The organism is Streptomyces sp. NPDC044064 (assembly GCF_056434245.1).
Genome location: NZ_JBWKFN010000013.1, coordinates 57954 through 113977 on the forward strand (window position 1 = coordinate 57954; position 56024 = coordinate 113977).

Annotated in this window: 57 protein-coding genes (2 of these 57 cut by a window edge); 33 read left to right on the plus strand and 24 right to left on the minus strand. The window is 72.0% G+C overall.

Annotation, left to right across the window (positions count from 1 at the left end; genetic code table 11):
- The 4 genes from AC07DS_RS21840 to AC07DS_RS21855 all read left to right on the plus strand — a co-directional run.
- Window positions 1-287, plus strand: the 3' end of a protein-coding gene (locus AC07DS_RS21840) for a DUF6230 family protein (RefSeq protein ID WP_479147608.1). The gene continues 412 nt to the left of window position 1, outside the view; the window shows 287 of its 699 coding nt (coding positions 413-699); its start codon lies beyond the left edge, outside the window; the stop codon is at window positions 285-287.
- A gap of 4 nt (window positions 288-291) precedes the next feature.
- The gene (locus AC07DS_RS21845; protein ID WP_479147610.1) at window positions 292-741 is read left to right on the plus strand and encodes a DUF6114 domain-containing protein; all 450 of its coding nucleotides are present in this window, start codon (window positions 292-294) and stop codon (window positions 739-741) included.
- Between the two features lie 53 nt (window positions 742-794).
- Window positions 795-1445: a M15 family metallopeptidase gene (locus AC07DS_RS21850; protein ID WP_479147612.1), complete on the plus strand. Its 651-nt coding sequence runs from the start codon at window positions 795-797 to the stop codon at window positions 1443-1445.
- Window positions 1446-1899: 454 nt separating this feature from the next.
- Window positions 1900-2355 (plus strand): tellurite resistance TerB family protein, encoded by a 456-nt coding sequence (locus tag AC07DS_RS21855; RefSeq protein ID WP_097251767.1) that lies wholly within the window; start codon window positions 1900-1902, stop codon window positions 2353-2355.
- Here AC07DS_RS21855 and AC07DS_RS21860 read toward each other — a convergent pair.
- Window positions 2316-2618, minus strand: a complete 303-nt coding sequence (locus AC07DS_RS21860; protein ID WP_479147613.1) for a hypothetical protein — start codon at window positions 2616-2618, stop codon at window positions 2316-2318. The two genes, AC07DS_RS21855 and AC07DS_RS21860, sit on opposite strands and share 40 nt — an antisense overlap.
- 23 nt (window positions 2619-2641) lie before the next feature.
- The gene (locus tag AC07DS_RS21865) at window positions 2642-3601 is read right to left on the minus strand and encodes an ABC transporter substrate-binding protein (protein ID WP_479147615.1); all 960 of its coding nucleotides are present in this window, start codon (window positions 3599-3601) and stop codon (window positions 2642-2644) included.
- 230 nt (window positions 3602-3831) lie between these two features.
- On the opposite strand from AC07DS_RS21865, the gene AC07DS_RS21870 reads away from it, so the two are divergent.
- From AC07DS_RS21870 to AC07DS_RS21885, 4 genes are read left to right on the plus strand one after another with little or no spacing between them, the layout of a single operon-like run.
- On the plus strand, window positions 3832-6315 hold the full coding sequence (locus AC07DS_RS21870; RefSeq protein ID WP_479147617.1) for a sensor histidine kinase: 2484 nt from the start codon (window positions 3832-3834) through the stop codon (window positions 6313-6315).
- Window positions 6312-6782 carry a roadblock/LC7 domain-containing protein gene (locus tag AC07DS_RS21875; protein WP_479147619.1) on the plus strand — a complete coding sequence of 157 codons (471 nt, stop codon included), beginning with the start codon at window positions 6312-6314 and terminating at the stop codon, window positions 6780-6782. The genes AC07DS_RS21870 and AC07DS_RS21875 overlap by 4 nt, the downstream gene beginning before the upstream one ends.
- A gap of 32 nt (window positions 6783-6814) precedes the next feature.
- Entirely contained in the window at window positions 6815-7231 is a 417-nt protein-coding gene (locus tag AC07DS_RS21880; RefSeq protein ID WP_479147620.1) for a DUF742 domain-containing protein, read from the plus strand.
- Window positions 7218-7817 carry a GTP-binding protein gene (locus AC07DS_RS21885; RefSeq protein WP_479147622.1) on the plus strand — a complete coding sequence of 200 codons (600 nt, stop codon included), beginning with the start codon at window positions 7218-7220 and terminating at the stop codon, window positions 7815-7817. Before AC07DS_RS21880 ends, AC07DS_RS21885 begins: the two co-directional genes overlap by 14 nt.
- 4 nt (window positions 7818-7821) lie before the next feature.
- Here the strand turns inward: AC07DS_RS21885 and AC07DS_RS21890 are convergent, their stop codons facing one another.
- The 6 genes from AC07DS_RS21890 to AC07DS_RS21915 form a co-directional block, all read right to left on the minus strand.
- Window positions 7822-8490, minus strand: a complete 669-nt coding sequence (locus AC07DS_RS21890; RefSeq protein ID WP_479147623.1) for an ABC transporter permease — start codon at window positions 8488-8490, stop codon at window positions 7822-7824.
- The gene (locus tag AC07DS_RS21895; RefSeq protein ID WP_479147625.1) at window positions 8487-9140 is read right to left on the minus strand and encodes an ABC transporter permease; all 654 of its coding nucleotides are present in this window, start codon (window positions 9138-9140) and stop codon (window positions 8487-8489) included. The genes AC07DS_RS21890 and AC07DS_RS21895 overlap by 4 nt, the downstream gene beginning before the upstream one ends.
- Window positions 9137-10261 carry an ABC transporter ATP-binding protein gene (locus tag AC07DS_RS21900; protein WP_479147626.1) on the minus strand — a complete coding sequence of 375 codons (1125 nt, stop codon included), beginning with the start codon at window positions 10259-10261 and terminating at the stop codon, window positions 9137-9139. Before AC07DS_RS21900 ends, AC07DS_RS21895 begins: the two co-directional genes overlap by 4 nt.
- Window positions 10262-10378: 117 nt before the next feature.
- A complete protein-coding gene (locus AC07DS_RS21905; protein ID WP_479147884.1) occupies window positions 10379-11107 on the minus strand; it encodes an FAD:protein FMN transferase in 729 nt (242 codons plus the stop codon).
- 3 nt (window positions 11108-11110) lie between these two features.
- Window positions 11111-11497 carry an FMN-binding protein gene (locus AC07DS_RS21910; protein ID WP_479147628.1) on the minus strand — a complete coding sequence of 129 codons (387 nt, stop codon included), beginning with the start codon at window positions 11495-11497 and terminating at the stop codon, window positions 11111-11113.
- A 13-nt stretch (window positions 11498-11510) separates the two neighbouring features.
- Window positions 11511-12848, minus strand: coding sequence for a ferredoxin reductase family protein (locus AC07DS_RS21915; RefSeq protein ID WP_479147629.1), 1338 nt, complete (start codon window positions 12846-12848; stop codon window positions 11511-11513).
- A 91-nt stretch (window positions 12849-12939) separates the two neighbouring features.
- Between AC07DS_RS21915 and AC07DS_RS21920 the strand changes: the two genes are divergently transcribed.
- Together AC07DS_RS21920 and AC07DS_RS21925 are read left to right on the plus strand one after the other, a co-directional pair.
- On the plus strand, window positions 12940-13692 hold the full coding sequence (locus AC07DS_RS21920; RefSeq protein ID WP_479147630.1) for a response regulator transcription factor: 753 nt from the start codon (window positions 12940-12942) through the stop codon (window positions 13690-13692).
- Window positions 13689-15134 (plus strand): sensor histidine kinase, encoded by a 1446-nt coding sequence (locus AC07DS_RS21925; RefSeq protein ID WP_479147632.1) that lies wholly within the window; start codon window positions 13689-13691, stop codon window positions 15132-15134. Before AC07DS_RS21920 ends, AC07DS_RS21925 begins: the two co-directional genes overlap by 4 nt.
- 226 nt (window positions 15135-15360) lie before the next feature.
- Here the strand turns inward: AC07DS_RS21925 and AC07DS_RS21930 are convergent, their stop codons facing one another.
- The 5 genes from AC07DS_RS21930 to AC07DS_RS21950 all read right to left on the minus strand — a co-directional run bounded on the left by AC07DS_RS21930 (window position 15361) and on the right by AC07DS_RS21950 (window position 20210).
- A complete protein-coding gene (locus AC07DS_RS21930) occupies window positions 15361-16653 on the minus strand; it encodes a PP2C family protein-serine/threonine phosphatase (protein WP_479147886.1) in 1293 nt (430 codons plus the stop codon).
- A 79-nt stretch (window positions 16654-16732) separates the two neighbouring features.
- Window positions 16733-17140: a peptide-methionine (R)-S-oxide reductase MsrB gene (gene msrB / locus AC07DS_RS21935; RefSeq protein WP_479147634.1), complete on the minus strand. Its 408-nt coding sequence runs from the start codon at window positions 17138-17140 to the stop codon at window positions 16733-16735.
- Between the two features lie 14 nt (window positions 17141-17154).
- Complete coding sequence (murC, locus tag AC07DS_RS21940) at window positions 17155-18546, minus strand: UDP-N-acetylmuramate--L-alanine ligase (protein WP_479147636.1); 1392 nt, start codon at window positions 18544-18546, stop codon at window positions 17155-17157.
- Window positions 18547-18737: 191 nt separating this feature from the next.
- Window positions 18738-19211 (minus strand): indole-3-glycerol phosphate synthase, encoded by a 474-nt coding sequence (locus tag AC07DS_RS21945; RefSeq protein ID WP_479147637.1) that lies wholly within the window; start codon window positions 19209-19211, stop codon window positions 18738-18740.
- Between the two features lie 126 nt (window positions 19212-19337).
- Entirely contained in the window at window positions 19338-20210 is an 873-nt protein-coding gene (locus AC07DS_RS21950; protein WP_479147638.1) for a pyrimidine reductase family protein, read from the minus strand.
- Between the two features lie 37 nt (window positions 20211-20247).
- Here AC07DS_RS21950 and zapE point away from each other — a divergent pair, with 37 nt between their 5' ends.
- The 7 genes from zapE (at window position 20248) to AC07DS_RS21985 (ending at window position 26498) form a co-directional block, all read left to right on the plus strand.
- Window positions 20248-21351, plus strand: a complete 1104-nt coding sequence (zapE, locus tag AC07DS_RS21955) for a cell division protein ZapE (RefSeq protein ID WP_479147640.1) — start codon at window positions 20248-20250, stop codon at window positions 21349-21351.
- 165 nt (window positions 21352-21516) lie between these two features.
- Window positions 21517-21912: a hypothetical protein gene (locus tag AC07DS_RS21960; protein WP_479147641.1), complete on the plus strand. Its 396-nt coding sequence runs from the start codon at window positions 21517-21519 to the stop codon at window positions 21910-21912.
- Between the two features lie 74 nt (window positions 21913-21986).
- Window positions 21987-22565, plus strand: a complete 579-nt coding sequence (locus AC07DS_RS21965) for a carbonic anhydrase (protein WP_145884178.1) — start codon at window positions 21987-21989, stop codon at window positions 22563-22565.
- 8 nt (window positions 22566-22573) lie between these two features.
- On the plus strand, window positions 22574-24070 hold the full coding sequence (locus tag AC07DS_RS21970) for a SulP family inorganic anion transporter (RefSeq protein ID WP_479147643.1): 1497 nt from the start codon (window positions 22574-22576) through the stop codon (window positions 24068-24070).
- 98 nt (window positions 24071-24168) lie between these two features.
- Window positions 24169-25005: a slipin family protein gene (locus tag AC07DS_RS21975; RefSeq protein WP_479147644.1), complete on the plus strand. Its 837-nt coding sequence runs from the start codon at window positions 24169-24171 to the stop codon at window positions 25003-25005.
- A gap of 10 nt (window positions 25006-25015) precedes the next feature.
- Entirely contained in the window at window positions 25016-25564 is a 549-nt protein-coding gene (locus AC07DS_RS21980; RefSeq protein WP_479147645.1) for a YbhB/YbcL family Raf kinase inhibitor-like protein, read from the plus strand.
- 97 nt (window positions 25565-25661) lie between these two features.
- Window positions 25662-26498, plus strand: a complete 837-nt coding sequence (locus tag AC07DS_RS21985; protein WP_479147647.1) for a polysaccharide deacetylase family protein — start codon at window positions 25662-25664, stop codon at window positions 26496-26498.
- 97 nt (window positions 26499-26595) lie between these two features.
- On the opposite strand, the gene AC07DS_RS21990 is transcribed toward AC07DS_RS21985, so the two are convergent.
- Window positions 26596-27267 carry an ABC transporter gene (locus tag AC07DS_RS21990; protein WP_479147648.1) on the minus strand — a complete coding sequence of 224 codons (672 nt, stop codon included), beginning with the start codon at window positions 27265-27267 and terminating at the stop codon, window positions 26596-26598.
- On the minus strand, window positions 27264-28142 hold the full coding sequence (locus AC07DS_RS21995; protein ID WP_479147650.1) for an ABC transporter ATP-binding protein: 879 nt from the start codon (window positions 28140-28142) through the stop codon (window positions 27264-27266). The genes AC07DS_RS21990 and AC07DS_RS21995 overlap by 4 nt, the downstream gene beginning before the upstream one ends.
- Window positions 28143-28272: 130 nt before the next feature.
- On the opposite strand from AC07DS_RS21995, the gene AC07DS_RS22000 reads away from it, so the two are divergent.
- The 7 genes from AC07DS_RS22000 (at window position 28273) to AC07DS_RS22030 (ending at window position 35318) form a co-directional block, all read left to right on the plus strand.
- Window positions 28273-28989, plus strand: coding sequence for a peptidyl-tRNA hydrolase (locus AC07DS_RS22000; RefSeq protein WP_479147651.1), 717 nt, complete (start codon window positions 28273-28275; stop codon window positions 28987-28989).
- 2 nt (window positions 28990-28991) lie between these two features.
- Window positions 28992-29636 (plus strand): TetR/AcrR family transcriptional regulator, encoded by a 645-nt coding sequence (locus AC07DS_RS22005; protein WP_479147653.1) that lies wholly within the window; start codon window positions 28992-28994, stop codon window positions 29634-29636.
- 80 nt (window positions 29637-29716) lie between these two features.
- Window positions 29717-30325 (plus strand): TIGR03086 family metal-binding protein, encoded by a 609-nt coding sequence (locus tag AC07DS_RS22010; RefSeq protein ID WP_479147654.1) that lies wholly within the window; start codon window positions 29717-29719, stop codon window positions 30323-30325.
- A gap of 104 nt (window positions 30326-30429) precedes the next feature.
- A complete protein-coding gene (locus AC07DS_RS22015; protein WP_479147655.1) occupies window positions 30430-31737 on the plus strand; it encodes an MbnB/TglH/ChrH family RiPP precursor modification enzyme in 1308 nt (435 codons plus the stop codon).
- A gap of 147 nt (window positions 31738-31884) precedes the next feature.
- Window positions 31885-32652, plus strand: coding sequence for a DUF4142 domain-containing protein (locus AC07DS_RS22020; RefSeq protein ID WP_479147657.1), 768 nt, complete (start codon window positions 31885-31887; stop codon window positions 32650-32652).
- Between the two features lie 96 nt (window positions 32653-32748).
- Complete coding sequence (locus AC07DS_RS22025; RefSeq protein ID WP_479147660.1) at window positions 32749-33534, plus strand: TIGR04222 domain-containing membrane protein; 786 nt, start codon at window positions 32749-32751, stop codon at window positions 33532-33534.
- 149 nt (window positions 33535-33683) lie between these two features.
- The gene (locus AC07DS_RS22030) at window positions 33684-35318 is read left to right on the plus strand and encodes an alpha/beta hydrolase (protein ID WP_479147663.1); all 1635 of its coding nucleotides are present in this window, start codon (window positions 33684-33686) and stop codon (window positions 35316-35318) included.
- Here the strand turns inward: AC07DS_RS22030 and hemQ are convergent.
- Both hemQ and hemG read right to left on the minus strand, forming a co-directional pair.
- A complete protein-coding gene (hemQ, locus tag AC07DS_RS22035) occupies window positions 35315-36046 on the minus strand; it encodes a hydrogen peroxide-dependent heme synthase (protein ID WP_479147665.1) in 732 nt (243 codons plus the stop codon). The two genes, AC07DS_RS22030 and hemQ, sit on opposite strands and share 4 nt — an antisense overlap.
- Window positions 36047-36051: 5 nt before the next feature.
- Window positions 36052-37584 carry a protoporphyrinogen oxidase gene (hemG, locus tag AC07DS_RS22040; RefSeq protein WP_479147668.1) on the minus strand — a complete coding sequence of 511 codons (1533 nt, stop codon included), beginning with the start codon at window positions 37582-37584 and terminating at the stop codon, window positions 36052-36054.
- Window positions 37585-37743: 159 nt separating this feature from the next.
- Here hemG and AC07DS_RS22045 point away from each other — a divergent pair, with 159 nt between their 5' ends.
- Window positions 37744-38697: a DUF4349 domain-containing protein gene (locus AC07DS_RS22045; protein WP_479147670.1), complete on the plus strand. Its 954-nt coding sequence runs from the start codon at window positions 37744-37746 to the stop codon at window positions 38695-38697.
- 27 nt (window positions 38698-38724) lie between these two features.
- A complete protein-coding gene (locus AC07DS_RS22050) occupies window positions 38725-40119 on the plus strand; it encodes an FAD-dependent oxidoreductase (protein ID WP_479147672.1) in 1395 nt (464 codons plus the stop codon).
- Window positions 40120-40207: 88 nt separating this feature from the next.
- On the opposite strand, the gene AC07DS_RS22055 is transcribed toward AC07DS_RS22050, so the two are convergent.
- Window positions 40208-40471, minus strand: coding sequence for a hypothetical protein (locus AC07DS_RS22055; RefSeq protein WP_479147887.1), 264 nt, complete (start codon window positions 40469-40471; stop codon window positions 40208-40210).
- A 115-nt stretch (window positions 40472-40586) separates the two neighbouring features.
- On the opposite strand from AC07DS_RS22055, the gene AC07DS_RS22060 reads away from it, so the two are divergent.
- Window positions 40587-41411: a rhomboid family intramembrane serine protease gene (locus AC07DS_RS22060; protein WP_479147675.1), complete on the plus strand. Its 825-nt coding sequence runs from the start codon at window positions 40587-40589 to the stop codon at window positions 41409-41411.
- A gap of 25 nt (window positions 41412-41436) precedes the next feature.
- On the opposite strand, the gene hemE is transcribed toward AC07DS_RS22060, so the two are convergent.
- Entirely contained in the window at window positions 41437-42504 is a 1068-nt protein-coding gene (hemE, locus tag AC07DS_RS22065) for a uroporphyrinogen decarboxylase (protein WP_479147678.1), read from the minus strand.
- A 110-nt stretch (window positions 42505-42614) separates the two neighbouring features.
- Between hemE and AC07DS_RS22070 the strand changes: the two genes are divergently transcribed.
- The 5 genes from AC07DS_RS22070 to AC07DS_RS22090 all read left to right on the plus strand — a co-directional run bounded on the left by AC07DS_RS22070 (window position 42615) and on the right by AC07DS_RS22090 (window position 49381).
- The gene (locus AC07DS_RS22070; RefSeq protein ID WP_479147680.1) at window positions 42615-43292 is read left to right on the plus strand and encodes a DUF3000 domain-containing protein; all 678 of its coding nucleotides are present in this window, start codon (window positions 42615-42617) and stop codon (window positions 43290-43292) included.
- Between the two features lie 300 nt (window positions 43293-43592).
- The gene (locus AC07DS_RS22075; protein WP_061914881.1) at window positions 43593-44252 is read left to right on the plus strand and encodes a response regulator transcription factor; all 660 of its coding nucleotides are present in this window, start codon (window positions 43593-43595) and stop codon (window positions 44250-44252) included.
- A gap of 236 nt (window positions 44253-44488) precedes the next feature.
- Window positions 44489-45778, plus strand: a complete 1290-nt coding sequence (locus tag AC07DS_RS22080) for a ribonuclease D (protein WP_479147683.1) — start codon at window positions 44489-44491, stop codon at window positions 45776-45778.
- Between the two features lie 259 nt (window positions 45779-46037).
- Complete coding sequence (locus AC07DS_RS22085; RefSeq protein ID WP_479147685.1) at window positions 46038-47255, plus strand: thiolase family protein; 1218 nt, start codon at window positions 46038-46040, stop codon at window positions 47253-47255.
- The gene (locus AC07DS_RS22090) at window positions 47252-49381 is read left to right on the plus strand and encodes a 3-hydroxyacyl-CoA dehydrogenase NAD-binding domain-containing protein (RefSeq protein ID WP_479147687.1); all 2130 of its coding nucleotides are present in this window, start codon (window positions 47252-47254) and stop codon (window positions 49379-49381) included. The genes AC07DS_RS22085 and AC07DS_RS22090 overlap by 4 nt, the downstream gene beginning before the upstream one ends.
- A gap of 51 nt (window positions 49382-49432) precedes the next feature.
- Here the strand turns inward: AC07DS_RS22090 and AC07DS_RS22095 are convergent, their stop codons facing one another.
- Window positions 49433-50452, minus strand: coding sequence for a PLL family lectin (locus AC07DS_RS22095; RefSeq protein WP_479147690.1), 1020 nt, complete (start codon window positions 50450-50452; stop codon window positions 49433-49435).
- A gap of 73 nt (window positions 50453-50525) precedes the next feature.
- Between AC07DS_RS22095 and AC07DS_RS22100 the strand changes: the two genes are divergently transcribed.
- Window positions 50526-50918 (plus strand): PIN domain-containing protein, encoded by a 393-nt coding sequence (locus tag AC07DS_RS22100; protein ID WP_479147693.1) that lies wholly within the window; start codon window positions 50526-50528, stop codon window positions 50916-50918.
- A gap of 16 nt (window positions 50919-50934) precedes the next feature.
- On the opposite strand, the gene AC07DS_RS22105 is transcribed toward AC07DS_RS22100, so the two are convergent.
- From AC07DS_RS22105 to dxs, 4 genes are all read right to left on the minus strand, one after another.
- Window positions 50935-51225 (minus strand): hypothetical protein, encoded by a 291-nt coding sequence (locus AC07DS_RS22105; RefSeq protein WP_479147695.1) that lies wholly within the window; start codon window positions 51223-51225, stop codon window positions 50935-50937.
- Between the two features lie 80 nt (window positions 51226-51305).
- The gene (locus AC07DS_RS22110) at window positions 51306-52772 is read right to left on the minus strand and encodes an ArnT family glycosyltransferase (RefSeq protein WP_479147697.1); all 1467 of its coding nucleotides are present in this window, start codon (window positions 52770-52772) and stop codon (window positions 51306-51308) included.
- A 73-nt stretch (window positions 52773-52845) separates the two neighbouring features.
- Window positions 52846-54369 carry an amino acid permease gene (locus tag AC07DS_RS22115; protein WP_479147699.1) on the minus strand — a complete coding sequence of 508 codons (1524 nt, stop codon included), beginning with the start codon at window positions 54367-54369 and terminating at the stop codon, window positions 52846-52848.
- Between the two features lie 151 nt (window positions 54370-54520).
- Window positions 54521-56024, minus strand: partial view of a 1-deoxy-D-xylulose-5-phosphate synthase gene (gene dxs / locus AC07DS_RS22120; protein ID WP_479147701.1) — the 3' portion only. Its footprint extends 425 nt past the window's final position; only the last 1504 of its 1929 coding nucleotides appear in the window; the start codon falls outside the window, past its right edge — the gene reads right to left on this strand; the stop codon is at window positions 54521-54523.

A 56024-nucleotide genomic window follows, 5' to 3' on the forward strand; every position in this document is an offset into this window, starting at 1 on the left:
GCACCAACCTGAAGATCACCGCGGGTGGTGGCGAGCAGAAGGTGACCGCGAGCGACCTCACCACCGACTCGACGGAGCTGTCGGGTGACGCGGCCTTCAACAACATCGAGATCGGCAACGACGCGAGCACGCTGAACAAGGCGAACGCGAAGGGTCCGATCGGCGTCTTCAGCCAGCAGGCCGACACCGTGCACATCGGCAACCTGCGGCAGACCAACTACGCGACCACTGCCGGGGTGTTCAAGCTGCCGGGGCTCAAGCTGGGCTTCAGCGACTCGGGTTGCTGATCCGATGCCGGAGCGTCCACGTCAGGGACTGAGGCCCGCCTTCCGCAGGTGGCGGGCCCGCCGGCCGTTCTGGGGCGGGCTGCTGCTGGCCCTCGGCGGCGGCGAGATCCTGCTCACCGAGAAGGCCTCGCTGAAGGTCGTGATGCACATCGGCATGCAGGGCCTGGCCGGTTATCTGCTGCCGGCGGTGATGCTGATCCTGGGTCTGCTGATCCTCTTCAACCCCTCCCAGCGGCTCTTCTACTCCATCATCGGCGTCCTGCTCTCCCTGGGCACCTGGCTCACCTCCAACCTGGGCGGCTTCTTCGTCGGCCTCCTCCTCGGCGTCACCGGCAGCTGCCTCGCCTTCGGCTGGCTCCCCGACCAGGAGCCCCGGACGAGCCGCCGCCGACGCCGCAAGGAGGCCAGGACCGCGGGTCGGGGCCTGGGGGAAGGAGCAGGGGAACCGGCCTGATTTCGACGCCCGACCGCCCCCGGCCGGATCCGATCCTCGGCGATGATCGACGCATGAACGAGATCGTGCTGATGTCGGATCCGAAGATCGCGGCCGTCCCGGTGGTCGACCGCGGTGAACCGCTCGTGGACGTACGGCAGCGGGACCTCGCGGTCGACCCCCGCAAAACCGATGACTCGGGCGCGTTCGCGCATCTGCGGGAAGGGGTGCTGACCCGGCTCCTCAAGGCTCAGGAACTGCTGCCGGACGGCATACGGCTGCTGTTCGTCGAGGGGTACCGGCCGCCCGCACTGCAGGCCCACTACTTCGAGGGGTACGCCGGCAGACTGCGCGGCGACAACCCGGACTGGTCGCCGGCGCAGGTCCGGGATGCCGCGAGCCGGTACGTGTCGCCGCCGGAGATCGCGCCGCACAGCGCCGGCGCCGCGGTCGACCTCACCCTCGTCACCACCGACGGGCAGGAGCTCGACATGGGCACCAGGCTGAACGCAAGCCCGGAGGAGAGTGCGGGCGCCTGCTACACGGACGCCGAGAACGTCGGCCCGAGGGCACGTGCCAACCGGCGGATCCTCGGAGACGCCCTGACCGCCGCGGGCCTGGTGAACTACCCCACCGAGTGGTGGCACTGGTCCTACGGCGACCGCTACTGGGCCCTGGCCACCGGAGCCGGCAGCGCGGTCTACGGGCCGCGCGAACTCGGCTGACCGGCCACGCAGGCATGTGTCCCCCGAACAGGTGACTTGGGAACTTCTTTGCCGGAGCGGCGAGTTCGCCGGCACCCCCGACCGGAGCACGGAGGTCGACGGCTGGATCCGGCAGCTGACCGAGCACCGCGAGGCCTACGGCACCCACGCGGCGTACGGCCACGGCGAGCCGTACGCCGTCCGCGACTCCGGCCACCACCGCTGCCGCGGAGGTCGTGGACGAGATCGGCGACTTCTTCGAGGACGACGAAGAGGAGGACTGAGGACCTGCGGTCGACATCGGCCGCCCCTGTCGCCGTCCTCCTGCCGCTTCTACGCTGTCGTTCGCCTGCGTCCGAGGAATTCGGTCCAGGTTGCCGGAACTTATCGGCCGTCCCAGAAGTTTCTACGTTGCTGTAGAAGCTGCTGCAGACGTTGTTGTCGAGGCATACGACCGTGGATACGAGGAGTTCGCATGGCCCTGTGGGACCGCGTCAAGGAGTCGGCGTCGCAGATGCAGACCCAGTTGGTGGCGAAGAAGAACGACCTGAAGAGCGGCGCCTTCCGCGACGCGAGCATGGCCATGTGCGCGCTCGTGGCCGCCGCCGACGGCACGATCGACCCGTCGGAGCGGCAGCGGGTGGCCCAGCTGATCGCGACGAACGAGGTGTTGCAGAACTTCCCGGCCGACGACCTGAGGCGCCGCTTCGAGGAGAACCTGAACAAGCTGACCACCGACTTCGACTTCGGAAAGGTGAGCGTGCTGCAGGAGATCGCCAAGGCCAAGAAGAAGCCTGCCGAGGCGCGCGCCGTGGTGCAGATCGGCATCGTCATCGGCGGCGCGGACGGCGACTTCGACAAGACCGAGCAGGCGGTGGTGCGTGAGGCGTGCTACACGCTCGACCTGCCGCCGCACGAGTTCGACCTCTGATCCGTCGCCGGTCGCGAGGATGGGGGGCATGCTCGACAGCGGTGGGCGCCGACGCCGGTGCCGCGGCCGTACCAACGGCCGCCCGCGGCGAGGCGCTCGGCCTGCTCCCGGGCGCGGTGCAGCCGGTCCAGGGCCGATGGGTCCAGGGCGGGTTCGGCCGTGGCGTCGGCGAGCCGGACCAGGTCCGGCAGGGACAGGGCCGTTCCGTCCAGCACGACGCGGGTGTCCCCGGCCTCCGGGGGCACCCGCGTCGTCGGGTCCACGGTCGCGTCCGCGCCGCGGTGGGTCAGCCGAGACCGGCGGACTTCAGCCAGGCCTTGGCGACGTCCAGCGGGTCCTTGCTCTGCGACTGCACCTGGATGTCCAGGTCCAGCAGGGTCGCCGTGTCCAGCTTGGCGGAGACGGCGTTGAGCGCGTCGGCGCCCTTCTGGGGCAGGGCGCTCTTGTAGACGAGCGGCTGGATGTTCTCGAAGCCGAAGAGGTTCTTCGGGTCCTGCAGGACGACGAACTTCTCCTTGGAGATGTCCGCGTCCGTGGTGAAGACGTCCGCCGCCTGCACGGTGTCCTTCTTCAGGGCCGCCTTGGTGAGCGGGCCGCCCGCGTCCAGCGCCTTGAAGGACTGGAACTCCAGGCCGTAGACGTCCTTCAGGCCGACCAGGCCCTGCTGCCGGGTCTGGAACTCCGACGAGGCACCGATGACCAGATCCTTCGCGACGCCCTTGAGGTCGGCGATGGACGACTTCCCGGTCAGGTGGTACTTCTTCGCGGTGGCCGCGTTGAGCGTGACCGAGTCCTTGTTCTGCGCCGGCGAGGGCTCCAGCACGGTCAGCTTGGAGTCCAGCTTGGCCTCGATGGCCGACGTGGTCGCCTCGACGGTCTTGGGCGTGGCCTTCGGGTCGAGGTAGGCCAGCAGCGCGCCGTTGTACTCGGGCAGGACCGATACGGACCCGTTCTTGAGCAGACCGTAAGTGGTCTCGCGGCTGCCGATGTTCGGCTTGTAGGAGACCTTGATCCCCTTGGCCTTGAGGGCCTCGCCGTAGATGTCCGCGAGCAGGATGCTCTCGGCGAAGTTGTTGGATCCGACGACCACGCTGTCGCCGCTTGCCTTGCTGTCCGAAAGGGGGTCGTCGCCCTTGCCGTCGGAGGAGTTACAGCCCGCCAGCAGGGCCGTCGTCGCCGCGAGGGCGACCGCCGCCGCGCCTCGGTTCCTCCGGATGGGCCTGCTGATGCGCTTGATGGAAGTCACACCACTGATCCAATCCAGCCAGTTTCGGTCAGTCAAGTGTCTCTGGGTCACCGATTGGCTTCGATGCGCGGTCAGTTGTGTGCAGAGAGCGCTCGCCTTGTAACTCATTCTTGATAAAAGGCGACGTGATTGATCCTTCAAGGGGCCTGTAGTCTCACGGAAGTCGAAATCGGTCACAGCGGTGCACGGGGCCCGCTTCCGCCGCAAGGCACCCCCCTGAAGGAGGCCCGGTGTCCACGAACCAGGTGGACGCGCCCGCCCGGCATGCCCCGGTAACCAGCGGTGTACGAGGCTTCGCCGACCGCTGGCCCTTCCGGCGCAAGCTCAACCTGCTCGTCGCCATCCCGCTCGCGGTGATCGCCGCCCTGCTGTCGTACCTCGTCAACGACCTGGTCGAGCAGTCGGACAACGCCGAGTCGGCGGCCCGGACGGTGCGGGACAGTGCGCAGGTGGCCCGGCTCGTGGACCGTGTCGAGGCCGAGCACCAGCAGGCGATCCTGCTGTCCGCGCGCTACGAGACCGGCTGGTCCAAGCCCTCGCTCGCCGCCTACCGCGCGGCGCAGGACGGGGTGAAGGCCCAGACCGAGAAGGTGCGCGCCACCTACGGCGACCGGCTGCCGAACGCCGAGGAGCAGGCCCTCAGAGAGGTCGACGGCCTCTCCAGCCTGCGCCAGAGCGTCGAGCGGGGCTATCTGCCGGCCGACAACATCGACCCCTCCTACGTCGACGTGACGGGCCGGCTGATCGACGCCCTCGGACTCGACCGCGACACCACCTTCGCGTCGACGTTCACGGGCAGCCAGCTGGACTCCCTGCTGCGCGCGGACGCCGCCCACGGCGCCTTCGAGACGAGCGTGTTCTCCGCGACGACCGGGGACCCCAACGCACTGATCGAGTTCACCAACGCGGTCGGCTCCTACGACCTCTACACCCACCAGGCCGACCGCTTCGGCCGGTTCGCCACCGAGCGCCAGGCGCAGCAGCTGGCCGGCATCGACCACACCTCCGCGCAGCAGAGCATTGCGCAGGCCTACGCCGAGCTGCAGATCGATCCCACGCAACTGGAGGCAGGGTCGCGGGCCGAGATCCGCAAGGCGGTCCAGGACGCGCTCACCGACTACCCCCGGTACCCCGAGCAGGCTGCCGCCCGGCTGAAGATCACCACCTCGCTGATCGGCCAGATCGCCGACCGTGCCGACCGCGAGGCCTCCACCGCCAAGTGGCACGCGGAGCTACTGCTGTACGGCGCGCTGGTGGCGTTCGCGCTGTGGATCGCTTTCGCGGTGCTGGTGCGCCGCTCGGTGGTGCGGCCCGTGCAGGCGCTCACCGGGGCCGCGCAGGAGGTCGCCGAGGTGGCCCGGCGCGAGCTGGACCGGGTGGCCGACGACGACGCCGAGGACGACGGTCCGCCCCGGCTGCGGGACATGCCGGTCACCGCGCGCGACGAGATCGGTGACCTGGCCGCGGCGTTCAACCGGGTACAGACCACCGCCGCGGCCCTGCTGGAGCGCCAGGTGCTCAGCCGGCGCAACACCGCCGAGATGTTCGGCAACGTGGGCCGCCGGGTCAGCAACCTGACCACCCGCCAGCTCGCGCTGATCGACGCCGTGGAGCGCGGCGAGACCGACCCCGCGCTGCTGGAACGCCTCTACTCCATCGACCACATCGCCGTACGACTGCGCCGCAACGCCGACAGCCTGATGCTGCTTGCGGGCATCCGCGAGACGGCGCTGGACGGCGGGCCCCTCGCGCTCTCCAACGTGGTGCGGGCCGCGCTCGGGCAGATCGAGGGCTATCGGCGGGTCCGGCTGTACGCCGCCTCGGACGCGATGGTCGAACCCGACATCATCGGCGACCTGACCCTGATGATGGCCGAACTCGTGGAGAACGCGGTGTCGTTCTCGCCCGAGGGCAGCCCGGTGGAAGTGACCGTCCGGTCCGGTGCCGAGGGCGCCCACGTCGTCGTCACCGACCACGGCCTCGGCATGGGCGCCGAACGGCTCACCGAGGAGAACGCCCGTCTGATCCGCCGTGAACGCCTCGACCTGGTGCCGACCAAGGTGCTCGGCCTGTTCGTGGTCGGCGCGCTGGCCCGCCGCTGGGAGATCGGGGTGGAACTGACCCGTACACCCGGCGGCGGTGTGACGGCCGAGGTGACGCTCCCGTCCTCACTGCTGCTGACGATGAGCCCGGTGGCGGAGCCGGTCGCCGTGGCACCGACGGCAACGGACGTCCCGTCCGGACCGGTGCCGTCCGGCTCCGCCACGGAGAAGCCCGAACCGGCCGCGGAGCGGCCCGAACCCGCCGGGCAGCAGACCGAAGCCGCCGGGCAGAAGCCCGACTCCGCAGGGGCGAGCACCGAACCCGCGGTCCCCCTGCCCCGCCGTGTCCCGAGCCGCGAGAGCGCCGCCCCCGCGGAGCAGCCTCAGGTCGCCTCCTCCGGCACCGCACGCCCCCTGCGCCGCCGGGTGCGCGGGGCGACCCTCCGGACCACCGCCGGCGCCACCCAGGCCGCACCGCAGACGGCACGCACCCGCGACGCCGAGGCCGAGCGCAGCGCACTGGAGGAGTTCGAGGCGGCGGTGGAACGCGCCCATCGGGACAGCGACACCGGAAGCCACGCGCGACCGCGCCCCGAGGACACCTCCTCCGCTCCCCCCACGCCGACCCCGCCGCACGACCCGAACCACCTTCCGGAAGGAGCCGAGCAGTGAGCACGTCGACAGGTGACACCCCGACGGGCGGCACCGCGCCGACCGACCTGCAGGCAGCCGCAGCCGACTTCACCTGGCTGCTGAACCGTTTCGCGACCGAGACCGCAGGCGTCGTCGACGCGATCGCGGTCTCCTCCGACGGCCTGCTGATCGCCGTGTCGGAGCTGCGCGATCGCGCCCACTCCGAACGGCTCGCCGCGATCGTCTCGGGCATCACCAGCCTGGCCGCCGGTGCCTCCGGCAACTACGGCCTGGGCGGCCTGAACAAGGTCATCATCGACCTGGAGGGCGGCCATGTCATCGTCTCCGCGATCGGCAGCGGCGCCGTCCTCGGCGTGGTCACCGACAAGGACGCCAAGCTCGGCAACATCGCCTACGAGATGACGGTGTTCGCCAACCGCGCCGGTGCGGCGCTCAGCCCGCAGCTGGTGCTGGAGCTGAAGAACACCGTCGGCGCCACGCGCTGAGGCGCGCGCCCGGACAGGAGGAGTGGACAGCCATGGCGGACGGCACCCAGCCCCCGGGCCCGGACCCGGTCGGCCCCGCCCCCGCCGTACGGCCGTTCCTGGTCACCGCCGGCCGGGTGGCGGATGCCGCTCCCGGCCGGTCGATGCCCGTGGAGACCCAGGTGGTGGCCACCGCAGCGGGTCTCGACGCGCTCGGCCGGCTCTCCTTCGAGCGGTACGACATCATCGCCGCCTGCCGGCTGCCGCAGTCGATCGCGGAACTCGCGGCCCGGCTGCGGCTGCACCTCAACGTGGTCCGTGTCCTGGCCGAAGACCTGCGCGAGGCGGGGCAGCTGACGGTCCACGTGCCCGACGTCGAGGCCACCCACGACGCCTCCGTCCTGCGCAGGGTTATCGACGGCCTCCGGGCCGTCTCCGACTCCCGAGGGGTACCGAGTGACACCGACTGAACCGCTCACCCGGGGCACGGCCGCACCCGCCGCCGTACGGCCGCCGCTGCCGGTAAAGATGGTGATCGCGGGCGGCTTCGGCGTGGGCAAGACCACCACCGTAGGCTCGATCTCCGAGATCGAGCCGCTGACCACCGAGGCGTCGATCACCGAGGTCGCGGCGGGCGTGGACGACCTCACGCACACCCCGCGCAAGACCACCACCACGGTGGCGCTGGACTTCGGCTGCATCACCATCGACCCGACGCTGAAGCTGTACCTGTTCGGCACGCCCGGGCAGGAGCGGTTCGGGTTCATGTGGGACGACATCGTGGAGGGCGCGGTAGGCGGTCTCGTCATCGTCGACACCCGCCGTCTGGACGACTGCTACGCGGCCGTCGACTACTTCGAGCACAAGGACATCCCGTTCGCGGTGGCGGTCAACGCCTTCGACGGGAAGGTGGAGCACTCCCTGGACGAGATCCGCTGGGCCCTGGACGTCTCCGACGGCGTCCCGGTGGTGGTCTTCGACGCCCGGGAGCGCGGCTCGGTGCGGGACGCGCTGCTCGTCGTACTCGAACTGGCGCTGGCCCGCACCGAGCAGTGACGCCTCAGTTGCTCCGGCGCACCCCGGGCGAGACCGCGATCCGGGACACCGCCCAGAACACCAGGAGGGTCGCGAGCGCCATCCCGGCGACCAGGGTGGCGCCGCCGACGACCTTCTCGTAGTTCTTCTGGAAGAGGCCGTCGATGATGTAGCGGCCGAGGCCGCCAAGCCCGATGTACGCGGCGATGGTGGCCGTCGAGACGATCTGGATGGCGGCCGACCGCACTCCGCTGAGGATCAGCGGCAGCGCGACCGGGAGTTCCACCTGGAACAGGACCCGTGACTCCGGCATCCCCATACCCCGTGCGGCGTCCACCGGGGAGGGGTCGACGGACCGGACCGCCTCGTAGGTCGTGACCAGGATCGGCGGGACGGCGAGCACGACCAGCGGGATCATCACGAGCGACATGCTGAAGCTCAGCCAGGTGACCAGCAGCACCAGCAGGCCGAAGGTGGGCAGCGCCCGGGCCGCGGTGGCGATCAGCGCGAGCGCGTTGCCGCCGCGCCCGTAGTGCCCGGTGACCAGGCCGATCGGCAGCCCGATGACGGCAGCGAGGGCGAGCGCCTCCAGGGAGTACTCGATGTGCTGGACGACGCGGTACGGGATGCCGTCGTAGCCGTGCCAGTGGCCGCTGTCACTGAAGAAGGCGTTGACGAAGTTCAGGACGTTCACCGGGCCGCGCGCTCCTTCGGCATCCAGGGGGTCAGCAGGGCACGCACGGCGACCAGCAACGCGTCGGCCAGTACGGCCAGAGCGGCGGTGGTCACGACGGAGTTCACCGCGAGCAGGGGCCGGTTGTAGATCTGGGCGTCGTGCAGCAGATTGCCGAGGGCGCCCTCGTTGCCGATCAGCGTGCCGACGCTCACAAGAGAGATGCTCGACGCGGTCGCCACCCGCAGGCCCGCGAGGATCGCCGGTACGGCGATGGGCAACTGGACCTGGAAGTAACGCCGTACGGGTCCGAAGCCCATGGCCGTGGCGGCGGCGAGGGTCTCCGGTGGCACCGAGCGGACACCGTCCACGATCGCGGGGACCAGCACCACCAGGCTGTACACCGCGAGCGGGATCATCACGGTCGTCTCCGTCATGCCGGTGTAGTCGATGAGGACCACGAAGAAGGCCAGGGACGGGACGGCGTACAGCACGGTGGTCACACCGAAGACGGGCGGGTAGAGCCAGCGGAACCGCACGCACAGCTGGGCCAGTGGCAGCGAGACGAGCAGCCCGGCCAGCACCGGCAGCAGGGCCTCCCGCAGGTGCAGGCCGATCAGACCGAAGTAGCTGTTCTGGAGATCGCTCGGGATGTCGAAGAAGCCGCTCATCGCGCAGCCTTCGCGTCCTGCCGGCCCGCGGTGTGGGCGGCGCGGATCGCCTCGCCGATCACCTGCTGGGAGACGACGCCGACGGCGCGCCCCTCACCGTCCACGGCGACGGCCCAGCCGACCGGGGAGAGCACGGCCCCGTCGAGCGCGGTGCGCAGCGAGTCCGTGCCGGGAACGAACGGCCGCCCGAACGGCAGCAGCCGCTCCCGGTCGATCTCCCCGGCGGCGAGGTCGTCCGGCGCGCCCCAGCCGAGCGGCCTGCCGTCGACGTCCGTCACCAGGAGATGGGGAGCGGTGCCCCGGGAGGCGAGCTTCTCCGCGCCCGCGTCGATCGCGACGACGGGAGCGGTCTGCAACTCCAGTTCGGCGGACGGGAAGAAGGAGAGCCGCCGGATGCCCCGGTCCGCGCCGAGGAAGTCCTCCACGAAGGAGTCGGCGGGCGCGCTGAGCAGCTCGGCCGGCGGGGCGAACTGGGCCAGCCTGCCGCCGGTGCGCAGCACGGCGACCATCGTGCCCAGCTTGATGGCCTCGTCGATGTCGTGCGTGACGAAGACGATGGTCTTGCCCAACTCGTCCTGAATGCGAAGAAGTTCGTCCTGCAGGCCCTTGCGCACGATCGGGTCGACGGCGGAGAAGGGCTCGTCCATCAGCAGCACCGGCGGGTCGGCGGCGAGCGCCCGGGCCACGCCGACGCGCTGCTGCTGGCCGCCGGAGAGCTGGTACGGGTACCGCTTCGCGAGCGCGGTGTCGAGCCCGACCCGCTCCATCAGCTCCGCCGCCCGGGCCCGCGCCTTCTGCCTGCTCCAGCCGAGCAGGCGGGGCACGGTGGCGATGTTGTCGAGGATGGTGCGGTGCTGGAAGAGACCGGCGTTCTGGATGACGTAACCCATCGACCGGCGAAGGGTGTTGACCGGCTGCTGCCGGATGTCCTGGCCGTCGAGGAGGATGCTGCCCTCGCTGGGCTCCACCATCCGGTTGATCATCCGCAGGGTCGTCGTCTTGCCGCAGCCGGAGGGGCCGACCAGGACGGTGATCGCACGATCGGGTATCTCCAAAGACAGCCCGTCGACGGCCACCGTGCCGTCCGGGTACCGCTTGGTGACTGCATCTATCCGTATCAAAACGCCGCGCGTCCTTCGGTTTTGGCGAGACCTGGGCCGTTGCGGGAGAGTGTAGACGGCCAGTGTTGCGGCAGTTTGGCCAGCAACCACTCCTTACCTCCGCGCCCTTCTGCGGCCTCAGCCGGCCCCCGCCATCTGCATCCCGCCCGTCCGCACCACCCGCCGCCCCGCGTCGACCGCGAACACCTCGCAGCCGGTCCGGGCCGCCGCCCAGGCCACGCCCTCCTCGCCCAGGGCGAAGGCGGCGGTGGCGGTGGCGTCCGCCTCGGTCAGGGTCGGGGCCAGCACGGTCAGGCTGAGCAGCCCGGTCGCCCGGCGTCCGGTGCGCCCGTCGAGGATGTGGTCGCCGCGCTCGTACCGCCCGGAGGTCGCCACCGCCCCGTCGGTCACCTCCAGCACCGCGCACACCCGGCCGGCGTCCTCGGGGTGCCGTATCCCCACGCGCCACGGTCCGCCGGAGACGACCACGTCGCCGCCCGCGTTCAGACAGAACCGTCGTGCCCCGGCCGCCGTCAGCAGTTCCGCCGCCCGCTGCACCGACCAGCCCTTGACCACCGCGCAGGGGTCGAGCCCCCGGCCGGGCAGCCGGGCGTCGAAGGCGCCGCCGGTCGCGGTCCGGTACTCCTCGCACAGGGCCAGGACCTCGGCGAGGTCCGCGCTCACCGCGCCGGGCACCGTCTCGCCCCGGTCCAGCCGGCACACCTCGCTGTCCGCCCGGAAGGGGCTGAACCGGCGGTCCACCGCACGCAGCCAGGCGAACGCCTCGTCGGCCACGGTGTCCCAGGCTCCCCCGTCGTCGATCCGCAGCGACACCGGGAAGCCCATCACGTGCTCGACCCGCCGCAGCATCTACGCCTCGTCCAGTGCGGCCTGCAGGGACTTGCGGTACCCCTCGCTGGTGACCGTGGCCCCGGACACCGTGTCGACATCGGCACTCTGCGCCTTGAGCGTCTCCTCGATCAGCTTCGGTACGGCGCCCTCGGTCTGGGGACTGTCCGGCTGCTTCAGCATCCGCACGGAGCTGATCCGGTCCCCGTCGAGGGTCACCTCGACCTGGACGTCCCCCTTCTCGGTGGTGACGGTCGGTCCGGCCACGGCCCGGCCGGACGAGGAGGTCCGCGGGGTCGCGGTGGTCGCGGGCACCTCGGTGGCCGTGGTCCCGTGCGACGGCTCGTAGCGCCACAGCGGGATCAGTCCGGCGACCGTGAGGGCCAGGACGGGCAGTGCTCGCTTCACGGTGTCGTTCTCCTCATCCCGCCAGGCTGAAGCGCTCGAAGTGGATCTGCCGCTGGGGTACTCCCATGTCGCGCAGGTTGCGCAGGACTGCGGCGGTCATCCCGGGCGGGCCGCACACGAACACGTCGCGGTCGCCGATGTCCGGGACCAGGCGGGCCAGTTCGCGGGGTGTGAGCGGGTCGGGGGCGGCCGGCCCGGTGATCAGGTGCAGCCGGCCGCCCTTGGCGGCGGCCAGCTCGGACAGCTCCTCGTACAGGACCGCGTCCCGCTCCGCCGTCACCCGGTAGAGCAGGACGGCGTGGCCGTCGATCTCCTCCAGCAGGGCGCGGATCGGGGTGATGCCGACCCCGCCCGCGATGAGCAGGGTGTCGGGGCGGGTGCGGTGCAGGGTGGTGAAGGCGCCGTAGGGGCCCTCGGCGAAGACCCGGGTGCCGGGCGCGATCCGGCGCAGGGCGGCCGTGCCGTCGCCGGCGGTCTTGACGGTCAGCCTCAGCTGCCGTCCGTCGGGGGCGGCCGACAGGGAGAACGGGTTGGCCTGCCACCAGCGGTCCCGGGTCAGGAACCGCCAGAGGAAGAACTGCCCGGCGGCGGCCGGCAGCCGGTCGAGGTCGCGGCCGGTGACGTACACCGAGACGACGGTGTCGGACTCGGGGACGACGGCCGTCACGCGCAGCCGGTGCCGCAGGTTGCGCCACAGCGGCAGGACCAGCCGGCCCACGAGCACCGCGCCGAGGGCCGTGCCCCACACCGCGTACCAGTAGGCCCGTGCGGCGGCGGACGCGGTGAAGGTCGTACCGGCAGCGACCTGGTGGCTGAAGGCCAGCAGCACGGCCAGGTAGGTGTACAGGTGGATGAAGTGCCAGGTCTCGTAGGCGAGCCGGCGCCGGGCCCAGCGCGCGGACACCACGCCCACCACCACGATCAGGGCGAGCGCGACGACCGCCCGCAGCACGCCCTCGGTGGTCTCGGCGAGGTCGACGAGCTGGTCCACCGGGTCCAGGGAGGACGACCGGGCGTACCCGAAGGTGATGAAGACCAGGTGCGCGAGCAGGGTCCAGAGCACGGCGAAGCCGGTCCGGCGGTGCCAGGAGGTGAGCCGGTCCATGCCGATGCGGCGGTCCAGCCAGGGCAGCCGGGCCACCAGCAGCAGCTGGAAGACCATGACGAGGGCACCGTAGAGCCCGGCGAGACGGCCGATGAGGATCAGCGCGTTGGAGCCGAGGCCTGCTTGCAGGAACAGGGCGGCCACGACCACCGCGTTGGCGGCCAGCAGCGCGTACAGGCCGGTGCGGGCCACGACCCGGGGGCGTATCGCCGTGGGGGGCGCGGGACGGGACTGAAGGGTCGTCACAGGCGGACAGCTCCTTGATCGGGACCTGGGAGTCGAGCTTCGCCCGGGGTTGCTGTCGTTTTCCTGTCGGACGACTTTCAACTGGATATCGATGTGCCCGGCGGGCACGGCCGGGTCTGGCGCGACGGAGCCCGTGACGGAGTATGAGCGGGTGGAGAAAGTACGACTGCTGGTCGTGGACGACGACCCGCCGATCGCCGACCTGGTCGCCACGGTCGCCCGGTACGAGGGCTGGGAGGCGGTCACGGCGTACTCCGGCGAGGAGGCGCTGACCCGGGCCGCCGAGTTCCGGCCGGACATCGTCGTCCTGGACCTGATGCTGCCCGATGTCGACGGCTTCGGCGTTCTCGACCGGCTGCGCGGTTCCGGGACGATGGTCCCGGTGGTGTTCCTCACCGCGCGCGACGGCGTCGCCGACCGGGTCGCCGGGCTCACCCGGGGCGGGGACGACTACCTGGTCAAGCCGTTCGCGGTGGCGGAGCTGATGGCCCGGCTCCGTACGGTGCTGCGGCGCAGCGCCGGTCCCGGCTTCACGCGGTCCGTGCTGCGGGTGGCCGACCTGACCCTGGACGAGGACACCCGCGAGGTCCGCCGTGCGGAGCGGCTGCTCGCCCTGACGCCCACCGAGTTCGAGGTGCTGCGCCATCTGATGCGCAGGTCGCCGTCCGTGCTGACCAAGGCGCAGATCCTCGACCACGTGTGGGAGTACGGCTTCGGCGGCCGCTCGAACGTAGTCGAACTGGTCGTCAGCCGGCTGCGCCGCAAGCTCGACGAACCGGGCGCCGAGCCGCTGATCCACACCGTGCGGGGCTTCGGGTACGCCGTGCGGCAGGCGGCCCGGTGATCGCCCGGCTGCGCCGCGCCTACGGCAGACTCCGCCTCGGGACCCGCCTGGCCCTGGGCCTGGGCGCGCTGTCCCTGGTGGTGTTCGCGGTGGTCGGCACGGCCCTGACGACGTACATGCGGGACTATCTGTCGGACCAGCTCGACGCGCAGCTGGGGCTCGCCCAGGTCGCCCAGTCCAGGAGCATCGCGGAACAGGGCACGCTCCAGGGCAAGAAGTACTACCGCTGGTACTACGCCGTGTACGACGTGTCGGACGGCACCCCCGTCCTGCGCAGGCCCGAGGAGAGCACCGACCTTCCCCGGGACATCGCGGACGTCACCGCCGTGGCCCGGGCGCAGATCGCCGCCGGCACCGAGGTGCTGCGCACCGAGCACCTCGCGGGTCAGGGCGATTACCGGCTGCGTGCCTGCGCGGTCGAGCCCGGTGTGGTCCTGGTCAGCGGCGCGCCGATGGACGACATCGACAACACGGTACGGCGGCTGGTCACGGTCCAGGTGGTCGCCTTCGGTCTCGCGTTGCTGGCGCTCGTGGTGTTCGGCCGCAGGACGCTCAGGCGCGGTCTCAAACCGCTCAGCGACATGGCGCACACCGCCCACGGCATCGCCTCGCACGATCTGACGGAGTCGGCGGCGCGGCTGCCGGTGCGGGCGGACGGGCGGGACGGCGGCCCGGAGGTGGCGGAGCTGCGCACCGCCTTCAACACGATGCTGGACCACATCGACGACGCGCTCGCCGTGCGCGCGGAGGCCGAGCAGCGGCTGCGCCGCTTCGTCGCGGACGCCTCGCACGAGCTGCGCACGCCGCTGATGTCGGTCAGGGGCTACGCGGACCTCTTCCAGTACGCCGCCGCCAACGCCCCCGGGGAGCGGGAGAGGCATCTGGCCCGGCTGCGCGCCGAGGCCGCCCGGATGGGCGTCCTGCTGGACGACCTGCTGCTGCTCGCCCGCCTGGACGCGGCGGAGGTGGACGCGCCGCTGCGGATGCAGGCCGCGGATCTGGTGGAGCTGACCGAGGAGGCGGCCGCCGCCTTCCGGGCCGGCCACCCCGAGCGCCCGCTGACGGTCGCGTCCGGGCCGGCCTCGGTGCAACTGCGCCTGGACCCGCACCGCATCCGGCAGGTGCTGGACAACCTGCTCACCAACGCCGCGGTGCACACCCCGGCCGGTACGAGCGTGTCGCTGGCGGTGTCCGTCACGCCGGACGCCGCCCTGGTCCGGGTCGCCGACGCGGGCCCGGGCATCCCGGCCGCCGACCGGGACCGTGTCTTCGACCGCTTCTACCGGGTGGACAAGGCCCGCAGCCGGGACCGGGGCGGCAGCGGCCTTGGGCTGCCGGTGGCGCGGGGGCTGGTGGAGGCGCACGGCGGAAGCCTCGCGCTGGACCGGGAGGAGGGGCTGACGGTGTTCACGGTCGGCCTGCCCCTGATGCCCGCGCGCTGAATGACCTCCGCCTCCTTCAGGGCGGTTCCCCTGACCCCGGGCATCCCTCACCATGGAGGGTCCGGGGCATGGCGAGGGGGCGGTCTGCGCAGGCGGAGAAGGTCGACGCGTTCGTGCTGACAGCGATCGAGCCCGAGTACCTGGCCGTCGCCGGCCAGCTCGGCCCCGGCCGCGAAAGACGACCGTCCGGTGGGAACAGGTCAACCAGCCGCCCCCGAAGGACAGTTCAGGAACCCATCACCTCGGCGCCGTCCGCCACCGCCTGGCTCTCCCGCCTCGGATACGGCCGCGCCGCCAGGACCGCCACGTCGTCCTCCGCGTGGCGTGCATCCAGGTTGGTCAGGATGGTGTCCAGGACGTCGTCCACGCCGTGGCCGGTGAAACGCAGGGCGGACAGGCGGGCCATGGAGCTGTCGATGTCCTCGCCACGGCGTTCCACGAGCCCGTCGGTGAAGAGCACCAGTGTCTGGTCGGGGGCCAGCTTGTGGGTGGCCGACTCGTAGCCGCCGAAGCCGGTGCCGAGCGGCGGTCCGACCGGTACGGACAGCGGTGCGGTCCGGCCGTCCTCGCTGATGAGCACGGGCGGCAGATGACCGGCGCTGGCGAGCGTGACCTGCCCCCGGCCGGGGTCGATCCGCGCCAGCAGACAGGTGGCCGGCCTCCGGTCGGCCTCGCCGGAGGCGATGTCGTCCATCTGCCGCAGCACGCGGTGCGGGGGCAGGTCGGAGGAGGCGATGTAGCGCAGCGAGGAGCGGTAGGCGCTCATGTCGACGGCGGCTTCCAGGCCGTGCCCCATGACATCGCCGACGACCAGCAGGGTGCGGCCGAAATGGAGCCGTACGGTCTCGCACCAGTCGCCGCCCACCAGCACCCTGCTGCTGCCGGCCGGGAGGTAGCGGATCGCGACGTCCAGGTTCGGGTGCGGCCGGCCGGGCTCCGCCAGCAGCGCACGTTGCAGGTCACCGGCCGTCTGGCTGACCAGGTCGTAGGCGCGAGCGTGCCGGATGTGGGAGGCGGCGCGTTCGGTGAGGAGGGCCAGCCGCTCGGCCTCCGAACGGGTGAACCGCGCTCCGTGCCGCCCCGCGACCAGGACGCCGTACTGGTCGTCGCCGATGGTCAGAGGCACAGAGATCGCGGGGCGGCCGGGGCTGCCCGGCGGCTGCTCGGTCCAGGGCTCCGGTTGTCTGTCGGCCGCCGGGGTGCCCACCTCCCGGGCCACGGCGGTGGCCCAGCGGACATCGGGCAGCGCGTCGGGATCTCCGGCGATCGCCTCGTACCCGGAGACGGTCTTCCCGGTCCGGCGCATGACCGCGGCCGCGCCGCCCACCAGCCGTACGACGGCCCGGGTCAGCTCGTTGCAGGTGGTTTCCTCGTCGAGCGTCGTACCGATCGCGGCCGCGGCCGCCCGCAGGACGGTCAGCCGGGCCTCCTCGCCCTCCGGCTCACCGGCGCCGTCCGCGCGGTCGCCGTCGGCGGGCACGGACCTGCGACGGGCCTGGATCCAGCGCGCGACACCCATCACCCTCACAGAATCTCAAACAGGAGCGGGCCGGGCACCAGTCACTGGTGTCCCGGCCGCCCCCGAAGCCCCAGAGGCGTCAGGACTCATCCGGCGTCAGCCGGAGCGAGATGCTGTTGATGCAGTACCGCTGATCGGTGGGCGTCGAGTACCCCTCACCCTCGAACACATGACCGAGGTGGGAACCGCAGCGGGCGCAGCGCACCTCGGTGCGGACCATGCCGTGGGTGCGGTCCTCGATCAGCTCCACCGCGTCGGTGTCCTTCGGGTCGTAGAAGGACGGCCAGCCGCAGTGCGACTCGAACTTGGTCGTGGAGGTGAACAGCTCGGCCCCGCAGGCGCGACAGGAGTAGACGCCCTTGGTCTTGGTGTCCGTGTACTCACCGGTGAAGGCCGGTTCGGTGCCGGCCTGGCGCAGCACGGCGTACTCGGCCGGTGTCAGCTCCGCGCGCCACTGCTCGTCCGGCTTGTCTACGTCGTACGACATGAGCCTCAGCCCCTTTACTGCTGCGACAGGCGGTCCAGGATCTGCGGGCCCAGGTCGGTCACGTCGCCCGCGCCCATGGTGAGAACGAGATCACCGGGCTTCGTCATTCCCGCGATCACCGCGGGGATCTCGGCCTTGTCGTGCACGGCGGAGACGTCGGCGCCCGCCGCGCGCGCGGCTTCGATGATCAGCTCGCTGGTCACCCCGGGGATCGGGTCCTCGCGGGCCGGGTAGATGTCGAGCACGACCGAGGCGTCGGCGAGCGCCAGCGACTCGCCCATCTCCTTGCCCAGCTCCTGGGTGCGGGAGAAGAGGTGGGGCTGGAAGACGACCAGGATCCGGGAGTCGCCGGCGGCGCCGCGCATGGCCTCCAGGTCGGCGGTCATCTCGGTGGGGTGGTGGGCGTAGGAGTCGATCACCTGCACACCGGCGGCCTCGCCCTTGAGCTGCAGGCGCCGCTTCACTCCGGTGTAGGCGGCCAGCGCGGGCGCCAGCTCGGCGGCGGGAATGCCGAGGGCGGCACCGGCGGCCAGCGCGGCGACCGCGTTGAGTGCGTAGTGGCGGCCGGGCACGGATACCCCGAAGGTCAGCTCCTGCCCGTCCAGCACCGCGGTGACCTGGCTCTTCAGCCCCTGCGGCAGCACGGACAGGACCCGCACATCGGCGTCCTCGGCCGCGCCGTACGTCACGATCCGCACCGACCCGTCCAGCCGCCGCGTGAGCTCCCGCGCACCTTCGTGGTCGGCGGAGATCACCAGCGTCCCGCCGGGCACGATCTTCCCGGCGAAGGTCTCGAAGGACTCGTAGATCTCGTCCATCGAGGCGTAGTTCGCGTGGTGGTCCAGCTCGACGTTGAGGACGATGGCGACCTCGGGCGCGTACTTGTGGAAGCTGCGGTCCGACTCGTCGGCCTCGGCGACGAAGATGTCGCCCTCGCCGTGCAGCGCGTTCGAGCCGGGCGCGTCCAGGTCGCCGCCGATGGCGTACGACGGCTCGCGGCCCAGCTCACCCAGCGAGACCGCCAGCATCGACGTGGTCGTGGTCTTGCCGTGGGTACCGGCCACGGCGATCGGCCGCAGCCCGCCCATCAGCGCGGCCAGCGCGTCGGACCGGTGCACCACCGGGATGCCCAGCTCGGCGGCGCGGGCCAGCTCCGGGTTGTCGTTGCGGATGGCCGACGACACGACGACGCAGCTCGCGTCGTCGGCGAGGTGCCCGGCGGCGTGCCCGATGTGCACGGTCACACCGAGCGCCCGCAGCGCCTCGGCGGTCGCCGACTCCTTGGCGTCGCTCCCGGCCACCTCGGCCCCGCGCTGCGCGAGGATCTTGGCGATACCCGACATCCCAGCACCGCCGATGCCGATGAAGTGCGGTCGGTCCATGGCGGCAGGAAGTCCGGGTGCCATGCAGGTCTCCATAAGATCCGGTACGAGGCTGGGCGCCCCTAGCCTATGCGCTGAAGGACCGGGCACCTCGCAAGAGCCGCGGGGGCAGCCGGCCCGGGAGGCAACGGGCCGTGCCGGTCCGCGGCTGAGCCGCGTGGGCGCGACCGGCCGCAAACGGCGCCGCACCCACGGACGCGACGCCCCCGCAGCGCCTAGGCCTTGCTGTGCGAGAACAGCTTCAACACCGGCACCCCCACCTTGTGCCGGGCTCTGGAAGCCCAGTCCCGGTGGAAGAACTCCTCCACATAGTGCGGGTCGGTCAGCACGATGACCTCATCCGCGCCGGACTCGGCGACCAGGGACTTCAGCGCATCCAGCGGATGATCCTCGACCAGCCGCCCCACGGCCTCGCTGCCGGCGGCCCGCAGGGCCTGGAGGGACACGTCGAGAGCCTGCTGCCCGACGCTCCGCGCCTCGTCGCCCTCGGGCGTCCTGCCCTCACGCCGGGCCTCCTCGAGTTCGCCGAGCGCGATGTCGTCGATGGCCCGCAGCAGCCGGTCCGCCTGGTCGCCGCGCGGCTGCAGGAGTACATGGAAGGAGACCTGCTCGTCCCCGTGCAAGGTGGTGACGAACTCCACGTCGGCGGACGTCAGTGCCTTCTCGATCATCAGAACGCTTGTGAACACGCGGCGCCTCTTCCCTCCGTGGGCCCGGCATGGCCCTGCGGAAACCATCCTGCCCCGTGTCGCACGGGTTGTGCCGGACCTAGTCTGCCCGTCCGAAGCTAAACGGAACGGTAGATTCCGCCGTTTTCAGGACCGGCGGTAACGACTGAACAGGAATCCGTCCTCCTCCAGCAGGGACTCGAGTCCGAAGCGGCGCGGAACGGTGACGGACGGCCCTCCGGCGATGCGCTGCGCGTCCCCCGCGCTGAGCATCGGCGACACGGTCAGGCACAGCTCGTCGAGCACGTCCGCGGCCACCAGCTGGCCGAGCAGCCGGGGCCCGCCCTCGGTGAGCTGCCGCGTGTGACCGAGGTCGGCGAGAGCGCGCACCGCACGGGCCGGGTCGACCCCCATGCCCTCCCCGGCGACGACCACCCGGGCACCGGCCTTCTCGGCGGCCGCGACCCGGTCCGGGGCCGCGGTGGCACCGGTGAGGATCACGGTGGGCACCAGCGGCGAGGTGAACAGGGGGAGGGAGAAGTCCAGGTCCAGGCCGGCGGTGACGATCGCGATCGCCGCGGCGGGGCGCTGTCCCGCGGCCTGCCGGGCCGCCGCGAACTCCGCACGCGCGCGTGCCGGGCGGTACCCCTCCTGCCGTACCGTTTCCGCGCCCACCACGATCACGTCCGCGAGCGCCCGGAGCGTGCCGAAGATGCGCATGTCGGCCGCGCTGGAGATGGGCTGGGAGTGCCCCTCGTGCTGGGCGGCGCCGTCGAGGGTCGAGACCATGTTGGCCCGCAGCCACGGCTGCCGGGCCCCGGAACCCGTCTCCGGATACGCGTAGGCGGCGGCCAGCTCGGCGAGGCTCCACTCGCGGTTCACGAGTGCGTCGGCACCGGCGGGCCCGCCGGGCCCGCCCGGCACGGGAGCCCCTGCCGCCCCGCCCACCTCCTCCCTCTCCGCGCCCCCACCGAAGGCCTGGGATGCTGTTTCGTAGGTCACAGGGAACAGGCGTCGCATGACGTGCAGTGTGACACGGCGCTTAGCATGGGTAACCGTGTCGTCCTCCACCACCGCCCCCGGTTCCAGCCCTCTGACCGATGCGGGCCCCCTCTCCCTGTGCACCCGCGAGCCACACGTCCCCGCGGACCGGCTGGTCGCCGAGATGGTGCCGCCGCCGCGCTTCGACTCGGTGCGCTTCGCCACGTACATCCCGGACCCGAACCAGCCCAGCCAGACCGAGGCCGTGGGGGTGCTGGACGGCTTCGCGGCCGGGCTCGGCGGCGCTCATGCCTCCGGCGCCGGCCGGCGTGGCCTCTTCGGGTTCGGCAGGGCCAAGGCGCCCAAGGCCCCGGCGGGCCCCCGCGGTGTCTACCTGGACGGCGGCTACGGCGTCGGCAAGACCCACCTGCTCGCCTCCCTGTGGCACGCCACCCCGGCCGAGCCCGCGCTCAAGGCGTTCGGCACCTTCGTGGAGCTGACCAACCTGGTCGGCGCGCTCGGCTTCCAGAAGACCGTGCAGACGCTCAGCGGGCACCGCCTGCTGTGCATCGACGAGTTCGAGCTGGACGACCCGGGCGACACCGTGCTCGTGTCCACGCTGCTCGGCAAGCTGGTCGAGGCGGGCGTGGCGCTCGCCGCCACCTCCAACACGCTGCCCGGCAAGCTCGGCGAGGGCCGGTTCGCCGCCGCCGACTTCCTGCGCGAGATCCAGGGCCTGTCCGCCCACTTCCGTGCCCTGCGCATCGACGGCGAGGACTACCGCCACCGCGGCCTGCCCGAGGCTCCCGCGCCGTACTCGGACGAGCAGGTGACCAAGGCGGCGTACGCCACCGCGGGCGCCTCGCTGGACGACTTCCCGCATCTGCTGGAGCACCTGGCCAAGGTGCACCCGAGCCGGTACGGCGCCCTGACCGACGGGGTGAAGGCGGTGTGCCTGACCGACGTGCGGCCGGTGCCGGACCAGTCGACGGCGCTGCGGCTGGTGGTGCTTGCGGACCGGCTGTACGACCGCGAGGTCCCGGTGCTCGCCTCGGGCCTGCCCTTCGACCAGCTGTTCAGCGAGGAGATGCTGAACGGCGGTTACCGCAAGAAGTACTTCCGCGCGATATCCCGGCTCACCGCGTTGGCCCGGGACGCGAAGGGCCTCGTCGGCTCGTAGTCAAGAGCCGGATCTCGCCACCCGACCGGCATTTTTCACGCTCTCTTGGGCTCGTAACGCCCAGTTAACCCTGCAAAGGACTTTGCAGGGTTAACGTGTTTCTTGACCAACCATTGACCAATGCTTGGTGCGTGGAAGAGGCGTGAACTCCTGGGAGGAGGGTGCATGTTCCGAGGTACGACAGCCCGGACCCTGCTTGCCCTGCTCGCCACCACCCTGCTCGCCCTGCAGTTCTTCGCACCCACGGGAACCTTCGCATCCGCGCATACGCTCAGCCATGCGAAGGCCAAAGCCGCACCCGAAACCGTGCGCCCCTCGCACGCCGTGCGCAACAGCACGATCGCACTCCGTGACGGCGGCTGCACCCAGAATCCCGGCGGGGGCCACCACCTGCGCGACCGGCAGCGCGGCACCGCCTCCGGCTGGGCGCAGGAACACCCGCTCATAGCCCGGCAGACGGCGACCCCACGATCGCCGGGCGCGTCCGGTGCCCCGCACCACCGCACCACGAGATCCTCCAGAGCCCACTCCCCGGCAGCTCTTCAGGTCTTCCGCTGCTGAGCGACGGCTCATCCCCCACGAACGCCGTGCAAGCCCGACGCGCCGCTGCGGTGCGCCAGGAGGAGTCAACACACATGCAGCCCCTCATCGACAACGCCCGTACCTTCGGACAGCGCCCTGAGGAGTTCGCCAAACTCGCAGAAGGCCAGTCCCCGCAGGTCCTGTTCATCACCTGCTCCGATTCCCGGGTCGTCCCGGCCCTGATCACGGGCGCCCGCCCCGGCGAGCTCTTCGAGCTGCGCACCGCGGGCAACATCGTCCCGCCGTACACCTCGCGGCACCCCAGCGGCGAGGCCGCCACCATCGAGTACGCCGTGGAAGTGCTCGGCGTCCGCGACATCGTCGTCTGCGGCCACTCGCACTGCGGCGCCGTCGGCGCGCTGGTGCGCGGCGACGACCTGACCGCCGTGCCCGCCGTCCGCGACTGGCTCGCGCACGCCACCCCGCGCCCGGCCGGCGCGGCCGAGGACCCGGAGGTCGCCGAGGGCGTCCAGAGCCATGTCCTCACCCAGCTGCTGCGGCTGCGCTCGTACCCGTGCATCGAGCGGAAACTGGCGCAGGGTCAGCTGGACCTGCACGCCTGGTACTACGAGGTGCACACCGGCGCCGTACGCACGCACCGCCCGCAGTCCGACACCTTCGAAGCCCTGTGAGCGCGCCGATGAACAGTCCTCTCATATCCCGTTTCCCTCATCTGAGGCAGGACTTCGCCGCCTCCCTCGTCGTGTTCCTGGTCGCGCTCCCGCTGTGCGTGGGCGTGGCCGTCGCCTCCGGAGTACCGGCCGAACTCGGGCTGGTCACCGGCATCGTGGGCGGCCTGGTCACCGGGCTGATGCGCGGCAGCAGCCTGCAGGTGTCCGGGCCGGCCGCCGGACTGACCGTGCTCGTCTTCGAGGCGGTCAAGGAGTTCGGGCTGCCGATGCTCGGCGCCATCGTGCTCACCACCGGCGTGCTGCAGCTGCTCATGGGCGCGCTGAAGCTGGGCCGGTACTTCCGGGCCATCTCGGTCTCGGTCGTCGAGGGCATGCTGGCCGGAATCGGCCTGGTCCTGATCGCCGGCCAGCTGTACCCGGCCATGGCGGCCAAGGCTCCCGACTCGGGCCTGGGCAAGATGGCCGGGCTGCCGAGAGCACTCCTGGACGCCCTCGGCGCGGGGCCGGCCCTCACCTCGCTCGCCCTGTGCGCCGGCACCGTCATGGTGCTGGCGCTGTGGAAGCACGCACCGGCCAAGGTGCGTACGGTGCCCGGTCCGCTCGCCGCGGTCGGCCTCGCCACACTGGCCGCCCTGGTGCTCAGCCTGCCGGTGGCCACCGTCGAGGTGAAGGGGCTGCTGGGCGCCGTCCAGCCGCCCCCGCTCGACGCCTTCACCGGGTTCGCCGGTGTCGGGGTGCTAGGCACGGTCGTCGCGTTCACGCTGATCGCGTCCGCCGAGTCGCTGTTCAGTGCGGCGGCCGTGGACCGGCTGCACAACGGTCCGCGCACCAAGTACGACAAGGAGCTGATCGCCCAGGGCGCGGGCAACACGGTGTGCGGGCTGCTCGGCGCGCTGCCGATGACCGCCGTGATCGTACGCAGCGCGGCCAACGTGCAGGCGGGCGCCCGGACCAAGGCGTCCCGCGTACTGCACGGCGTCTGGCTGCTGCTGTTCGCGGCCCTGCTGCCGGGCGTGCTCGCCTGCATCCCGATCCCGGCCCTCGCGGGCATCCTGATCTACTCCGGCGCCAAGCTGGTGCCGGTCCGGGCGCTGGTCGTGCTGTGGCGCGGGCACCGGGGCGAGGCGCTGGTCCTGGCCGTCACCGCGGTGTCGATCGTGGCGGTCAGCATGTTCGAGGGCGTGCTCATCGGCCTCGCGCTGGCGATCGTCAAGACGGCCTGGGAGGCCTCGCACCTCCGGCTGGACATCGTCGACAAGGGCGCGGGTCCCATCGAGGCGTACCTGTCGGGCAACGCGACCTTCCTGCGGCTGCCGAAGATGCTCGACAGCCTGGAGTCACTGCCCCAGGACCGCCCCGTCCGGCTCGACCTGTCCGGCCTGCACCACCTGGACCACGCCTGCCGCACGGCCCTGGAGAACTGGGCCGAGCGCCACAGCGCGTCGGGCACCGAGCCGGTGGAGGTGACCGCACCCGAGGAGCCTGCCAGAGCCACGGTCGCCTGATCCGGCCCGGCCTTTCTGTACGCCCATGGCTTCCGTACCGGCCCGGAACTATCGTTACAACAGCGGACAAAGCAAGGCCTCTCCCTGAGGAGGTCACCATGCTCCAGGATCTGCTGGGGGCGCTTGCGGCGCTGGGTTCCGTCGGGGTCGTGTACTTCGCCATGGCGGCACGGGTCATCAAGCAGTACGAGCGGGGGGTGCTCTTCCGGCTCGGGCGGGTCACGGGTGAAGTGCGCGAGCCGGGCCTGAACCTGGTGATCCCGTTCGTGGACCGGCTGCACAAGGTGAACATGCAGATCGTGACCATGCCGATCCCGGCCCAGGAGGGCATCACCCGCGACAACGTCACGGTGCGCGTGGACGCGGTCGTCTACTTCCGGGTGGTCGACTCGGTGAGCGCGCTGATCAAGGTCGAGGACTACAAGTTCGCGGTCTCCCAGATGGCACAGACCTCGCTGCGGTCGATCATCGGCAAGAGCGACCTGGACGACCTGCTGTCCAACCGGGAGAAGCTCAACCAGGGCCTGGAGCTGATGCTCGACAGCCCGGCCGTCGGCTGGGGCATCCAGGTCGACCGGGTGGAGATCAAGGACGTGTCCCTGCCCGACGCGATGAAGCGGTCCATGGCCCGCCAGGCCGAGGCCGACCGGGAGCGCCGGGCCCGGATCATCAACGCCGACGCCGAACTGCAGGCCTCCAAGAAGCTCGCCGAGGCCGCCCAGCAGATGTCCGACACACCGACCGCGCTCCAGCTGCGGCTGCTGCAGACGGTGATGGCGGTGGCGGCCGAGAAGAACTCCACGCTGGTCCTGCCGATCCCGGTGGAACTGCTGCACTTCCTGGAGAGAGGCCACCAGCAGGAGAGAGGCCAGCAGGAGGAGAATGGCCGGCAGGAACTCGCGCCGCACGCGGACGGAGGCCATCCCTCCGGCTAGCGTGCCGGGCATGCGCAGAGGTTGGGTGATCGCCGTGGCCGTGATGGCCGTCGTACCGGGTTGCGCGGACGGGGGCGGCTCGTCCTCGGCCCCCTCCCCCACCACCACCCTGAGGCTCACGGTCACGAGCCCCGCGTACACCGACGCCGCAACGATCCCGAGCCGCTACACCTGCGACGGCGAGAACGTCTCACCCCCGCTCGCCGTCACCGGGGTACCCCCGCGGACCGCCTCCATGGCCTTTCTGCTCCAGGACCCCGACGCCCCGCGCGGCACCTTCACGCACTGGCTGGTGTGGGACATCGGCCCGCGCACCACGCACCTGACGGCCGGCGAGCGCCCGCAGGGAGCGGTCGAGGGCCGCAACGGCTTCGGGAAGACGGGCTACGGCGGCCCCTGCCCGCCCCGCGGCGACAGCCCGCACCATTACGTCCTCACGGTGTACGCCGCCGACCGCCGCCCGGACCTCGCCCCCGACGCCACGCCCGCCGACCTCCTCCGGGCCCTGTCCGGCCACACCCTGGCGACGGGCACCCTAAGCGGAAGGTACGGCCGCTAGCCGCCCGTACGCCGTGCGTACGCCGTACGGGCGGCATGACCTCGGAGTCGAATGTCATATCACCGTATAACCGGTCATTCAGTCCTACTTTCGTACGGTGATTGCATCAGCACTCCGTATCACCGCCGTCTGCGCCCTGGGCGCGGCCCTCGCCGCCTGCGGCACCGCGGGCACCCCCGGCCCCGCACGGCCGGCCCACGCCAAGCCGGCCGCCTCGCGGCCGCCCGTGCTCGCCCCGGGTCCGGGCGGTCAGACCCCGGTGTTCGAGCACGGCCCGCGCACCCTGGGCAAGACCGTCGCACTGACCTTCGACGCGGACATGACCGCCGACCAGGGGCCCCGCGCCGCCTCCGGCGAGCACTTCGACAACCCGGACCTGATCGGCACCCTGCGCACGCTGAAGGTGCCGGCGACCATCTTCATGACCGGCCGGTGGGCCGAGCAGTACCCGGCGCAGGCCCGTTCGCTCGGCCAGGACCCGCAGTTCGAGGTGGCCAACCACTCCTACAGCCACTACGCCTTCACCACCGACTGCTACGGCCTGCCGACCGTCGAGCCGGACCGGATGCGCAAGGACGTCGAGCGGGCGTACGCGGCCTTCCGCGCGGCGGGCGTGCCCCACCCGCTGCCGTACTTCCGCTTCCCCGGCGGCTGTTACGACCGTCAGGCGCTGCGCGCGCTCAGCGGGGTCGGGGTCACCGCGGTGCAGTGGGACGTGGTGAGCGGTGACGCGTTCGCCACGGACGCCGATGCGGTCGTCCGGCAGGTGCTGGACGGGGTGAAGCCCGGGTCGGTGGTCGTCATGCACTGCACCCGCAGCGCCGCCCCGACGACCGAGCAGGTCGTCCGCACGGTCGTACCGGAGCTGCGCAAGCAGGGCTACCGGTTCGTGAAGGTCTCCGAGCTGATCGGCGAGACGAACGGCCACCGCTGACCGTCCTGCGCCGAGGGCATGAGCGACCCGGCGGGCCGTCGGCCGACGGAGGCTGTGCCCCGTCCGCGAGTGGCAGGAGGCACAGCGCACCGCCTGTTCAGGGTGAGCGGCGGGCGGTGAGCGCGCACGCCGCCGCGAAGGCCGCGGCGGTGACGAGGGCGGACCCGGCCAGGGGCAGCAGCGGCACCGGGATCCGGCCGGACTGCGAACCGGTCACCAGACCGCTGACCGCGGCCTGGGCCGGGGAGCCGGCGACCACCACCGACAGCAGCGCGGCCAGCAGCATCGCGGGCACCGCGCGTCCGGTGGAGTGCAGCACCGGCCGGTTGGTGACCGCACCGACGGCACTGCCCAGCAGGGCGCAGGCCAGGGCGGCCAGGAGCCCGGCCAGGCCGGCCCCCAGTGGCGGGACACGGGTCCGGTGGCCGTTGCTCACCGGGTCGCTGATCAGCGTCATGACCAGGGTCGCCACCACCCCGAGCGCCGCCGAGGCGAACAGCGCCGTCAGCAGGCAGGCCAGGTGGGCCCGGACGGGGCCGCGCGCCGCGGCGACACAGGCACGGGCGGCGTCCGGCTCGCCCGTGACACAGATCCGCACCAGCCAGGCGGCCACCGGCAACAGACCCGCGGCCGCGTAGCCGAGCGAGTCGAGCACCGGCTGACCGCTCTGCACGCCGACCCCGAGGAAGGCGACGTAGAGGATCACCGGCGGCAGCCAGCGCTGAGAGCGCAGCAGCAGATCGGCCTGGTAACGCAGGAGAGCGGTCATGGGCGGCTTCCGGGTTCGAGTGGGGTGGCGCCGTCCGGCTCGACGCTCACCACGTGCCAGGGCGGGCGGGCCGTCAGCAGGGCGCGCAGGAGAACGTCCGAATGGGAGTCGGGGACGGCGAGGCGGTGGACGCCGGGGGCCGTCTCCTGCGCCGAGGCGACCGTCCGCACGGTGTCGGGCGGCAGCTGCGCTCCCGGCGGTCCCTGCACGGTGACGCGGGTGAGCGGCCCGGCGGGCGGCGAACTCCCGCCGTCCGCACCGGGCTTGATGCCGCCGCCCACGACGGTGTACGTCGCGTCGGGCACTCCGGCCAGGCGGCGCGGGTCGTGATCCACGAAGACGACGGCACCCCCGGCCGCGGTCCGCTCGGCGACCGCCCGCTCCAGCTCGGCGCGCGCGGCCGTGTCCAGCCCGGTCCACGCCTCGTCCAGGACCATCAGCTCCGGGTCGGCGAGGAGGGCCTGCGCCACGGCGACCTTCTGGCTGCTGCCCTTGGAGAGGCGTGACATGGGCGTACTCGCGTAGGCTGCGGCGCCGAACCGCTCCAGCCAGCTGTGTGCGGCGTCAGCGGCGGTCTTCCGGGAGAGGCCGTGGACGGTGCCGAGGTGGGTCAGGTAACCGGACGCGGTGAAGGGCAGGGCCGAGGGGAAGCGCTCCGGGACGTAGGCCGTGCGCGGGCGCCCGGTGACGCGGCCTTCGGTCGGGGCGTCCAGGCGGGCGATGACGCGAAGAAGGGTTGATTTTCCGGTGCCGTTCGCTCCTTCGATGCGGGTCAGGGTTCCGGGGGTGAGCGTGAGGTGGATGTCTCTTAACACCCAGGGGCCGCGGATGCCGTAGCGGCGGCCTACGGCGGTCAGTCGTAGGTCATGTTGCATGGGGAGATTTTGTCCGGTCCCGCCGCAGGGGCTGATCCTGGGTCCGGTCTTCGAGACGTCCGGGCCGGTCGCGCCCGGACGTCGGAGCCGCAAGAACTGCACGGTCCCGCGCCCCTTAAGGTTGGCTGGTGTGAGCCACGTTCCCGCGCCCCCGAGTGACAGTCCCTTCCAGACCGAGCCCAACCCTCGTGACGAGGCACGGCAGTACGTGCTGCCTCTTGTCGTCCGCATCGAGCGCAGTGCTCCTCCCGCCCGTACCGATGCGCTGGAGACGGCCGCTCGGGCGGTGCTTCTGCTGCTGAGCGACGAGCGGGCCGCCGGGGACGGCGAGTGGGCCGAGGCTGTGCGGGACTGGGAGGACGCGCGGATCCGGAAGGTCGTACGGCGGGCCCGGGGATCGGAGTGGCGCCGGGCCGAGACGCTGCCCGGGATCACGGTGCAGGGCAAGTCCGCCGAGGTGCGGGTCTTCCCGCCGGTTCCGCTGGACGGCTGGCCCAAGGATCTGGCGAAGCTGCAGGTGTCGGGGACCGAGCTGGACGATCCGGAGCCGCCCGTCGGGGCCGGTCACGGCGTGCCGGTGCTGTGGCTGAACCCGGAACTCGAGATGTCGGCCGGGAAGGCGATGGCCCAGGCGGGGCACGGTGCCCAGCTGGCCTGGTGGGCGCTGTCCGACGAGGAGCGGACCGCGTGGCGGGAGGCCGGCTTCCCGTTGGCCGTCCGCACCGCCGATCCCGCCGAGTGGGGCCGGCTGACCGGCAACGGGCTGCCGCTGGTGCGCGACGCCGGCTTCACCGAGATCGCGCCGGGCTCCTGCACGGTGGTCGCCGACCACCCCGCGCTGCGGTAGGGGTGCCGGTGACTCGCCTCGACGGGCGCGTCGAACGGGGCAACCGGACCCGGCAGTTGGTGCTGCGCCGGACCGTGGAGATCGCCTCGGTCGAGGGGCTGGAGGCACTGACCGTCGGCCGGCTGGCCACCGAGCTGGAGCTGAGCAAGAGCGGGGTGTTCGCGCTCTTCGGCTCCAAGCAGGAACTGCAGCTGGCCACCGTGCGGGAGGCGGCCCGGATCTTCACCGAGCGGGTGATCCGGCCCGCGGGCGAGGTGCCGGCCGGCGTCGGACGGGTGTGGCAGCTGTGCGAGTTGTGGCTGGAGTACTCGCGGGGGCGGGTGTTCCCGGGCGGCTGCTTCTTCTACGGCGTCATGGCCGAGTTCGACGCCCGGACGGGCCCGCTGCACGACGCGGCGGTCCGCGCGCAGCGCGACTGGTCGGCCCATGTGGAGCGCACGATCGAGGAGGCCCGCACGGCGGGTGAGCTGCGCGCCGACATGGACGTCGCCCAACTGGCCTTCGAGCTGGTGGCGTTGCTGGAGACGGCGAACGCCCTGTCCGTACTGCACGACGAGGAGACCGCCTACCGCAGAGCCCGGGCGGGCATCGCACGGCGGTTGCGGGACGCAGCGGTGGGAGAGGTCCCGGTTCCCGAAGTCCCTTGAGGGGACGAGTCGCTGAGGACTGCGGCGGGGCGCCGATTAAAAACTAGCACGACCGTTCGCACAGTTTTATGCTCGTCCGCATGACCGTCACCGAGAGCGACATCGTGGAACTCGACCGCATCGCCGTGCACGAGGCCGTGCGGATGGTGGGACTGGCGGAGGAGTCGGACTGGGAGCGGGACACTCCGTGCGCGGGGTGGAGCCTGCGGCGGCTCGTGGCACACATGACCGCGCAGCACCTCGGCTTCGCGGCGGCCGCGCGGGGTGCGGGGCACGAGGCGGCGCACTGGCGGGAGCCGGAGGACATGCGGGATCCCGCCGGGGTGCACCGGGTGGCCGCCACCGCCGTACTCGCGGCCTTCGCCGAACCGGGCGCGGCCGAGCGCGAGTTCGCACTGCCGGAGCTGGGCGGGACCTTCCCGGGCGGCCGGGCCGTCGGTTTCCACCTCATCGACTACGTGGTGCATGCCTGGGATGTCGCCGCCGCCCTCGGCGCCCGCCTGGAGCTGCCGGACCATGTGCTCGACGCCGCGCTCGCCGTGGCGCGGCACGTGCCCGTCGACCCTGCCCGGCGCGGGCCGGGGTTCGCCTTCGCCCCCGCGCTGGAGGTGCCGGCCGGGTCCGGGCCCCTGGAGGAGGCGTTGCGCCTGCTGGGCCGGGTCCCGCAGGAGTGGCCGGTGCGGGGGTGAGGAGCGGCGAACCTCAAATGTTGCTCTGAAGGCAGGGGCGCGGGGGTTGGGGGCCGGGCGCCGGGGCCATACCCCCGTCACTCGGAGACAGAGGGGGTGGAGCGGTGCGGCGACTGGGGACGGGAATCGGCTGGCGGCCGGAGATCGCGGACGCCGTGGAGCGCATGCCGGGCATCGACTGGGTGGAGGTCGTGGCGGAGAACATCTGCCCCGGACACCTCCCGGACTCGCTGCTCGGGCTGCGCGAGCGCGGGGTGACCGTGATACCGCACGGCGTCTCCCTCGGCCTCGGCGGTGCGGACCGGCCCGACGAGGGCCGGCTGACGGCGCTGGCCGAGCGGGCGGAGGCGCTCGGCGCGCCGTTGGTCACCGAGCACATCGCGTTCGTGCGGGCGGGCGGCGCGCTCACCGCCTCCCCGCACCTGGAGGCGGGCCATCTGCTGCCCGTGCCGCGCACCCGGGACGCGCTCGACGTGCTCTGCGAGAACGTGCGGATCGCACAGGACGCGCTGCCGGTGCCGCTCGCCCTGGAGAACATCGCCGCGCTGTTCTCCTGGCCGGGCGAGGAGATGACCGAGGGGCAGTTCCTGGCCGAGCTGGTCGAGCGGACCGGGGTGCGACTGCTCATCGATGTGGCCAACCTGCACACCAACCACGTCAACCGGGGCGAGGACCCGGCCGAGGCGCTCGCCGCGCTGCCCCTGGAGGCCATCGCCTACGTCCATGTCGCGGGCGGCTTCGAGCGCGACGGTGTCTGGCACGACAGCCACGCGCACCCCGTGCCGCGTCCGGTGCTCGACATCCTGACCGACCTCGCGTCCCGGGTCGCGCCGCCCGGGGTGCTGCTGGAGCGGGACGAGAACTTCCCCGAGCCGGCCGAGCTGGAGCGGGAGTTGGGGGCGATCCGGGGGGCCGTGAAGGCCGGCCGGGGAGCCATGGCGGCCGGCCCGACCGCGCCGGCCGGTGGTACGGCGAAGCCGGGCGGGGGCGTCGCCGTCCTGGCTCCGCCCGAGGCCCGGCAGCGGCTCGGTGTCGCGCAGGCCGCGGTGCTGTCCTCGCTGGTGGCCGGGACGCCGGTGCCGGAGGGGTTCGACCGGGTGCGCATGGGGGTGCAGGCGCGGGCGCTCGCGGCGAAGCGGGCGGATGTCGTGGCCAAGGTGGCACCCGAGCTGCCCGAGCTGCTCGGGGAGGGATACCGGGTGGCGTTCCTTGCGTACGCGCGGGTGCGGCCGATGAGCGGGGGGTACCGGCGGGATGCGCTGGACTTCGCGGAGCATCTGCTGAAAGTCGGGCGCCCGGAGGATGCGAGGGCACGGCGCCGGCTGCGCGAGTGGTGGCTGGACCGGTCGGGTCCGACGCCGCGGCCGCCGGGGCTGACGGCACGGGCGAAGGTACTGCTTCGGAGACGTTGAACAGCGGCGCGACCAGCCGGAACGCACCCGGAACCGGCCCGCGGGCCGCTGCTCGACGGCGCGGTGCAAGGTCGCCCCGAACGCCGAAGTAATATGCCAAGCCCGCCCCCGCCGCACGAACCCCCGGGGCGCGGAGCAGGAGGCACCATGCGACCGCGACCCCCCATCAAGGGCCGAGGCATATTCAACGGCACAGGACTCATCATCACGGGCCTGGCGGCGACCACCGCAGCGCTGCTCTTTCCGGTCTGGTCCTACGCCGACCGATCGGGCACGACCGACGCGAACACACTCAGCACACAGACCGTGACGACCCCGTACGGCCCGCTGTCCGCGCAGGACCGGGACCTCGTCACCAAGGTCCGGCTCGCGGGCCTGTGGGAGCTGCCCGCCGGACAGATGGCGGAGCGGAAGGGGACCACACAGGCCGTACGCGACGCCGGGCAGCACCTGATCAACGGCCACACCTCCCTCGACGCACACGTCCGCACCGTCGCCACCCAGCTCGGCATCCCCCTGCCCGACGAGCCCAACGAGCAGCAGAGGCAGTGGCTCGTGACCCTGAACTCGGCGCAGGGCCAGGACTTCGACCGCAAGTTCACGAGCATCCTGCGCCTCGCGCACGGCCGGGTCTTCTCCCTGGTCGCCCAGGTCCGCGCCGGCACCCAGAACACCCTGGTCCGCGACCTGGCCGACGACGCCAACGCGACCGTGCTGGACCACATCAAGATCCTGGAGGCGACCGGGTACGTCGACTTCTCGGCGCTCGCCCGGGACCTCGCGGCGTCCGCCTCCCCCGTACCCACTCCCCCGGCGGTCGACCCCGCCTCCGCGGTTCCGGTGGCGCCCTCGCCGTCGGCGACGTACTCCCTGCCGCCCGCCGCCGTCGGCCCACCCCCGACGAACAGCCCCTGACCTGCGGGAAAAACGGAACGTCACAGACCTGCAACACTCGGTCCGGATGGTGAACAAGGCATGGCGTTTCCCAGGCCCCTGGCATAGAAACACGTCATGTTCTGGGTCCTTCTGCTGCTCCTGGCCTGGGCGTTCGCCGGTATCACGTGCACCCGGCTGTGCCTGGCCGCCGTTCGCGCCGTGGCTGTCGACACGGACCGCACCGCCGCGGACCACGGTCGTGCCCTGACGCTGTACGAGGCGGCGTTCCTGTCCGGCGGCCCGGCACGCGTCGCCGACGTGACCATGGTGTCCATGGCCCGGCAGCGGCGGCTGCTGCTCGCGCACACCGGGTGGGCCACGGTCGTGGACCCGCGGGGCCACGACGAGATGGAGCAGTCCGTCATAGGGGCGATAGGGCCCGAGGGGCAGTCCCGGATCGCGCCGGTGCGGGCCGCCGCCGCCGGTGCGGAGGCCGTACTCCGGCTCGCCGACGGTCTGGTGCGCGCGGGACTCGCGGTGCCGGACGGCGCGCGTACGACCGTGGCGGCGGGAGTGCGCCAGGTGCGCGGCGCCGCACTGGTCGTGTCGGCGCTGGGTCTGACCGCGCTGCTGATGCCCGGTCAGACCGGCATGCCGCGCCTCCTCGTCGCCCTGTGGTTCGCGCTGCCGCTCATCCTCACCCTGAGCTGTCTGGCCATCGCCCGGGTCGAGGTGCATCCGTACTCACGCTGGGCCTCCCCCGCCGGACAGCGGCTGCTGGGTGCGCTGCCCCGGCGTTCGGCCGGTGACGGTGACGAGCGTTCCTTCCTCACCTCCGTCGCCGTACGCGGTGTCCGCGCGATCGGCGAGCCCGAACTGCGAGCGGCCTTCACCCACCGCGACCAGCCCTGGCGGGAGTGAGGCCGGGCCCGGGGGCGCATCGGGGGCATTGACCGCGACACCCGCCGGGCGGTGCTTGCCTTCACCGACGACCGAACGAAACATCCCTTCTGTCGTCGCCGGGGCCGTGGCAGCCGTGCCATCGCCGCCGCGCGCGGAAGGGATACGCGATGAGAGCTGCCGCCCTGTACTCGGCCGCCGGTTCCTTGCTCCTGACCACCCTGGCCGCGGCCCCGGCGGGCGGCGCCCCGGCCGTTCCCGGCGCGACGGAGCTGCACGGGGCCGCGGTGGCCGCCGCGCGCGCCCGTACGGCCGGGATCGACTTCGCCAAGTGCGCCGCCGAGATGCACGCGCCGGCCGGCCTGCAGTGCGGCACGGTGAGCGTTCCGCTGGACTACGCCCACCCCTACGGCGAGCAGATCGAGCTGACCGTCAGCCGGGTGCGCGCCACCCACAAGGACCCGCACAACAGCAAGCGGAAGGTGCCCCGGCAGGGCGCCCTCGTCTACAACCCGGGCGGCCCCGGCGCGTCCGGCATGTACTTCCCGATGATCGGCACGTTCCCCGAGTGGAAGCGGATCGCCGCCGCCTACGACCTGGTCGGCTACGCCCCGCGCGGGGTGGACCGTTCGGCACCGCTGTCGTGCGTGGACCCCAAGCACTTCTTCAAGGGACCCACCCAGTCGCCGACCCACCCCTCCGAGCAGTACAAGCGGCAGCGCATCGACCAGGCGAAGGCCTACGCGCGCGGCTGCGGCGAACGGTCGGGCGGCAGGCTGCGGTTCTACAACTCGCTCAACAACGCCCGTGACCTGGACGTCCTGCGGGCGGCGCTGGACGAGGAGCGGCTGACCTTCATGGGAGCGTCGTACGGCACCTACATCGGCGCGGTGTACGCGACGCTGTTCCCCTCGCACCTACGGCGGATGGTGCTGGACTCGGCGGTGGACCCGGACCCGGCGAAGGTCTGGTACCGCGACAACCTCGACCAGTCGGCCGCGTTCGAGGACCGCTGGACGGACTTCCGCGAGTGGGTCGCCCGGCACGACGACGTCTACCGGCTCGGCGACACGGCGGCGAAGGTGCAGCGCAGTTACGACACCGCGCGCGGGCGGCTGGCCGCGAAGGCCGCGGACGGGAAGGTCGGGCCGGGGCAGCTGCAGAACGTGTTCCTCGGCGCCGGGTACTACGACGACTACTGGCCGAGCCGGGCCGCCGCGCTGTCGGCGTATCTGAAGGGCGATGCGAAGCCGCTGGTCCGGCTGGCGGCGCCGAGCCCGGAGACGGCCACCGAGGCCGAGAACGGCAGCGCGGTGTACACGGCCGTCGAGTGCAACGACGCGGCCTGGCCGACGGACTGGAAGGTGTGGGACCGGGACAACACACGGCTCGCGCGCGTGGCGCCGTTCGAGACCTGGGACAACGCGTGGATGAACCTGCCGTGCGCCTACTGGCCGGCACCCCGGCAGCAGCCGCTGGACGTGCGCACCGGACCCGGTGAGCTGCCGCAGGTGCTGATCCTGGCGGCCGAGCGGGACGCGGCCACGCCGTACGCGGGGGCGCTGGAGATGAACCGGCGGCTGGCCGGCTCGGTGCTGGTGACCGAGCGGGACGCGGGCACGCACGGGATCGGGGGCGGCCCGAACCGGTGCGTCAACGCGCACCTGGACGCCTACCTGCTGGAGGGCCGGCTCCCGGGGCGGCACACGGCGTGCGCGCCGCGCCCGGAACCGCAGCCCGAGGCGCCTGCGGACAACGCCCCCAGGAAGTCCCTGCGGGACTCCCTGAAGGGCAAGGCCGGCTAGGCGAGCCCGGCGACCAGGTCGGCCACGGACTTGCGGCGCCCCGTGAAGAACGGAACCTCTTCGCGGACGTGCATGCGGGCCTCCGAGGCGCGCAGGTGACGCATGAGGTCGACGATGCGGTACAGCTCGTCGGCCTCGAAGGCGAGCACCCACTCGTAGTCGCCGAGCGAGAACGAGGCGACCGTGTTGGCGCGCACGTCCGGGTAGCCGCGGGCCATCTTGCCGTGGTCGGCGAGCATGCGGCGGCGGTCCTCGTCCGGCAGCAGGTACCACTCGTAGGAGCGCACGAACGGGTAGACGCTCACGTAGTTGCGGGGCGTCTCGTCGGCGAGGAACGCCGGGATGTGCGAGCGGTTGAACTCGGCGGGGCGGTGCAGCGCCATGTTCGACCAGACCGGCTCCAGGTGGCGGCCCAGCCTGGTGCGGCGGAAGAGGTTGTACGCCTCCTGCAGCTGGTCGCTGGTCTCGGCGTGCCACCAGATCATGAGGTCCGCGTCGGCACGCAGGCCGGAGACGTCGTAGGTGCCGCGGATCGTCACGTCCTTGGCGGCGAGCTGGTCGAACAGCTCCTGGACCTCGTCGGCGTAACCCGCGCGGTCCTCCGGCAGCACCTCCTTCAGCTTGAAGACCGACCAGAGGGTGTAGCGGATGACCTCGTTGAGGTCCTTGGCCAGCTTGCCCTTGTTCGGGACCCTGCCGGACTCGGTGGTGGGGGCGTCGTCACTCATGGTCCCTATTCTCCCGCTCCGCCGTGCAGGCTCTGCACCGGGTTGGCCGTCAGTTCGCGGACCCCGCTCAGGTCGCCGCCCAGCTGGTCCACCGCCGCGTAGGCGCTCGCGATGCACGCGGGGATGCCGACGCCGTCGTACTGCGCGCCGCACACCGCGAGGCCCGGCAGCTCGGCGACGTGTTCGCGGATGCGGGCCACGCGCGCGTGGTGGCCCACCGGATACTGGGGCAGGCCGTCGGTCCAGCGGGTCACCCGGGTCTGCAGCGGCACGGCGGCCAGTCCGGTCGCCTCGCGCAGGTCGTGCCGGGAGACCTCGACCAGCTCGGCGTCCTCGCGCTGGAGGATCTCCGTCTCGCCGTGACGCCCGACCGAGGTGCGCAGCACCACCACGTCCGGGTCCTCGTCCGCGATCCAGCCCCACTTCTGGGAGGCGAAGGTCGACGCCTTGATGGTGCGGCCGTCGACGGGCGGCACCAGGAAGCCGCTGCCCTCGGGGAGAGCGAGGCCGGAACGCCGGTAGGCGAGGGTGATCAGGGCCATGGAGGCGTAGTCGACGGTGGCGAGTTCGGCGGCCGCGGCCGGGGCCTCGGCGCGCAGCAGGCCGGCGGCAGTGTGGGCGGGGACGGCGAGGACGACCGCGTCCGCGTACAGCACGCGGTCACCGGCCACGACGCGCCACGCGGCGTCCGGCCGCGGTGCCCGGGCATCCTCGTGCGCATCCGTGGCCACGCCGTCCGGCGCCCCGTCCGAGACGCCCGGATCCGCCGCGGTCCGGCGCAGCTCCGTCACCGGTGTGCCGGTCAGGATCTCGCCGCCGCGCGCCCGCACCGCCTCGGCGACCGCGAGCGGCAGCCGGCCCACCCCGCCCTCGATGCCCATGAACACGGGCCCGGTCTGCTGGGCGGCGATGGCCTTGGCCTGGATGTCGCGGACGGCCGCCGTGAGCGAGTCGTGGGTGCGGGCGGCCTGGAAGAGCTGCGGGACGGCCGAGCGCATCGAGATGCGGTACGCGTCGCCCGCGTACACCCCGCCCAGCAGGGGCTCGACCAGGCGGTCGACGACCTCGCGGCCGAGCCGCTGCGCCACGTACTCCCCCACGGCCACGTCGTCGCCGACCTCCGTGCGGGGCAGTGCGGCGTCGCGCTCGATGCGGGCCAGGCCCTCGTCGGACAGGACACCCGCCAGGACGCCGGCCGTGCCGGGGACGCCCATCACATGGCCCTTGGGCATCGGGCGCAGGGCGCCGCGCGTCCAGATCGAGGCGGTCGCGGTGGCCGGCGGCCGGAGCTGCTCGGCGAGGCCCACCTCGCGGGCCAGGGCGACCGCCTCGGGCCGGCGGGCGAGCATCGACTCGGCGCCCAGGTCCACCCTTACGCCCGCGATCTCGCCCGGCAGCAGCTTGCCGCCGACCCGGCCGGAGGCCTCCAGGACGGTCACACGCAGCCCGCGCTCCAGCAGCCGGTGGGCCGCCGCCAGCCCGGCGATACCGGCTCCGACGACGACGGCGTGCCCCGCGTGCGTACCCGTTGCGCTCATGGCCCCACTCTCTCAGACCTCTCCGGCACCCCCGCCCCAGGCCCGGAGCCGGGACGAGTCCGGACCGTGACCGCATCGGAACCGACGCGATCCAACGTTCCCCGCGGCACCGGCGTCGAAGGAGCGTCGTCACAAGTCACCGTCATCGGGGGTCCGCCCATGCGCACACCGCACTCCGCACGTTCCGTCCAGGTCCTGGCCGGGGTCCTGCTCGCCGCCGCCCTCGCGCTCGCCGGGTGCAGCGGTGCGGACGACTCGGGCGACTCGAAGTCCGCCGCGGGGCGCCCGGCACCGCAGGCGGGCGCCGCCGGGGCCAAGGCGGAGGACGCCAAGTCGGCCCCGGGAGCGCCCAGGCCGATCCCGAGCGCCATCATCCGCACCGCCTCCCTGACCGTCGAGGTCAAGGACGTGCCCAAGGCGCTGGAGGCGGCCCGCACCACCGCCGCGACCGCGGGCGGCTACGTCGGCAAGGAGAGCACCAGCCGGGACGCCGAGGGCCACGAGCAGACCCGGGTCGTGCTGCGCGTGCCCACCGAGAAGTACGACGAGGTCCTCGCCGACCTGCAGGGCTCCGGCAAGCTGGTCGAGCGCACGGCGAAGGCGCAGGACGTCACCGACCAGGTCGTGGACGTGGACAGCCGGATCAAGTCGCAGCGGACCAGCGTGGCCCGGATTCGCGAGCTGATGGACAAGGCGACCAAGCTGAGCGACGTCGTCACCCTGGAAGGGGAGCTGAGCAGCCGGGAGGCGGACCTGGAGGCGCTGCTCGCGCAGCAGGCGTCCCTGAAGGACCGCACCGGCCTCGCCACCATCACCCTGGCCCTGTCCGAGACGCCCGTGAAGAGGGCCGCCGGGGACGACACCCCCGGCTTCGTGGACGCCGTTTCGGGCGGCTGGCACGTGTTCGTCACGATGCTGCGCTGGATCGCCCTGGCGCTCGGCGCGGTCCTGCCGTTCGCCGCGCTCGCGGCACTGCTGGCGCTTTTGTGGCTGCGCGTCGTACGCCCCCGCCGGCCGCGCCACGCCCAGCCCGCACCCGCGGCGCCGACCACCGCCCCGTTGCCCCGGACCCGCCCGGTTCCGGACCCGTCGAGCGCGCCCGACGAGGACTGAAATGATCTCGCCCTCTAGCGTGTTCACATGAGCATGAGTAGCGGGCGGGGCGACAGGGAACGGCTGGTCGTGATCGGCGGTGACGCCGCGGGGATGTCCGCGGCGTCGCAGGCGCGCCGGATGCGGGGGCCGGACGAACTGGAGATCGTGGCCTTCGAGCGCGGCCACTTCTCCTCCTACTCGGCGTGCGGGATCCCGTACTGGGTCGGCGGTGACGTGCCCGAGCGGGACCGGCTGATCGCGCGCACACCGCAGGAGCACCGCGCGCGGGACATCGACCTGCGGATGCGGACGGAGGTCACGGAGATCGACGTCGCCGGCCGTCGGGTACGCGCGCGTGACCTCGCTTCCGGGGACGAGTCCTGGGTGTCGTACGACAGACTCGTGATCGCGACCGGTGCCCGCCCGATCCGCCCGGACATGCCCGGCGCGGACGCCCCGGGTGTGCACGGCGTGCAGACACTCGGCGACGGCCAGGCCCTGTTGGACTCGCTGGTCCACACGGGCGGCCGGCGCGCGGTCGTCGTCGGCGCCGGATACATCGGCGTGGAGATGGCCGAGGCGCTGATCAACCGCGGCTACGAGGTGACCGTCGTCAACCGCGGCAGCGAACCCATGTCGACGCTCGACCCGGACATGGGCCGCCTGGTGCACCGGGCCATGGAGGGACTCGGCATCACCATGGTGAACGACGCCGAAGTCACCAAGCTGCTCACCGGCGAGGACAGCCGGGTCCGCGCGGTGGCCACGGAGGACGCCGAGTACCCGGCGGACATCGTGGTCCTCGGCATCGGCGTACGCCCGGAGACCACGCTCGCCCGGGCGGCGGGCCTCCCCCTCGGCGCCCACGGCGGCCTGCTCACCGACCTCGCGATGCGGGTGCGTGGCCACGAGGAGATCTGGGCGGGCGGCGACTGTGTCGAGGTGCTGAACCTGGTCTCCGGGCAGGAGCAGTACGTCCCGCTCGGCACCCACGCCAACAAGCACGGCCAGGTCATCGGCACCAACGCCGGCGGCGGTTACGCCACCTTCCCGGGCGTGGTCGGTACGGCCGTCAGCAAGGTCTGCGACCTGGAGATCGCCCGCACCGGCCTGCGCGAGAAGGACGCCCACCGCGTGGGCCTGCAGTTCGAGACCGTCACCATCGAGTCGACCAGTCGCGCCGGCTACTACCCCGGCGCCTCGCCCATGACGGTCAAGATGCTCGCCGAACGCCGCACCGGCCGCCTGCTCGGCGTCCAGATCGTCGGCAGGGAAGGCGCGGCGAAGCGGGTCGACATCGCGGCGGTGGCCCTCACCGCGGGTATGACGGTGGAACAGATGACAGCCCTGGACCTGGGCTACGCCCCGCCTTTCTCACCGGTGTGGGACCCGGTACTGGTGGCGGCGAGAAAGGCCACATCGAAGGTACGGGCGACGTGACCGACCTGCAGGGCGCGGGGCTGCGGGGATGTACGGCTCCGCCGCACGGGCGCGACCGGCCGCGGATCACCCGCGCCCCGCAACGCGCCTAGGCCGTCCCGGTGCTGAGCCGCGGCAATGAGGTGACACCCGCACTCGACGTCACGGCCGCGGGCTGTTCGGCCGAAGGCTTCGCGTGAGAGGCGGACGTCCGAGTCGACCGCAGCCGATGGCTCACCGCCTCGTCCAGCGTCACGGGCCGCTGCATCTGCGAGGCCAGCCGCCCCGCCTCCTGGCCCAGCCGCGCAACGTCCTCCCAGGGGAGCCTCACCACCAAAGACAGCTCGGCCTCACCATCGGGCAGAGCATGCATCGCCGAAACCTGCGGAGCTTCCATCGCCTGTCCTCACGTCGGTTGAGAACAGATACGCGGGCCCGCCCGGCCGCGTTCACCGGTTCGCGCGCCGCATCGCGGGCACTACTTCTGTGTGGTCATCCCCGTCCATGACGTGAACCCCGCACGCCGCACGCCCTACGTGACGTACGCGCTCATCGCAGCGAACGTCCTCGTCTTCCTCGCCATGCCCGGCATAGCCGGCTCCGTGGCGGGCGGCAGCGATCTGGCGCAGCTGTGCCATCTGCAGGCGTTCATGGACCAGTACGCGGCGGTCCCAAGGGAGTTGATCCACCATCAGCTGCCACAGCTGGTCCCGACGGGCGGCGTGGGCGTGGGCCCGCACGGCCCGGGCTGCGTGGTGGGACCGGCCCGCTATCACAAGTCCCCGCCCCTGTCCGTGTTCACCGCGATGTTCCTGCACGGAAGCTGGCTGCACCTGCTGGGCAACATGCTCTTCCTGCTGATCTTCGGCAACAACGTCGAGGACCGGATGGGCCACATCCGCTACTTGCTCTTCTACGTCGTCTGCGGCTACGCGGCCGGTTACGGCTTCGCGCTGCTCAACGACTCCTCGCACGACCCGCTGATCGGCGCCTCCGGGGCGATCGCCGGAGTCCTCGGCGCCTATCTCGTGCTGTATCCGAGGGCGCGGGTGTGGGTCCTCGTCCCGTTCCTGGTCTTCCTGCCGCTCAGGCTGCCCGCCTGGCTGGTGCTGGGCTTCTGGTTCGCCCTGCAGGCGGTGTACTCCTCCGGGCACGGCGTCTCCGGTGCCGGGACCGTCGCCTACGCGGCCCATGTGGTCGGCTTCGTGGCGGGCATGCTGCTCGCCTGGCCGCTCAAGCCCGGCACCCCGCCGCCCCCGGAGCCGCCCCGCCTGCTGTTCGGCAGGCAGGCCCGGCCCCGTCAGGTGTGGTGACGGGGCTCCCTCCGAGCGGGTCGGCTCAGCGGGCGCTCGCCGAGTGGACGTAGTCCACGAGCCGGGTCAGCACGTCCGGGTCGGTGTTGGGCGGCACGCCGTGGCCGAGGTTGAAGACGTGGCCCTCGAGACCGGCGGCCGCGTCCAGCACCTCGCGCGCCCTGGCCTCGACGGTGTCCTTGTCGGTGAACAGGACGGTCGGGTCGAGGTTGCCCTGCAGCGCCTTGCCGGGGCCGACACGGCGGACGGCCTCGTCCAGCGGGACGCGCCAGTCGACGCCGACGACATCCGCACCGGCCTCGCCCATGAGCCTGAGCAGCTCACCGGTGCCGACACCGAAGTGGATGCGCGGGACGCCGTACCCGGCGACGGCGTCGAACACCTTCGCCGAAGCGGGCATCACGGACTTCACGTAGTCGGCCGGGGCCAGCGCGCCGACCCAGGAGTCGAAGAGCTGGACGGCCGAGGCGCCCGCCTCGATCTGCACCTTCAGGAAGCCGGCCGTGATGTCGGCCAGGCGGTCCAGCAGGTCGGCCCACAGCTCGGGGTCGCCGTACATCATCGCCTTGGCGTTCTCGTACGTACGCGACGGACCGCCCTCGACCAGGTAGCTCGCGAGGGTGAAAGGCGCGCCCGCGAAACCGATCAGCGGGGTCGAGCCCAGCTCACGGGTGAGCAGTCCGATCGCCTCGGTGACGTAGGGGACGTCCTCGGGGGTGAGGTCGCGCAGCCGGGCGAGGTCGGCGCGGGTGCGGATCGGCTGTTCGACGACCGGGCCGACGCCGGGCTTGATGTCGAGGTCGAGGCCGATCGCCTTGAGCGGGACGACGATGTCACTGAAGTAGATCGCCGCGTCCACGTTGTGGCGGCGCACCGGCTGCAGCGTGATCTCGGTGACCAGCTCGGGCCGCATGCAGGACTCCAGCATGGGGACGCCCTCACGCACCTTGCGGTACTCGGGCAGCGAGCGGCCGGCCTGACGCATGAACCACACGGGGGTGTGCGGCACGGGCTCGCGCCTGCACGCCTTGAGGAAGGCGCTGTCGTACGTGGCTGTCGGCTGCTGGCCCGTGGAGGCGTCATTGGCGGTCACGGGGCAAGTCTCGCACGGCGCCGTCGAGCGGAACGCACGTGGCCACGGCAACATCGGGCACGGGGTGTGTTGCCCTGCACAAAGCCCCGGTTCCCCTTACTCTTCCCCGCATGGCTGCGGCTCAGGGACGACTGTCGGACGGCGCTGGCGGAATGGACGACGCGAAGGGGAACGCGGAGGCGGAGGGGCATGCGGGTGCGGAGGGGCCGCCGGCGTTCCGGGCCGCGGTCGATGCGCTGCGGGCCGCGCGTCTGAGGCCGCAGGTCGAGGTGGAGCCGACGCCGGCTCCGCAGCGACTGGCGCCGTACGCGTACGCGGTGGAGGCCGTGGTGGCCGACGGCGAGCAGGAGCTGGCCGACGGCCGGCTGGTGCTCCTGCACGACCCGGCCGGGCACGACGCCTGGCACGGTACGTTCCGGCTGGTGACGCTGGTGCGCGCGGAGCTGGAGCCGGAGATGGCGGCCGATCCGCTGCTGCCGGAGGTGTGCTGGTCGTGGCTGACCGGTGCGCTGCAGGCGCGCGGGCTGACGTACGGCGAGCCGAGTGGCACCGTCACGCGTGCCAGCTCGCACTACTTCGGCGGTCTGTCCGAGCGCCCTGCCGCCTCGCAGATCGAGATCCGGGCTTCCTGGACGCCCCGCGAGGGCCTGGGCGGAGTGCCGGACACCGCCGGCCACCTGGCCTCGTGGTGCGATCTGCTGGCCCAGATCGGCGGGCTGCCCCCGGCCGGGCCGGGCGACGCCTCGGTGGTGACCCTGCCGCAGCGCAGGGGTCCGCAGTCCCGGTGACGTGATCCCGGCCGTATCGACGTACTCCTCACAGGGCTCCGTAATCCTCATGGACCCCTTGTTGACCATCTCTTTGTCGATACGGCCACTTTCCGCACTCGAATCGCACCGGCCCGAACCGACTCGATCTTCGGATGATCGATCGCGTGTCTGAATTGCACGGATTGTTACTCACTAGATCGTGATCATTCTCTAAAGGCGGACGCGTTTGCTGCCGAAGACGACTGTGACCTTCAAAGCACGGTTCGTCCCGGCTTCATCCCCACAAGCCGGCCCCGTCCCCCCACCCCAGGAGGCCTGGTGTCCGTTCTCCTCGAGCAGCCCGCAAGCCTGGTCGCCTACCGCCCGAACAAGCCGACCGCCATGGTGGTCGTGGCCGACCCGCGCGTCCGCTCCACCGTCACCCGCCATCTGTGGGCGCTCGGTGTCCGCGACGTCATCGAGGCCTCGTCCGTCGCGGAGGCTCGTCCCCGCATCGGCAACCCCCGCGACATCTGTGTCGCCGACGTCCACCTGCCCGACGGCTCCGGCCTGACCCTGCTGTCCGAGACCCGCGCCGCGGGCTGGCCCAACGGGCTGGCCCTTTCGGCCGCCGACGACATCGGCGCCGTCCGCAACGCCCTGGCCGGCGGGGTCAAGGGCTACGTCGTCACCGGCACCCGGACGAACATCGGACTCCCCAGCCGGCCCGGCGCCGCCCCCCTCGGTGCCGCCGCCCGGATGCACCGCCGCCCCCCGGGTGCCCCGAGCCACCCGGGCGGCTACCGCGAGCTGTCAGGACGCGAGGTAGAGGTGCTGCGTCTGGTCGCGGAAGGCCAGTCCAACAAGGCCATCGGCGTCTCGATGGGCCTGTCCGCCCTGACCGTGAAGAGCCACCTCGCCCGCATCGCGCGCAAGCTCGGCACGGGCGACCGGGCCGGAATGGTCGCCGTGGCCCTGCGCACCGGAATCATCCACTGAGCCCTGCCCCCTCCACCCCCGTCCTCGATCTCCCCGCCCCCGATCCCCCGATCCCCCCCTGAACCGCTAAGCCCTTGAGCCCCTGACCGACACCGCCGCCGAACCGCTCGGCGGAGCCGCTGGTTCACTCATGTGAACCGCGAGTTTCACCGGCCTGACTGGTTTACGACCCTCCGGTGCCCGTCGACGGAACGTTCCGTCGACGGGCGCTGTCCACACACGGATACCCTTGACAGGTGACCGACGCCCAAGAGACCGCAGCAGACAGCGCCCTGCGCACCACCGGAGGCACTCCTCCGGACGACGCCGGATCTTCTGTGACGGGGGCGCCGACGCCACTTCTCGAACCCCGCGAGGGCATTCCGCCGGTGATCACCGACGAGAACGCCCTCGCCGAGGTGATCGCGGCCTTCGCCGCCGGCTCCGGCCCCGTCGCCGTCGACGCCGAGCGCGCCTCCGGCTACCGGTACGGCCAGCGCGCCTATCTGGTGCAGCTGCGCCGCGAGGGCGCCGGTACCGCGCTGATCGACCCCGTCGCCTGTCCCGACCTGTCAGGTCTCGGCGAGGCACTGTCCGGCGTCGAGTGGGTGCTGCACGCCGCCACCCAGGACCTGCCCTGTCTGCGCGAGATAGGCATGATGCCGACATCGTTGTTCGACACCGAGCTGGCCGGGCGGCTGGCCGGGTTCCCCCGGGTCGGCCTCGGCGCCATGGTCGAGGGCGTCCTCGGCTTCGTCCTGGAGAAGGGGCACTCGGCCGTCGACTGGTCCACCCGTCCGCTGCCCGAGCCGTGGCTGCGCTATGCCGCCCTGGACGTGGAACTCCTCGTCGACCTCAGGGACGCCCTGGAGAAGGAGCTGGACCGGCAGGGCAAGCTGGACTGGGCGCGCCAGGAGTTCGACGCGATCGCGTCCGCTCCGCCCGCCGAGCCCCGCAAGGATCCCTGGCGCCGCACGTCCGGCATGCACAAGGTGCGCCGGCGCCGGCAGCTGGCCGTCGTGCGGGAGCTCTGGCAGACGCGGGACCGGATCGCCCAGCGGCGGGATGTGTCGCCGGGCAAGGTGCTCTCGGACGCGGCCATCGTGGAGGCCGCGCTCTCTTTGCCGGGCAACGCGCACGCCCTGGCCATGCTGAACGGGTTCGGGCACCGGGTCGGGCGGCGACAGCTGGAGCAGTGGCAGGCGGCGGTCGACCGGGCCAAGGCCCTGCCGGACTCCGCGCTGCCGCAGCCCGGGCAGCCGGTCGCCGGGCCGCCCCCGCCGCGGGCCTGGGCCGACAAGGACCCCGCCGCCGCGGCTCGGCTGTCCGCAGCCCGCGCGGGAGTGTCGGCTCTGGCCGAGCAGCTCAACATGCCCCAGGAGAACCTGGTCTCCCCGGACACCGTGCGAAGGATCTGCTGGGAGCCGCCGAAGGTGGTGGACGCCGGATCCGTCGAGGTCGCGCTGGCCGGTTACGGCGCGCGGGCCTGGCAGGTGGAGCAGGTCACGCCGGTGCTGGTGGCGGCGTTGTCGGCCAAGGAGGCCTGAGCGGCGCGCCAGGCCGCTCCTCACGCGAAACCGTCTCGGTACGGGCCGCGGAAGCGGAACAGGGACGTCGAGATCACGCCAAGATCCTGGGAGGGCATGCGGAGGACCCCGCGGGGCTCGACGGCGCCACCGGGAATGTGACGTTCGCCGCTCCCGCCGCCGGGACTGGGCAGCTACGTTACTCATAAGTAGCATGGGGCCTGAGCGCGCGCTCAGCGCATCGCAGCAGTGCCATCCCGCACCCTGGAGGAGAGCCATCGTGCCTCGTACCGTCAGGGACGTCGTCTTCGTCGACGGCGTCCGCACCCCGTTCGGCAAGGCGGGCCCGAAGGGCATCTACCACGAGACCCGCGCCGACGACCTCGTCGTGAAGGCGATCCGGGAGCTGCTGCGCCGCAACCCCGGGCTGGACCCGAAGAAGATCGACGAGGTCGCCATCGCCGCGACCACGCAGATCGGCGACCAGGGCCTGACCCTCGGCCGTACGGCCGGCATCCTCGCCGGTCTGCCGCAGTCCGTCCCCGGCTACTCGATCGACCGCATGTGCGCCGGCGCCCTGACCGCCGTGACGACCACCGCCGGTTCGATCGCGTTCGGCGCCTACGACGCCGTCATCGCCGGCGGTGTCGAGCACATGGGCCGCCACCCGATGGGCGAGGGCGTGGACCCGAACCCGCGCTTCGTCAGCGAGAAGCTGGTCGACGAGTCCGCCCTCTTCATGGGCATGACCGCCGAGAACCTGCACGACCGCTACCCGACCATCACCAAGCAGCGCGCCGACGAATACGCCGTGCGCTCGCAGGAGAAGGCCGCCAAGGCGTACGCCGACGGCAAGATCCAGCAGGACCTGGTGCCGGTCTCGGTGCGCCGCACCAACCCCGAGGCCGGCGAGACCGGCTGGGGCCTGGTCACGGCCGACGAGCCGATGCGCCCGGGCACGACCCTGGAGAACCTGCAGGGCCTCAAGACCCCGTTCCGCGTGCACGGCCGGGTCACCGCCGGTAACGCGGCCGGTCTGAACGACGGCGCCACCGCCTCGATCATCGCGAGCGAGGACTTCGCCCGCGAGAACAACCTGCCGGTCAAGATGCGCCTGGTCTCCTACGCCTTCGCCGGCGTCGAGCCCGAGGTCATGGGCTACGGCCCGATCCCGGCCACGGAGAAGGCCCTCGCCCAGGCAGGCCTGTCCATCTCCGACATCGGCCTCTTCGAGATCAACGAGGCCTTCGCCGTCCAGGTCCTCGCCTTCCTGGAGCACTACGGCATCGCCGACGACGACGCGCGCGTCAACCAGTACGGCGGCGCCATCGCCTACGGCCACCCGCTGGCCTCCTCCGGTGTCCGTCTGATGACGCAGCTGGCCCGCCAGTTCGAGGAGCAGCCGCACGTCCGCTACGGCCTGAACACCATGTGCGTCGGCTTCGGCATGGGCGCGACGGTCATCTGGGAGAACCCGCACTTCGAGGGGGACAAGTGAGCACCACCGCTGAGCTTCTGAAGGGTGCGGCCGAGCTGTTCCCCGACGAGGTCGTGACGTCCGCGCACGTACGCCACCTCGACCTGCCGTTCGGCGCCGGGCGCTACGCGCTCATCACGCTGGACAACGGCTTCGACCACACCAAGCCGACCACCTTCGGTCCGGCCTCGCTGGCGAACCTCAACACCGCGATCGACCAGGTCGAGGCGGAGGCCGCGGCCGGCGACATCGTCGGCGTCGGCATCACCGGCAAGCCGTTCATCTTCGCGGTCGGCGCCGACCTCAAGGGCGTCGAGCTGCTGAAGAAGCACGAGGACGCGCTGGCCATCGGCAAGGGCGGCCACGAGGTCTTCAAGCGCCTCGCGGCCCTCGCGGTCCCGACCTTCGCGTACTACAACGGTGCGGCGATGGGCGGCGGCGTCGAGGTCGGTCTGCACTGCTCCTACCGGACCGTCTCCAAGGCGATCCCGGCGTTCTCCCTCCCCGAGGTGTTCCTGGGCCTGGTCCCGGGCTGGGGCGGCTGCGCGCTGCTGCCGAACCTCATCGGCGCCGACAAGGCCGTCTCGGTGATCATCGAGAACAGCCTGAACCAGAACAAGCAGCTCAAGGGCCAGCAGGTCTTCGACCTCGGCATCGCGGACGCGATCTTCGAGGGCGCCGACTTCCTGGAGCAGTCGCTGATCTGGACCGCGAACGTGCTCAAGGGCGACGTCGAGGTCGAGCGCCCGGTGATCGACCGCGGCGAGGCCTGGGACCAGGCCGTCGCCAAGGGCCGCTTCATCGCGGACTCCAAGGTGCACGGGGCCGCTCCGGCCGCCTACCGCGCCCTGGACATCATCGCGGCCGCCAAGAACGGCGACCTGCAGCAGGGTTACGACGCCGAGGACGTCGCCCTCGCCGACCTGATCATGGGCGGCGAACTGCGCTCCGGCATCTACGCGTTCAACCTGGTGCAGAAGCGCGGCAAGCGTCCCGCGGGCGCCCCGGACAAGAACCTGGCCCGCCCGGTCACCAAGGTCGGCGTCGTCGGCGCCGGTCTGATGGCCAGCCAGCTCGCGCTGCTCTTCCTGCGCCGCCTGGAGGTGCCGGTCGTCCTGACCGACATCGACCAGGAGCGCGTCGACAAGGGTGTGGGCTACGTCCACGCCGAGATCGACAAGCTGCTCGGCAAGGGCCGGATCAACCAGGACAAGGCCAACCGCCTCAAGGCGCTGGTGACCGGTGTCCTGGACAAGGCCGAGGGCTTCTCGGACGCCGACTTCATCATCGAGGCGGTCTTCGAGGAGATCGGCGTCAAGCAGCAGGTGTTCGCCGAGGTCGAGGCGGTCGCCCCGGCGCACGCGATCCTCGCCACCAACACCTCCTCGCTGTCGGTCACGGAGATGGCGTCGAAGCTTCAGCACCCCGAGCGGGTCGTCGGCTTCCACTTCTTCAACCCGGTCGCGGTCCTGCCGCTGCTGGAGATCGTCCGCGGCGAGCAGACGGACGACGCCTCGCTGGCCACGGCCTTCGGCGTCGCCAAGAAGCTGAAGAAGACCGCGGTCCTCACCAAGGACGCCCCGGCGTTCGTCGTGAACCGCATCCTCACCCGCTTCATGGGCGAGATCCAGAACGTCATCGACGAGGGCACCCCGGTCGAGGTCGCCGAGAAGGCCATCGAGCCGCTCGGTCTGCCGATGTCCCCGCTGGTGCTGCTGGAGCTGGTCGGCCCCGCGATCGGTCTGCACGTCTCGGAGACCCTCAACCGGGCCTTCCCGGACCGCTTCACGGTCTCCCCGAACCTCGCGGCCGTCGTCAAGGCGGGCAAGCGCGGCTTCTACGTCTACGACAGCGGCAAGCCGGAGCTGGACCCGGAGGTCGCCGCGCTCCTGAAGCAGGGCGACACCGTCCTGACCGAGGAGCAGGTCCGCGACCGTGTCCTGGACGCGGTGGCCCAGGAGATCGGCCTGATGCTCGACGAGGGCGTCGTCGCCGAGGCCCAGGACATCGACCTCTGCCTCATCACGGGCGCCGGCTGGCCCTTCCACCTGGGCGGCATCACGCCGTACCTGGACCGTGAGGGCGTCTCGGAGCGCGTGAACGGCAAGAAGTTCCTCGCTCCCGGCGTGGCGAGCGTTCCCGCGTAACACCCGGTGACATGAAGGAGGGCCCCGCTTCGGCGGGGCCCTTCCGCATGGTCAGAGCGGCCGCCACGCCTGGAGCGCCAGCCCGGGTTCGTCCTTGCGTCCGGTCAGCAGGAGTTGGCCGGTGGACGGGGACAACGTTGCCGCCACCACCCGGTCGTCCTCGTCCACGGCCAGGGACACCAGCGCGTCCACCGGCAGCTGCGGACCCGACTCCGTCCACCACGCGCCCGCCGACTCCAGCTCGGTCGGGTAGGCGGCGAAGGCGACCCGGCCGCTCGCCGAGCGCTGGGCCAGCAACGTGCAGTCATGGCCGTCGAGCTCGCAGCGGACCGCCGCCACCCGGCCGGAACCCGCCGCGGGGAGCAGGGCGACCGGCTTGGTGCCGGGGCGCCAGGCACACAGGTCGCCCGAGTCGTCGGTGTAGTAGACCGTCGTGCTGTCGGGTGACGTGGCCAGGGCGTGCAGGGTGCCGGGGCGCACAGCCGTCTCCAGGGCTTCCTGGAGCACCGGCCGGGCGCCCGGCTCCTCCTGACGCCAGTACAGGACGACACCCGGGGCGGCCGCGTAGAGCTCGACCCTGCCGGACTCCCCCGTCACCGCCGCCAGACCCTCCTGGACCTCATGGCCCTTCAGGTCCCGCCAGGGTTCCCAGCCGCCCTTCTCCTTCTGTGCCAGCAGGCTCACCCCGCCGCCCTTGTTCCGTACGAAGACATGGGCGCGGCCCTGCACGTCCACGGCGACGGCGGGGGTGCCGGTGCGGTCGCCCTTCTTGTCCGGGTGGCCGATCGGGCTCCAGTCCAGGGCCGCGAGGCGTGGACGGAAGTGGGTGGAGTGCACCAGGCCCGACTCGCCCTTGGTGGTGGGCCGCCAGGAGACCAGGTGGGCGTAGCCGTCGGCGCCCTGGCCGACGGCGAGTACGGGGTGGAGTCTCTGGCCCCCGCCAACCTTGTGCGGGTCGCTCCAGCGGCCGCCGTCCGGGGCGCGCTCCGCCCGGCACAGGACGGCGTCACCCGACAGCTGGTAGACACTGAGGCGGCCGTCACGGCCGCGTAGGAGCCAGTCGCCGTTCACCGGTTCACTCTAAGCGGCCCTGGTCGCAGGCCGGGGCCCGCCCCCTCGCCGGTGGCGTGGGAACCTTGGCCCCATGGACGACCCCCTCGGTTCCCCGGACCCGGACGGCCCGCTGCTCGTGATCGTCGACGGCGCGAACGTCGTCGGGTCGCGGCCCGACGGCTGGTGGCGTGACCGAAGGGGCGCCGCCGAGCGGCTGCGGGACCGGCTGGCCCGCGAGGGGCTGCCGGGTCATGAGGGTGCCGTGGAGCTGGTGCTCGTGGTCGAGGGCGCCGCCCGTGGTGTGGAGTCGGTGCCCGGAGTGCGGGTCGCGGAGGCGCCCGGCAGCGGGGACGACCGGATCGTGGAGCTGACCGCCGAGTACCCCGGCCGGGCCCGTCTCGTGGTCACGGCCGACCGTGAACTGCGGCGCCGGGTGACCGAACTGGGCGCGGAGGTGACCGGGCCGCGCACCGTCCTCGGCTGAGCGGGCAGAGGCCGGTCTACCACTCGGTCAACGCCACGAACAGGGCGAGTACACCGGCGATCCCGACGACTCCGAGGGCGGTTCCGACGACGGCGGTCCACATGCGGCCGATCCCCCGGCGGGCGAAGTGGACGCCCGCGAGGCCGAAGGTGAGGGCGAGCGGTGCCGCCATGAACGACCACGGCAGTACGGCCGGCATGAGGGAGGGCCAGGCGCCGACGGCCGCGACGACCCCGAAGACGAGTGACGTGGGGCCCAGGGCGACGGCGGGTGAGTCCTTGTGGCCCTGCGCGGTCGGTACGTACATGAGACCCCCTGAGTTGAACGTGTTCAAATCACTGCGGCCAGCATAACAGCGGGGCCGCCGGGCACCACGCCAACTCCCCCTCAGCCACGCGGAATCCGGGCGTAGAGCACCGCCCCGTCCACCTTCCCCACCTCCTCGTAGCGCGCGTCCAGCAGCCGGCGCAGACTCGGCACGCGGTCGGGTGCGTACGGCTTGCCTCGGGAGTCGTCCACGACGAGGGCGGGGGCGTGCGCGGTCAGCTCCGCCCGGAAGACGGGCCAGGCGCCCTCTACCGCGTATTTCTCGCCGACCTCGGGGCCGTCGCGGCCGCCGCTGTAGTTGGTGAGCAGGCCCGCAGTGAGGTAGCGGCTGGCGGGAGTGCGGCGGGCCAGCCAGTACGTCTCCGGGTGCATGCCCCACACGAGGACGCGGTCGGCGGGCACGGTGCGCTGGGCCAGGGCCGCGGCGAGGCGCTGGGCGTGGGCGAGTTCGGGGCGCGGCGCGAGCAGGCCCCAGGCGAGGAACAGGGCGCAGCAGCAGGCCGAGGTGAAGACGGCGGCCGCCGGCCGCTCGCGGGGCGCCGCCCGCAGCGCGGCCGTGGCCAGCAGGGCCGCGGGCGGGGTGAGTTGCAGGTAGTAGTGGCCGAAGAAGTGGAAGCCGAGGGTGACGGCGACGGCAGAGGACGCCAGCCACAGCCACAGGTCGGCAGCGCCGGCCATGCCCGTGCGAACGGTGCGGGCGGCGCGCAGGGACCGTACGACCGGTGGGATCAGGCCCGCGCAGGCCACGGCCAGCAGTGCGGTGTTGGCCAGGCCACGGCCGAGGGCGTGGAGTTCCGAGCCGGTGAAGGAGGCGTAGGCGGCGGAGCCGGTGACGGTCCAGAACAGGAATCCGGCGGGGTCCGTGACCAGGGCCGCGCACAGCACCGGTACGGCGAACCCGGTCCCGAGCCGCAGCGCGCCCGCGCCCGGGGTGCCGGCGCGGTGCAGCAGCCAGGCCACCGGCAGCAGCACCGCGCCACCGGTCTGCTTGGCGAGGAAGGCGCAGGCGACGGCGGCCCCGGCCGCGCCCCAGCGGCCGCGGTCCGCGCACCACAGGGCCGCCGCCGTGGCGGGCAGTATGAACACCTCGAAGGTGGCGGCCTGCGCGTCCTCGGGGTTGAGGCCGACGGACACCAGCAGGTACAGCACGCCCGCGGTACGGCCCGCCGTACCGCCCCAACGGCGCCGCGCCAGGGAGGCGAGCAGGACGGCGGTGAGCGTCTGCGCGAGGACCGCCAGCACCCGGACCGGTGTGAGGGAACCGGAGCCGCAGACCGCGAAGGCGGCCTCGTACAGCCAGGGCACCAGCGGGGGTTTGCGGTCCACGACGGTCTCGTACAGGTGCCCGCCGTGAGCGAGGAGGCGGGCCTGTACGGCGAGATAGCCCTCGTCGGGGTTCCACACCGGCCCGACGAAGGAGGGCGCCCGGGTGACGCAGGCCAGGACCGCGAGGGCGGGCAGCAGCCGCGTCCAGTACGCCGTCCTGGTCGTCACGGGCCGTGCGGGGGCGAGCGGGGCGGCAAGCATGGGGAGCACGTTATCCGGCCTCGCAGTTACCACCGAAGCAGGACATACGGGGCCGTATCAGAGACCGGGGTGGTTACTTGTTGTCGCCCTTCGGCGGGTTCACGACCTGGCCGGCGGTGGTCTCCTCCTGCCCGGCGAGGCGGCTGTGCGAGCGGCCGTAGAGGAAGTAGACGAAACAGCCGATGACCATCCAGATGGCGAACCGGAGCCAGGTCTCGGCGGGCAGGTTCAGCATCAGCCACATGGTCGCGGCGACGGACACGATCGGGATGACCGGCACCCACGGGGTGCGGAAGGACCGGTGCAGGTCCGGGCGGGTGCGGCGGAGGACGACCACGCCGACCGCGACGACGACGAAGGCGAACAGCGTGCCGATGTTCACCAGTTCGGCCAGCTCGCTCAGGCTGGTGAAGCCCGCGATGACGGCGATGAGCACGCCGAGCAGGATGGTCGGCCGGTGCGGGGTGCGGAAACGCGGGTGGACGATGGAGAAGAAGCGGGGCAGCAGGCCGTCGCGGCTCATCGCGAAGAAGACCCGGGTCTGGCCGAGCAGCAGGATCATGCAGACCGTGGTCAGGCCGATGACGGCGCCGAAGCTGATCGCGCCCGCGTACCAGGGGTGGCCGTTGGCCTTGAAGGCGTCGGCGAGCGGGGCGTCGACGGACAGCTCGCTGTAGTGCTGCATGCCGGTGACGACGACGGACACCGCCACGTAGAGCGCCGTGCAGATGAACAGGGAGCCGAGGATGCCGCGCGGCATGTCCCGCTGCGGGTTCTTGGTCTCCTCGGCGGCGGTGGCCACGACGTCGAAGCCGATGAAGGCGAAGAAGACCACGGAGGCGGCGGTGAAGATGCCCAGCACGCCGAAGTTGGACGGCGCCCAGCCGGCGATCAGCTGGATGAGCGGCGCCTTGAGGGTCCCCCCGGCCGGCACCGCCTGCGCCTTGGGGATGAACGGCTTGTAGTTGTCGCTGTTGATGAAGAAGGCACCGGCGACGATCACGATCAGGACGACCGCCACCTTGATGGCGACGACGACCTCGGTGACCCGCGCGGACAGCTTCATGCCGATGACGAGGATGGCGGTGAGCACCAGGACCAGCCCGGCCGCGAGGACGTCGAAGCCGAAGCCCGTGGCCCCGTCCCGGCCGGCGAGATAGTCGGGCAGGTGCCAGCCCGCGTTGTCCAGCAGCGAACGCATGTAACCGGACCAGCCGACGGCGACCACCGCCGTGCCGAGCGCGAACTCCAGGACCAGGTCCCAGCCGATGATCCAGGCGGGCAGTTCACCGATGGAGGCGTACGAGAAGGTGTACGCCGACCCGGCCACCGGGACCGTGGAGGCGAACTCCGCGTAGCACAGCGCGGCGAGGGCGCAGACGACACCGGCCACCACGAAGCCCAGGGAGACCGCGGGACCCGCGGTCTCCTTCGCGACCTTGCCGGTGAGGACGAAGATGCCGGTGCCGATGATGACACCGACACCGAAGACGGTCAGGTCCAGCGCGGTCAGGGACTTCTTGAGCGCGTGTTCTGGCTCCTCGGTGTCGAGGATGGACTGCTCCACCTTCTTCGTCCGGAAGAGGCTGTTGCTCACGGGGCCTACCTCCCACGCGCTCGTCGTCCTCGACATGATCGAGAGGGCTGGGGATGCGTATGCCCCGGCACAGGCAGGTTCACGCAAAAGGACCGGCTCCGCCACCTGGGAAGGCGGCGAAACCGGCCATACGGGGCTTTCCCGAAATTGCCTAGTCGCGCGCGGTCTCCACGGAGTCGACCTCGTCGGCCGTGCGGTCGAACCGGCCGTCCAGCTTGGCGACCAGTCCGGTGACCTGGCGAGCGATGTCGGGCGCGGTCAGCCCGATCTCGGCCATGACCTCCGCGCGGGAGGCGTGGTCGAGGAAGCGCGGCGGGATGCCGAAGTCGCGCAGCGGCACGTCCACGCCCGCGTCCCTGAGGGCCTGGGCGATCGCGGAGCCGACACCGCCGACGCGGCTGTTGTCCTCGACGGTGACGACGACCCGGTGCCGCTCGGCCAGCGGGGCCATCGCCTCGTCGACGGGCTTGACCCAGCGCGGGTCGACGACGGTGGTGCAGATGCCCTGCTTGTCGAGCAGGCCGGCGATCTCCAGGCACATCGGGGCGAGGGCGCCCACGGAGACCAGCAGCACGTCCGGGCGTTCGGTGCCCGGCTCGCGCAGCACGTCCATGCCACCGACCCGGCGCAAGGCCGGTACGGCGGGGCCCACGGCGCCCTTGGAGAAGCGCACCACGGTCGGTGCGTCCTCGACGGCGACGGCCTCGCGCAACTGCGCCCGCACCTGGTCGGCGTCGCGCGGGGCGGCCAGCCGGAGCCCGGGCACGACCTGCAGGATCGACATGTCCCACATGCCGTTGTGGGAGGCGCCGTCGGTGCCGGTGACACCGGCCCGGTCCAGGACGAAGGTCACCCCGCACTTGTGCAGGGCCACGTCCATCAGGACCTGGTCGAAGGCGCGGTTGAGGAAGGTGGCGTAGACGGCGAACACCGGGTGCACACCGGCGTGGGCCAGGCCCGCCGCGGAGACGGCGGCGTGCTGCTCGGCGATGCCGACGTCGTACACGCGCTCGGGGAAACGCTTGGCGAACCGGTCCAGGCCGACCGGCTGGAGCATGGCCGCGGTGATGGCGACGATGTCCTCGCGCTCCTCGCCGAGCCTGACCATCTCCTCGCCGAACACCGAGGTCCAGTCGGCGCCGGAGGACGCGATCGGCAGGCCGGTGTCCGGGTGGATCTTGCCGACGGCGTGGAAGCGGTCGGCCTCGTCCTGGAGGGCGGGCTGGTAGCCGCGGCCCTTCTCGGTCAGGCAGTGCACGATGACCGGCCCGCCGAACCGCTTGGCCCGCGCCAGCGCGGACTCCAGCGCCTCGATGTCGTGGCCGTCGATGGGACCGACGTACTTCAGACCCAGGTCCTCGAACATGCCCTGCGGGGCGATGAAGTCCTTCAGCCCCTTCTTGGCGCCGTGCAGGGTCTCGTACAGCGGCCTTCCGACGACCGGGGTGCGGTCGAGGATGTCCTTCGTCCGGGCCAGGAAGCGCTCGTAGCCGTCGGTCGTGCGCAGGGTGGCCAGGTGGTTGGCGAGGCCGCCGATGGTCGGGGCGTAGGAGCGCTCGTTGTCGTTGACGACGATGACGAGCGGGCGGTCCTTGGCCTCGGCGATGTTGTTCAGCGCCTCCCAGGCCATGCCGCCGGTCAGCGCACCGTCACCG

Excerpts from the sequence above, each read along its gene's own strand:
- AC07DS_RS21845 (WP_479147610.1), top strand. The coding sequence starts at position 292 with ATGCCGGAGCGTCCACGTCAGGGACTGAGGCCCGCCTTCCGCAGGTGG.
- AC07DS_RS21850 (WP_479147612.1), top strand. The coding sequence starts at position 795 with ATGAACGAGATCGTGCTGATGTCGGATCCGAAGATCGCGGCCGTCCCG.
- AC07DS_RS21855 (WP_097251767.1), top strand. The coding sequence starts at position 1,900 with ATGGCCCTGTGGGACCGCGTCAAGGAGTCGGCGTCGCAGATGCAGACC.
- AC07DS_RS21880 (WP_479147620.1), top strand. The coding sequence starts at position 6,815 with ATGGCGGACGGCACCCAGCCCCCGGGCCCGGACCCGGTCGGCCCCGCC.
- AC07DS_RS21895 (WP_479147625.1), bottom strand. The coding sequence starts at position 9,140 with ATGAGCGGCTTCTTCGACATCCCGAGCGATCTCCAGAACAGCTACTTC.
- AC07DS_RS21920 (WP_479147630.1), top strand. The coding sequence starts at position 12,940 with ATGTGCCCGGCGGGCACGGCCGGGTCTGGCGCGACGGAGCCCGTGACG.
- AC07DS_RS21930 (WP_479147886.1), bottom strand. The coding sequence starts at position 16,653 with ATGGGTGTCGCGCGCTGGATCCAGGCCCGTCGCAGGTCCGTGCCCGCC.
- msrB (WP_479147634.1), bottom strand. The coding sequence starts at position 17,140 with ATGTCGTACGACGTAGACAAGCCGGACGAGCAGTGGCGCGCGGAGCTG.
- murC (WP_479147636.1), bottom strand. The coding sequence starts at position 18,546 with ATGGCACCCGGACTTCCTGCCGCCATGGACCGACCGCACTTCATCGGC.
- AC07DS_RS21950 (WP_479147638.1), bottom strand. The coding sequence starts at position 20,210 with ATGCGACGCCTGTTCCCTGTGACCTACGAAACAGCATCCCAGGCCTTC.
- AC07DS_RS21960 (WP_479147641.1), top strand. The coding sequence starts at position 21,517 with ATGTTCCGAGGTACGACAGCCCGGACCCTGCTTGCCCTGCTCGCCACC.
- AC07DS_RS21965 (WP_145884178.1), top strand. The coding sequence starts at position 21,987 with ATGCAGCCCCTCATCGACAACGCCCGTACCTTCGGACAGCGCCCTGAG.
- AC07DS_RS21970 (WP_479147643.1), top strand. The coding sequence starts at position 22,574 with ATGAACAGTCCTCTCATATCCCGTTTCCCTCATCTGAGGCAGGACTTC.
- AC07DS_RS21975 (WP_479147644.1), top strand. The coding sequence starts at position 24,169 with ATGCTCCAGGATCTGCTGGGGGCGCTTGCGGCGCTGGGTTCCGTCGGG.
- AC07DS_RS21980 (WP_479147645.1), top strand. The coding sequence starts at position 25,016 with ATGCGCAGAGGTTGGGTGATCGCCGTGGCCGTGATGGCCGTCGTACCG.
- AC07DS_RS21990 (WP_479147648.1), bottom strand. The coding sequence starts at position 27,267 with ATGACCGCTCTCCTGCGTTACCAGGCCGATCTGCTGCTGCGCTCTCAG.
- AC07DS_RS21995 (WP_479147650.1), bottom strand. The coding sequence starts at position 28,142 with ATGCAACATGACCTACGACTGACCGCCGTAGGCCGCCGCTACGGCATC.
- AC07DS_RS22010 (WP_479147654.1), top strand. The coding sequence starts at position 29,717 with ATGACCGTCACCGAGAGCGACATCGTGGAACTCGACCGCATCGCCGTG.
- AC07DS_RS22020 (WP_479147657.1), top strand. The coding sequence starts at position 31,885 with ATGCGACCGCGACCCCCCATCAAGGGCCGAGGCATATTCAACGGCACA.
- AC07DS_RS22025 (WP_479147660.1), top strand. The coding sequence starts at position 32,749 with ATGTTCTGGGTCCTTCTGCTGCTCCTGGCCTGGGCGTTCGCCGGTATC.
- AC07DS_RS22030 (WP_479147663.1), top strand. The coding sequence starts at position 33,684 with ATGAGAGCTGCCGCCCTGTACTCGGCCGCCGGTTCCTTGCTCCTGACC.
- hemQ (WP_479147665.1), bottom strand. The coding sequence starts at position 36,046 with ATGAGTGACGACGCCCCCACCACCGAGTCCGGCAGGGTCCCGAACAAG.
- hemG (WP_479147668.1), bottom strand. The coding sequence starts at position 37,584 with ATGAGCGCAACGGGTACGCACGCGGGGCACGCCGTCGTCGTCGGAGCC.
- AC07DS_RS22045 (WP_479147670.1), top strand. The coding sequence starts at position 37,744 with ATGCGCACACCGCACTCCGCACGTTCCGTCCAGGTCCTGGCCGGGGTC.
- AC07DS_RS22050 (WP_479147672.1), top strand. The coding sequence starts at position 38,725 with ATGAGCATGAGTAGCGGGCGGGGCGACAGGGAACGGCTGGTCGTGATC.
- AC07DS_RS22055 (WP_479147887.1), bottom strand. The coding sequence starts at position 40,471 with ATGCATGCTCTGCCCGATGGTGAGGCCGAGCTGTCTTTGGTGGTGAGG.
- AC07DS_RS22070 (WP_479147680.1), top strand. The coding sequence starts at position 42,615 with ATGGCTGCGGCTCAGGGACGACTGTCGGACGGCGCTGGCGGAATGGAC.
- AC07DS_RS22100 (WP_479147693.1), top strand. The coding sequence starts at position 50,526 with ATGGACGACCCCCTCGGTTCCCCGGACCCGGACGGCCCGCTGCTCGTG.
- AC07DS_RS22105 (WP_479147695.1), bottom strand. The coding sequence starts at position 51,225 with ATGTACGTACCGACCGCGCAGGGCCACAAGGACTCACCCGCCGTCGCC.
- AC07DS_RS22110 (WP_479147697.1), bottom strand. The coding sequence starts at position 52,772 with ATGCTTGCCGCCCCGCTCGCCCCCGCACGGCCCGTGACGACCAGGACG.